Origin of the sequence: Paenibacillus sp. 1001270B_150601_E10, assembly GCF_015558675.1 — a bacterium.
Taxonomy (GTDB): Bacteria; Bacillota; Bacilli; order Paenibacillales; family Paenibacillaceae; genus Paenibacillus_B.
The window spans coordinates 496,373-554,043 of sequence record NZ_JADMOL010000001.1 but is presented as its reverse complement, the minus strand read 5'-3'; the positions used below and the strand labels follow the sequence as shown (position 1 = coordinate 554,043).

At 45.0% G+C, this 57,671-nt stretch carries 45 protein-coding genes and 2 pseudogenes (1 of these 47 cut by a window edge); 36 read left to right on the top strand and 11 right to left on the bottom strand.

Features of this window, described 5'->3' with window-relative positions; all coding sequences use genetic code 11:
• From I2H74_RS02670 to I2H74_RS02570, 20 genes are all read left to right on the top strand, one after another.
• A protein-coding gene (locus tag I2H74_RS02670; RefSeq protein ID WP_195571404.1) for a CpaF family protein crosses the window boundary here: on the top strand, positions 1-1,351 show its 3' portion. The gene continues 134 nt to the left of window position 1, outside the view; 1,351 of the gene's 1,485 nt are visible here — the last part of the coding sequence; its start codon lies off the left edge, out of view; the stop codon is at positions 1,349-1,351.
• Positions 1,329-2,312, top strand: coding sequence for a hypothetical protein (locus tag I2H74_RS02665; RefSeq protein ID WP_195571402.1), 984 nt, complete (start codon positions 1,329-1,331; stop codon positions 2,310-2,312). Before I2H74_RS02670 ends, I2H74_RS02665 begins: the two co-directional genes overlap by 23 nt.
• Positions 2,309-3,193 carry a hypothetical protein gene (locus I2H74_RS02660; protein ID WP_195571401.1) on the top strand — a complete coding sequence of 295 codons (885 nt, stop codon included), beginning with the start codon at positions 2,309-2,311 and terminating at the stop codon, positions 3,191-3,193. The genes I2H74_RS02665 and I2H74_RS02660 overlap by 4 nt, the downstream gene beginning before the upstream one ends.
• 17 nt (positions 3,194-3,210) lie before the next feature.
• Complete coding sequence (locus tag I2H74_RS02655; RefSeq protein ID WP_195571399.1) at positions 3,211-3,405, top strand: hypothetical protein; 195 nt, start codon at positions 3,211-3,213, stop codon at positions 3,403-3,405.
• A 10-nt stretch (positions 3,406-3,415) separates the two neighbouring features.
• A complete protein-coding gene (locus I2H74_RS02650; protein ID WP_195571397.1) occupies positions 3,416-3,901 on the top strand; it encodes a hypothetical protein in 486 nt (161 codons plus the stop codon).
• Positions 3,902-3,917: 16 nt separating this feature from the next.
• Positions 3,918-4,406 (top strand): hypothetical protein, encoded by a 489-nt coding sequence (locus tag I2H74_RS02645; RefSeq protein WP_195571395.1) that lies wholly within the window; start codon positions 3,918-3,920, stop codon positions 4,404-4,406.
• A gap of 17 nt (positions 4,407-4,423) precedes the next feature.
• A complete protein-coding gene (locus tag I2H74_RS02640; protein WP_195571393.1) occupies positions 4,424-4,654 on the top strand; it encodes an EsaB/YukD family protein in 231 nt (76 codons plus the stop codon).
• Positions 4,655-4,668: 14 nt separating this feature from the next.
• Entirely contained in the window at positions 4,669-5,487 is an 819-nt protein-coding gene (locus tag I2H74_RS02635; RefSeq protein WP_195571391.1) for a DUF5050 domain-containing protein, read from the top strand.
• Between the two features lie 13 nt (positions 5,488-5,500).
• Entirely contained in the window at positions 5,501-9,361 is a 3,861-nt protein-coding gene (essC, locus tag I2H74_RS02630) for a type VII secretion protein EssC (protein WP_195571390.1), read from the top strand.
• A 30-nt stretch (positions 9,362-9,391) separates the two neighbouring features.
• Complete coding sequence (locus I2H74_RS02625) at positions 9,392-9,724, top strand: WXG100 family type VII secretion target (protein ID WP_195571388.1); 333 nt, start codon at positions 9,392-9,394, stop codon at positions 9,722-9,724.
• 30 nt (positions 9,725-9,754) lie between these two features.
• Positions 9,755-10,051, top strand: coding sequence for a WXG100 family type VII secretion target (locus I2H74_RS02620; protein WP_195571386.1), 297 nt, complete (start codon positions 9,755-9,757; stop codon positions 10,049-10,051).
• Between the two features lie 92 nt (positions 10,052-10,143).
• Entirely contained in the window at positions 10,144-11,256 is a 1,113-nt protein-coding gene (locus I2H74_RS02615; protein ID WP_195571385.1) for a hypothetical protein, read from the top strand.
• Positions 11,257-11,431: 175 nt separating this feature from the next.
• Positions 11,432-12,235, top strand: coding sequence for a hypothetical protein (locus I2H74_RS02610; protein WP_195571383.1), 804 nt, complete (start codon positions 11,432-11,434; stop codon positions 12,233-12,235).
• Positions 12,235-14,106, top strand: coding sequence for an Mbeg1-like protein (locus tag I2H74_RS02605; protein WP_229106295.1), 1,872 nt, complete (start codon positions 12,235-12,237; stop codon positions 14,104-14,106). Before I2H74_RS02610 ends, I2H74_RS02605 begins: the two co-directional genes overlap by 1 nt.
• Positions 14,107-14,232: 126 nt before the next feature.
• Positions 14,233-14,961, top strand: coding sequence for a copper amine oxidase N-terminal domain-containing protein (locus tag I2H74_RS02600; protein ID WP_324253976.1), 729 nt, complete (start codon positions 14,233-14,235; stop codon positions 14,959-14,961).
• 14 nt (positions 14,962-14,975) lie between these two features.
• Positions 14,976-17,765 carry a hypothetical protein gene (locus I2H74_RS02595; protein ID WP_195571379.1) on the top strand — a complete coding sequence of 930 codons (2,790 nt, stop codon included), beginning with the start codon at positions 14,976-14,978 and terminating at the stop codon, positions 17,763-17,765.
• 136 nt (positions 17,766-17,901) lie between these two features.
• Positions 17,902-18,429 carry a hypothetical protein gene (locus tag I2H74_RS02590; RefSeq protein WP_195571377.1) on the top strand — a complete coding sequence of 176 codons (528 nt, stop codon included), beginning with the start codon at positions 17,902-17,904 and terminating at the stop codon, positions 18,427-18,429.
• Between the two features lie 2 nt (positions 18,430-18,431).
• Complete coding sequence (locus tag I2H74_RS02585) at positions 18,432-18,653, top strand: hypothetical protein (protein WP_195571376.1); 222 nt, start codon at positions 18,432-18,434, stop codon at positions 18,651-18,653.
• A gap of 905 nt (positions 18,654-19,558) precedes the next feature.
• Positions 19,559-21,148, top strand: coding sequence for a 23S rRNA (uracil(1939)-C(5))-methyltransferase RlmD (gene rlmD, locus I2H74_RS02575; RefSeq protein WP_195571372.1), 1,590 nt, complete (start codon positions 19,559-19,561; stop codon positions 21,146-21,148).
• Between the two features lie 23 nt (positions 21,149-21,171).
• Entirely contained in the window at positions 21,172-21,750 is a 579-nt protein-coding gene (locus I2H74_RS02570) for a DUF4256 domain-containing protein (RefSeq protein WP_195571370.1), read from the top strand.
• Between the two features lie 278 nt (positions 21,751-22,028).
• Here the strand turns inward: I2H74_RS02570 and scfB are convergent, their stop codons facing one another.
• Together scfB and scfA are read right to left on the bottom strand one after the other, a co-directional pair.
• Positions 22,029-23,408, bottom strand: coding sequence for a thioether cross-link-forming SCIFF peptide maturase (gene scfB, locus I2H74_RS02565; protein WP_195571368.1), 1,380 nt, complete (start codon positions 23,406-23,408; stop codon positions 22,029-22,031).
• Between the two features lie 170 nt (positions 23,409-23,578).
• Complete coding sequence (gene scfA / locus I2H74_RS02560) at positions 23,579-23,728, bottom strand: six-cysteine ranthipeptide SCIFF (RefSeq protein ID WP_195572109.1); 150 nt, start codon at positions 23,726-23,728, stop codon at positions 23,579-23,581.
• 240 nt (positions 23,729-23,968) lie between these two features.
• On the opposite strand from scfA, the gene I2H74_RS02555 reads away from it, so the two are divergent.
• The 7 genes and pseudogenes from I2H74_RS02555 (at position 23,969) to I2H74_RS02525 (ending at position 36,073) form a co-directional block, all read left to right on the top strand.
• Positions 23,969-24,433: an NUDIX domain-containing protein gene (locus I2H74_RS02555; RefSeq protein WP_229106294.1), complete on the top strand. Its 465-nt coding sequence runs from the start codon at positions 23,969-23,971 to the stop codon at positions 24,431-24,433.
• Between the two features lie 188 nt (positions 24,434-24,621).
• A pseudogene (locus tag I2H74_RS02550) lies at positions 24,622-24,792 on the top strand (DUF6157 family protein); the annotation flags it as partial.
• 369 nt (positions 24,793-25,161) lie between these two features.
• A complete protein-coding gene (locus I2H74_RS02545; protein WP_195571364.1) occupies positions 25,162-25,971 on the top strand; it encodes a class I SAM-dependent methyltransferase in 810 nt (269 codons plus the stop codon).
• A 217-nt stretch (positions 25,972-26,188) separates the two neighbouring features.
• The gene (locus I2H74_RS02540; RefSeq protein ID WP_195571362.1) at positions 26,189-26,827 is read left to right on the top strand and encodes a TetR family transcriptional regulator; all 639 of its coding nucleotides are present in this window, start codon (positions 26,189-26,191) and stop codon (positions 26,825-26,827) included.
• A 2-nt stretch (positions 26,828-26,829) separates the two neighbouring features.
• On the top strand, positions 26,830-27,402 hold the full coding sequence (locus tag I2H74_RS02535; protein WP_195571360.1) for a GNAT family N-acetyltransferase: 573 nt from the start codon (positions 26,830-26,832) through the stop codon (positions 27,400-27,402).
• Positions 27,403-27,435: 33 nt separating this feature from the next.
• On the top strand, positions 27,436-27,804 hold the full coding sequence (locus I2H74_RS02530; protein ID WP_195571358.1) for a DUF4180 domain-containing protein: 369 nt from the start codon (positions 27,436-27,438) through the stop codon (positions 27,802-27,804).
• Between the two features lie 445 nt (positions 27,805-28,249).
• Positions 28,250-36,073, top strand: a complete 7,824-nt coding sequence (locus I2H74_RS02525) for a cadherin-like beta sandwich domain-containing protein (protein WP_195571357.1) — start codon at positions 28,250-28,252, stop codon at positions 36,071-36,073.
• Between the two features lie 249 nt (positions 36,074-36,322).
• On the opposite strand, the gene I2H74_RS02520 is transcribed toward I2H74_RS02525, so the two are convergent.
• The 6 genes from I2H74_RS02520 to I2H74_RS02495 form a co-directional block, all read right to left on the bottom strand.
• Positions 36,323-37,360 carry a hypothetical protein gene (locus tag I2H74_RS02520; protein WP_195571355.1) on the bottom strand — a complete coding sequence of 346 codons (1,038 nt, stop codon included), beginning with the start codon at positions 37,358-37,360 and terminating at the stop codon, positions 36,323-36,325.
• Between the two features lie 303 nt (positions 37,361-37,663).
• On the bottom strand, positions 37,664-38,917 hold the full coding sequence (locus tag I2H74_RS02515) for an MFS transporter (protein ID WP_267490702.1): 1,254 nt from the start codon (positions 38,915-38,917) through the stop codon (positions 37,664-37,666).
• 163 nt (positions 38,918-39,080) lie between these two features.
• On the bottom strand, positions 39,081-39,683 hold the full coding sequence (locus I2H74_RS02510) for a TetR/AcrR family transcriptional regulator (RefSeq protein WP_195572107.1): 603 nt from the start codon (positions 39,681-39,683) through the stop codon (positions 39,081-39,083).
• 122 nt (positions 39,684-39,805) lie between these two features.
• Positions 39,806-41,311: a PAS domain-containing sensor histidine kinase gene (locus tag I2H74_RS02505; protein WP_195571351.1), complete on the bottom strand. Its 1,506-nt coding sequence runs from the start codon at positions 41,309-41,311 to the stop codon at positions 39,806-39,808.
• A gap of 219 nt (positions 41,312-41,530) precedes the next feature.
• Positions 41,531-42,598, bottom strand: coding sequence for a S66 family peptidase (locus I2H74_RS02500; RefSeq protein WP_195571349.1), 1,068 nt, complete (start codon positions 42,596-42,598; stop codon positions 41,531-41,533).
• 98 nt (positions 42,599-42,696) lie between these two features.
• Entirely contained in the window at positions 42,697-43,503 is an 807-nt protein-coding gene (locus I2H74_RS02495) for a class I SAM-dependent methyltransferase (RefSeq protein ID WP_267490701.1), read from the bottom strand.
• Positions 43,504-43,805: 302 nt separating this feature from the next.
• Between I2H74_RS02495 and I2H74_RS02490 the strand changes: the two genes are divergently transcribed.
• Positions 43,806-45,335: a cellulase family glycosylhydrolase gene (locus I2H74_RS02490; protein WP_195571346.1), complete on the top strand. Its 1,530-nt coding sequence runs from the start codon at positions 43,806-43,808 to the stop codon at positions 45,333-45,335.
• 76 nt (positions 45,336-45,411) lie between these two features.
• A complete protein-coding gene (locus tag I2H74_RS02485) occupies positions 45,412-46,782 on the top strand; it encodes an RsmF rRNA methyltransferase first C-terminal domain-containing protein (RefSeq protein ID WP_195571344.1) in 1,371 nt (456 codons plus the stop codon).
• A gap of 313 nt (positions 46,783-47,095) precedes the next feature.
• Here I2H74_RS02485 and I2H74_RS02480 read toward each other — a convergent pair whose 3' ends face one another.
• The 3 genes from I2H74_RS02480 to I2H74_RS02470 all read right to left on the bottom strand — a co-directional run bounded on the left by I2H74_RS02480 (position 47,096) and on the right by I2H74_RS02470 (position 48,415).
• Positions 47,096-47,410, bottom strand: a complete 315-nt coding sequence (locus I2H74_RS02480) for a DMT family transporter (RefSeq protein ID WP_195571342.1) — start codon at positions 47,408-47,410, stop codon at positions 47,096-47,098.
• The gene (locus tag I2H74_RS02475; protein WP_195571341.1) at positions 47,410-47,763 is read right to left on the bottom strand and encodes a DMT family transporter; all 354 of its coding nucleotides are present in this window, start codon (positions 47,761-47,763) and stop codon (positions 47,410-47,412) included. The genes I2H74_RS02480 and I2H74_RS02475 overlap by 1 nt, the downstream gene beginning before the upstream one ends.
• A 70-nt stretch (positions 47,764-47,833) precedes the next feature.
• Entirely contained in the window at positions 47,834-48,415 is a 582-nt protein-coding gene (locus I2H74_RS02470) for a TetR family transcriptional regulator (protein WP_195572106.1), read from the bottom strand.
• Positions 48,416-48,616: 201 nt separating this feature from the next.
• On the opposite strand from I2H74_RS02470, the gene I2H74_RS02465 reads away from it, so the two are divergent.
• From I2H74_RS02465 to I2H74_RS24425, 7 genes and pseudogenes are all read left to right on the top strand, one after another.
• Complete coding sequence (locus I2H74_RS02465; protein ID WP_195571339.1) at positions 48,617-49,189, top strand: GNAT family N-acetyltransferase; 573 nt, start codon at positions 48,617-48,619, stop codon at positions 49,187-49,189.
• Between the two features lie 219 nt (positions 49,190-49,408).
• Entirely contained in the window at positions 49,409-50,161 is a 753-nt protein-coding gene (locus tag I2H74_RS02460; protein ID WP_195571337.1) for an SDR family NAD(P)-dependent oxidoreductase, read from the top strand.
• A gap of 440 nt (positions 50,162-50,601) precedes the next feature.
• Positions 50,602-51,954: a glycosyltransferase family 2 protein gene (locus tag I2H74_RS02455; RefSeq protein ID WP_195571335.1), complete on the top strand. Its 1,353-nt coding sequence runs from the start codon at positions 50,602-50,604 to the stop codon at positions 51,952-51,954.
• Positions 51,955-51,974: 20 nt separating this feature from the next.
• The gene (locus I2H74_RS02450) at positions 51,975-53,075 is read left to right on the top strand and encodes an acyltransferase (protein WP_195571334.1); all 1,101 of its coding nucleotides are present in this window, start codon (positions 51,975-51,977) and stop codon (positions 53,073-53,075) included.
• A gap of 5 nt (positions 53,076-53,080) precedes the next feature.
• On the top strand, positions 53,081-54,226 hold the full coding sequence (locus I2H74_RS02445; protein WP_195571332.1) for a glycoside hydrolase family 18 protein: 1,146 nt from the start codon (positions 53,081-53,083) through the stop codon (positions 54,224-54,226).
• A 478-nt stretch (positions 54,227-54,704) separates the two neighbouring features.
• Positions 54,705-54,839 carry a hypothetical protein gene (locus tag I2H74_RS24945; RefSeq protein WP_267490700.1) on the top strand — a complete coding sequence of 45 codons (135 nt, stop codon included), beginning with the start codon at positions 54,705-54,707 and terminating at the stop codon, positions 54,837-54,839.
• Positions 54,820-57,671, top strand: a pseudogene (locus I2H74_RS24425) (polysaccharide lyase family 8 super-sandwich domain-containing protein); the annotation flags it as partial. The gene I2H74_RS24945 and the pseudogene I2H74_RS24425, both read left to right, overlap by 20 nt.

The window sequence follows — 57,671 nt, the reverse complement described above, 5'->3', positions numbered from 1 at the left end:
TTGCCAAAAGTACATAACAAAGGTTACTACCCACGCTTTTAGACGAGAGAATGATCCTGCTCGTAAGCGAGAGATGACCAAATCTTATATTAATGAGTTTGTTGATTCGCAGCAGCCGACGGTTGAAGGCTTCCATGACCTCTTATCGTTAAAGGGCGCTTTGACAGATGAAATCACGCATTATGGCCCGATAACAAGAGCAATGGAAGATCCCAGTATTGATGAGATCAGAGCTAATGGACCGGATCAGATCTTTGTGGAAACGGGAGGTAAATCACTCCGTTGGGATCATCATTTTAGTGATCGGGAACATATGGAGCGGATTATATCTAAGCTAATCGGGGTGTCTAAGGTTAGGCTAACGCCCAAAATTCCTATGGTCAATGCACGTACAATCGAAGGCTATCGTGTCAATGCCACGCATGCTGAGATATCGCCGTACGGCAATCCCGCATTTGTCATCCGTAAGTTCAGCAAGAAAAGCATCTCTCCAAGGATGCTAGTCGAAAATGAATCCTTTACTTCCAACATGTATCGTTTGTTGTCATTGATACCTAAGGCAGATCTATCTTGGATCACTGTTGGGGCGACAGGAAGCGGGAAGACTACCTTAAATGAGATTCTGGTCAAAGAGATTAATCCGTTATCGCGCATCATTACGATTGAGAATCCGTCCGAGATGCGATTAATTCAACGCGAGCAGGATAGCGAACATGGAAAGGTAATCAATGACGTGCTGCAATACGAGTCGGTATCTGACGATGACGATTCCAGTCCTGCCACGATGGAGAATTTGTTGATCAATGCGATGCGTCAATCGCCGCACTGGATTGGACCGGGCGAACTGCGCACACCAGGCGAATTCGCGACAGCGCTCAGGGCGGCGCAGACAGGACACTTTTTCTTCTCCACTTTACATGCTGAAGGTGATAAAGAAGCGATTTATCGATTTTTGACTGCCTATCTTATGGCATCCAATGAGCCCGCAGAACTTGCGCTTCGAAATATATGCAGTGCGGTTAAGTTTGTCATCTTCCAGGAAAAGCTTGCTGACGGTACTCGGAAAGTAACGTCAATTTCTGAGGTGTTGGGAACGAACGGACTAGAGCCCGTCATTAATCAAATCTATCGATTCGAATGTGACGATGTGCTGGAAGAGTTCGATGCTCAGGGCAGGAAAACGATTAAGATCGTTGGCCGCCACAAGAGAGTCGGGAAGCTGTCTGGAGCGGTCCAGCAATTGATGTTAAAGGCAGGTATCAAACGAAGTCGATTTGAATTTTTCACAAAAGACCCGACGGAAGATGAAACAGAGGTGTACGAGCTAAATGAATACAGCTTTAATCGTTAGTCTGCTGCTTGGCCTCGCTGCTTTTATTTGCTTCAATATTATGTTCAATGTTCGTTTCTTTAGCGGGACACTGCGATTTTTCCTGGATATCGCAGATACGTTAGCTGAACATTTAGGTCGATACAATACAAAGCGATATGTGGATCGAATCAAGCGTGAGCGAATCGTTGTTCCGAAAGAAAATATCTATGCGAAGTATAATCGTTTGATTGAAGGATTAATTCTAGATTTTAATATGCCGTTTACATTAGAGAGTTTTACCTCAATCCTATGTATTTTATTTGTGATCGTGACCATGATCATCGTATTGTTCATGAATAGTGTGACGTTATCGGTAGTCATAGCGATTTCTATCTTTATTTTTTTGCTTACGTTTTTTGTCATGCAATCTCGATCCATTAAGGCAGAGCGTCTCGAGCATATTATGGATGCTGAGGACTTGATCTGTCCTCTTGCTAGAGATGGGGTACTTGTTGCGATTAAGAAAGTAATGGAGAGCGATGAGTATATTCATCCCGATATTCGCCCATTCTTTCAGCAATTTATTGATAATTGCGAGAATAACGGCTATTCGTTCAAGCAAGCCATTTTGCTGTTAAATCGTCAGCTTGGTCCCAAGTTCGATAATTTTACAAAGAAGGCGATTGTCTTTGAATATAACGAGCGAAGAGGCATGGCGGATATCTTTCTTGATATCGTGGACGAAAATGCTGTGCTAAGAGAAATTAACATGAAGAAGGATCGTATTTTCCGCAGAATGAATCGAGACTTCATGTTGAAAACCGCGATTATCATCGCTTTCTTCTTATACGCGTTAACGGTAAAGGATTTTAGAGAGTTTATGATTTTCCAGGATTCTGGTAAATTCATCAATACCGTTTTAATAAGCGTTATCTGCTTAAGCTTTGCTAGAACGCAAGTGCTGCAAGGGAATTTAGGTATAGGGGGCGGTAAAAAATGATCGCTCTCTCCAAGCTAATTGCAATGCTCTCTATCTTATATTTGATCAAGGTATTCCTGCTTCCTCTGATGAAGCCAGTCAGCAGAAGCCAGAAGAAGCGTGCAAGACAGTTTATGAAGGAAAGAAAGAAGGAGCTTTCCAAGCAAAAGCAAAAGCAGTGGAAAGCGAAGGTGGCGCTCAAGTATGTGAAACCGCTGCTTAGTACAGGAGAAAGGGTGAGGCTCAAAAAAATGCTGGACCGGCTGGATATGACAGAAAAGCCGGAGGAAATTCGCCTGGATCAGATTCTATATACTGGGCTCGCTGTCATTGCAGCCCTAGTAATGTTGAAAGTGAATATCCTGCTAGGCTGCGGAACAGCAATCTTTATCATCTTAGGCTGGTTGTATCCCATTGAGGAGATGGAGAAGAAGATTGAGAAGAAAAACAAAAATATCTCGGTCGACTTCCCGGCATTCTACAGCATGGTCTATTATCAATATTCGAAATCTGTAAATATCCATCTTGCCGATGTCATTAAAGACTATCTGCCCAATGCGAATCCGGATATTGGGGAGGAGCTTGGCGTTATGCTCGACAACATCGATTATGGTGAGGAATACGCCTTAAAGCAGTTGAAAAAGCGAGTTCCTCTTCATTACATCATCAAGTTCTGTGACATTATGGAGACGAGGCTGAAAGGCTACGATAACGTGTCGCAAATGTCTTACCTCAAAAACGAATTGGACAGCTTTCGTGTACGAGCTCTGGAAGAAGAGCTGGAAAAGCGAAAACGTGCAGGTGCTCGGATTCAGCTTACCTTAATTGTTGTACTGGGTATTTATATTGCGATTTATTATCTGTTCACCATCATGAGTTCGATGAAATTATTTCAGATCTAATATAGGAGGAGTCTTTGATGAACAAATTAAAAGCTGTTGTTGGGAATGAACGTGGGGAATTTGGCATTAAACAAATCGCTATTACTGTTGCTGTCATTATTATTATCGGTGTAGTCGTTTCAATAATCACGGGAAGTTTAGACACGTGGGTTGAAGATATATGGGATAAATTCCTAAATTTAATTGATTCCTCTATTAAATCAAGCTCCTGAGGTGCTATAAATGCAAGGAATAGCCAAAGCAGTACTAGTCACGATCATAACCTCAATTATTATCGTGCTGCTTATGAATATGTCCTTTTTCTTTCCGTGGTATCTTACCCTTGTTACCGAGACTTACTATATCTCACAAGAGGTAGCAAGTGAGAATTATTTAAAGCGTTCAAGCTACAAGGATATCAAGGATGCATTGGAGGATCGACCGATCTTCAACAAACGAAAAAACGATATCAAGGTCTTGGTGGCGAAGGATGCAGGGTTCTACACTAGCGCGATACCAGATATAGATCGGGATGATTATAGTGATCTGTCAGATTACGAGAAGCCCTATCAACAAAGAGGCAAGCCTGTTTATGTGAAGGTAGAGGCGGTATATCCGTTAACCGTTACTTTATGGGGAAAAGAATACAGCAAAGACATTCCGATGTCATTCCAAATCGTAACGACTGGACTCAAGCACTATAAAGACTTGGAATATTACACGGAGTGATTAGGATGAAGCAGCTATGAGAATGATTGCATATGGTTTATTAACGGTCATATTGTCTTCATTCCTGATCGTTCCGATGGTGGAGCTTGCCATCGTGTATCGGGAGAAGATTGTACTTGATTCGGCGGTCCGCAATGCAAGCCGAGTGGCCAAAGATCGAGCGCTGGAATATGAGCATATGCGCAATTTGGATGCTGTAATGGACGAAGAGCGATTTAAAGATTACTTTGCCGAGACGTTTGAAGATGCGATGAATATGTCTCGTTCCTCTTCGGTAGGCAATACGCTTCGATTCACTTCTGATGATGGTAAGTTTCTTCCATTTACCATTACGCTTGACTTCTTTGAAGAGGATGATGGACGGCAGGTATCCAAAGTGACGATAAGGGCTGAAGCGGATTATAAGTTTAAAACGGCATTAATGCGCACGGCTGAGCGCTTGAATCCTAATGTCAATTATGAACTTTCAACGGAACGTACCTACATCTTATCGGTTAGAAACTAGTGAGGAGGAGACCTCTGATGGATTACATCTTGGTGTCCTTGCAGACTGGGCATGGAGCGCCGTATGACCTGAAAGTTCCCACCTTTGTTCTAGTTGATGAGCTCATTCCGATGCTCATAGAAGCGCTTGGCTTGAACATCCCTCCGCAGGCACAGCTGCAAGCTGAACCGATAGGGAAAATTCTCAGCAAACAGCGCACGTTGGAGCAGGAGGGAGTGCGTCACGGCGCCCTATTAACCCTCATCTGAAGAGGAGAGATGAAATGCAAGGAAATGTCTTGAATGGCGGCCTTGTTCTGAGCTCGGAATATGGTCTCATTCTTACGGATATGAAGGATTTTGAGGGGACGAGCTTATTTTCTATGGATTCAAGCCGAGCTCGAATACAGAAGCTTGATGGACAACTGTGGTTCATGAATTCGGATGGTCAATCTGTCTATTACAGTGATCAAAAAAAGCAGCACAGCTTGTGCCGAATGCCTATTGGTACGATGCGAGAGCAGCAGATTCTAGATAAGCCTTGTTGTTACCTCCAACTCCATGAAGAGTGGATTTATTACTTGGATGAGATTAGTCAACGCTTATGCCGCTGTCTAAAGGATGGCAGACATGATCAGGTCATTGTGGATGAGAAGGTTCTCTGCTTTCTGATATACAACGGACAAATACTTTACTCAACGCCACTTGGGTTAAAGCGATGTGATCTATCGGGCTTAGCGAAAGAACAATGGATCGATCGGGCAGGGACATTTATGCAGGTGATAAGTGACAGGCTTGTATTTGCTGATACATTCCACGACAACATCTTAACTCTTGTCGATCTTATATCAGGCAGCATTTCAGCTATGGAGGATATTCAGGTTACCAGCATGAATCATGACGGTCAATATTTATATTGTGTCAATGGTAGACATGAGAGATCGATTTATCGCGTTGATCCGATACAACAAAGAGCGATCCGCATCGTGGCAGATCGTGCAGACTATCTTCATATTATTCACGATAATCTGATGTATTTCAGCAACAAACATTGGTACCAGATGTCATTAAACGGTGGCGAATCTATCAAAATCAGTATATAAGGAGGCAGCACCTATGAATACGGATTTCAGCCGTCAACCGAGGTTTCTCCCTGACATTCCTAGAGGAGAGATTGAGGTGCCTAACCCTCCTCATTTGAATGAGAAACCGGAGATCGGATGGTTTGGATTATTGGCTCCGCCAGCGGTGATGCTTGTGATTACCTTGCTGATCACGATGACGATGCAATCCATTTTTATGCTGATCTCAATCGCTACAACGATCATGACGCTGATTGCTTCTTTGACTGGCGCAACGAGTCAAATTCGAAAGTACAAGAAAAAGAAGAAAGAACGGGAAGATAAGTACCTGCAGTTCATCACCGATACAAGAAGCGAGCTTGCCATAGCAAGGGAACAGCAGACAAAAGCGATGAATGAGATGTTTCCCGATCCTATGGAATGTGTTCAGCGAATACTGGATACGGATAACAAGCTATGGGAGAAGACTCCATCGCATCGTGATTTTTTATCTGTACGGTTAGGTCTTGGAAGTGCTCCGCTCGAGATGAGCATCCGCTATACGAAGCAGGCTTTCATATTGGAGTCAGATCCATTGATCATGGAGCCTCAGCGTTTAGCCTATGAGTTTGAAAAAATTCCTCAGGTTCCGATCACGGTCAATCTCTTGGAGACGGGAATCTGTGGCATTGCAGGTGACAAAACGAAAACGGCTGAGTTATTAGAGCTTGTGCTCCTACAGGTTGTTACGCACCAGGGCTATGATGATGTCCGGGTCGTTATTCTAACCTCGGAGGAGGACTTGGATAAATGGAGCTGGACCAAGTTTCTTCCGCATTTGTGGGATGATGGCAATCACTATCGCTTTCTACTGTGCGGCAAAGCAATAGCGCATGGTACATTATCTGAGCTGTACCAGCTGTTTAAAGAAAGAGAGCTGCGAGCGGCAGGAGGCACCGTTCTCCCGCATTATGTGTTCATCGTTGAAGATGTGACCTTGTTGGAGAATGAAAAGCTAAGCAAATATTTATACAATGATCATTCGAAGCTTGGCATTTCGACTCTATTTGTTGCACAGCATGCTGCCTATTTACCAATGAATTGCAAGACTGTTGTTACGCTGCAGGGGAAAGCTGGAGAGCTAGCCGATCGCGAATCTGGTGTCAAAACGCCATTTACACCTGACTCAAAATCAACCCAGCCAATGGATTTTGCTGCTAGAAAGCTGGCTCCATTGCGGATTAAAAATGCGAGTGCCAACTTCACGCTGACATCCTCGATTTCTCTTCTAGACATGCTGAACATTAAACGGACAGAAGAGATGGATCTACTAGCATTGTGGACTTCAAACAAAACATATATGGGGATGAACGTTCCTTTAGGGGCTAGAGCAGGAGACGATTTGTTTTACCTGGACATGCATGAGACTGGTTATGGTCCGCATGGACTTGTTGCCGGTACAACAGGCTCAGGGAAAAGTGAGCTGCTGCAAAGTTTGATTATCTCATTAGCTATTCATCATCACCCGCATGATGTGGTCTTCGTATTAATCGACTATAAAGGCGGTGGAATGGCTGATGTATTCAAGGGGATGCCTCATCTAGTAGGAACCATTACGAATCTAGGAGGCAATCAGACTACAAGAGCGCTGTTGTCTATTAAAAGTGAGCTGATGAGAAGACAACGATTGTTCTCACAATACGGGGTAAACAACATCGACAAATATCAGAAGCTGTTTTATACCCGGAGACCTGAAGGAATGCCCCCAATTCCGCATTTGGTCATGATTGCGGATGAGTTCGCAGAACTTAAGCAGGACCAGCCGGAATTTATGAAGGAACTCGTAAGTACTGCTCGGGTAGGAAGAAGCTTGGGTGTACATTTGATTCTTGCCACACAGAAGCCCGCTGGAGTAGTCGACGATCAGATTTGGAGTAACTCCAAGTTCAAGATCTGCTTAAAGGTTCAGGATGAAGCGGATAGCCAAGATGTGATCAAGCGGCCAGATGCGGCCATGATCAAGGAACCTGGAAGAGCTTATATTCAGGTTGGCAATGATGAGGTATTTGAGCTATTCCAATCTGCCTATTCTGGTGCAGATTATGATCCTGAAGGCGAAATGCAGAAGAGCAGCAACAAAGCGAAGCGTCTTTATAGGGTTGCCTTAAATGGACGAAGTGATCAGATCTATCCGCTTTCAGAGGAGAAGATAACAAGCAAAGAGGTTCCATCACAGCTTTCGGCAATGGTGGAATACATCACTCAAACAGCGGAGCGTGCTGGCATCACGCCTTTAGAAGGACCGTGGCTTCCGCCATTACAAGATACGGTACAGCTTGATGAGCTGCTGCAAGCAACATATGAGAATGGACAATGGCCTATTCAAAAAGAACGGTTAAAAGTTGTAGTAGGGGTCGCAGATGATCCAAGATCACAATGTCAGGAGCAGCTGGCGCTTGATTTTGTGAATGAAGGAAATCTATTTGTGTATGGTGCGCCAGGTACAGGCAAGACGGTGCTCTTAAAAACATTATGCTTGTCCCTTGCCCTGACTTATTCGCCAGAGGATGTGCATGTGTATGCTTTAGATTTCGGCGGTAATTCGTTGAAGGCGCTAGAGCGTTTTCCTCATGTCGGAGGTGTCGTCACCCTGGAACAGGAGGAACGGCTAGAACAGTTCATGCTGTTCTTATTCCGAGTGATCGAAGAGAGAAAAGAGCTCTTCGAGCGTGCTGGCATCGATGGATTTGCAGAATACAGCAAGCAAGGAACAGGAAAGCTTCCGGCAGTACTCGTCATGATCGATAACTACTTCGCGCTGTCTGAAACCTATGAGGAGCTTGACACTCAAATGGTAGTGTTAGCACGTGAAGGGACAAAGTACGGAATCTATGTTGTTGCAACTGCGACAAATGCTAATCTTATTCGCTATAAATTCGCTGTCAACTTCAAGCAGGCATTGAGTTATCAGATGACGGACAAGTCTGAGTACGATGGAATTGTAGGAAGAACAGAGGGACTTGAGCCAACGAATGTACCTGGCAGAGGCTTGGTTCGCGGGAAGCCTCCATTGGAGTTTCAGACGGCTCTTCCAGAGATTCGCGGGCTTCAACTGGATCAAGTTATGGAGCAGTTCAAGCTATCCGATCTGCCATCAGCACCACCTATACCGATGATGCCAACCTATATCGATCTAAGAAATATTCAAGCAGAGCATGTGACTATCGCTATAGGACTAGCCAATAATGATCTTCAGCCTGTGAGAGTGGATCTGCTTGCAACACCAGTGGTGATGGTTGCAGGTGAGTCGTTATCCGGCAAGAGTACTTTGATTATGTCTTGGATTGAAATGCTCCACAAGCAAAATGAATCGTTAAAGGTATATGCATTGGATTCTTCTGCTATGGGGATCTATTCGCTGATGAATAAGCCTTATGTAACAGATCTATCCACCGTAGAAGATCTGTTCGAATTCTCGGATGGAATCAAGGATCTGCTCGGCGAGAGACGGAATCAGCTGTTGACCTGCCGTACTTCCGGTGGTGATATTGTCGGGTTACAGGCACAATGGGAGCCAATTGTGTTTGTATTCGATAGACTAAGCGAGTTCACGAGCAACGAGATGTACATTCTGCATGAGCTGATAGAAAGAATCGTTAAGCATGAAAAAGGAATGAAGGTAGTCGTTCTTGCAGCGGATAGCACGGCTGATATGGCATCGAATTGGGACATGCTTGGCAAGACGATTCGAGAGGAGCAGACTGGCGTACTGCTTGGTGGCTTGAAGGATCAGAACTTGTTCAATGTGAACCTGCCGTATGGCTCACAAGAACGAATAGCTGAACGTGGAGACGGTTATTTGGTTGTGAAGAACAAATATACAGGACTCAGATGCGGGATTATTCACGATATCTAATCCAAGTCGCGTAGAAGGAGGCTTGCACAAGTGTCCATTCGACCCTATGAGATCCGACAGAGTGCCTCGCAAATCCAACGGCTGACGGATGAAGCGAAACGGTCGTCCAATGAGATAAATTCCAATATCAACCGCACTCAGCAATATTGGAAAGGAGCTGCAGCTTCAGCCTTCCAATCGTCGGGGCAGGAATTGTCCTCACGCACGTCTAGCTTGCTAGGCAAAGCACAGCAGCTTGAAAGTGAAATGAGAAGACTTGAGTCATCTGTTCAACGAGCTGAGGAAGAACGAGAGCGTAAGCGTCTGGAGGCTGAACGGCTTGCAGCTCAAGCTAGAGAAGCAGCTCGCAACAAAAATAAATAATGGAGTTTTTCTTGAAAGGAGGTGAAAACGATGGCGAACAAATTAGTTTTTAATCCGGAACAGGCCCGTAGTGTAGCTAAATCCATTAAAAACAAAGCGTCCAACGCGGATACGCTCATAAAGCAGCTTAAGACTGAGATTCATTCTGTCAGCGGCTGGTGGGAAGGTCAATCCCAAACCGCATTTGTTCAACAGTTCGACGATTTGCTGCCAAGCTTCAATAAGCTGGTGGAGTGCGTGAATACGATCAGCGCGAATTTGGATGAGATCGCACGTGTCAAGCAAGAGGCAGATCAGCAGCTTGCTAACAAATTGCGTTCTAGATAATGATGTACTTATCCGACAAGGGGGGCTTAGGCCCTGCCTTGTCCTTTTAACAATATAGACTTCGTACTGACCAAATATGGGGGATACATCGTATGATGCTCACAGAAAAGCAGTATTGGGAGCTTATCTCAACAATTCATGCTGGTGGAGAGAAAGAACCAGAAGGACCAAATGCTCTGATCACAGCCATTCATGTCGTTGAAGGGATTGAGATCAGGGTCTATGAATTTGAACATAAGGATATCGTCTTGATCTTTACATACAAGCATGATGAATGGATGCAAGGATTTGCGAAGCTGTTTGGAGATCTTGAGGATATAACAGGGCAGCTGCTTTCACTTGTAGAGCCATATATCGTGGAGAATAAGACAACGGTTAGCGGTTATGGCATCGGAGGAGCATATGCGGTATATGCATCAGCTAAAATGAATCTTTCAGGTGTTGTATTTGACGCTCCCGGCCATGCTAGAGCCTTAGCAGAGTCTGAATTCGAGAATGTGAACTGCCGCAACATTATCGCATACGGTAGCCTTGTTCCTGCTTTCGGACATCATCCTGAGCCATTGATTTTTGCAGAGCAGGCAAAGGACATGGAGGGGAAAGATGTTTATGCATTCGACAGCGAAGGAAGTGTGCTGGCCGCCCATATCCAATCCAATCCGTTCTTCCGTCTAATGAATGGGGTCAACAACCTTATTGATAATCCCAATGAAATCCTTAATGAAATGCTTCGTGATATGGCTATCCATGCCGGGATGGAGGAGCATTCGGATCAAGATATCGTCTCTTTATATTATGTGTTGAATCACATGGAGTTAGAGCAGGCAGGGCAGCTATTGCCTGTGCTTTTAAAGCGAATCGATTATCACTGTGATCATATTTATCAAGAGTATCGAGAAGCCTGCCAACAACTATTCGAAGCGGGCGTCAATGAACAGTTCGAGCAGCAGCTTGCAACGCTTTCGATTGAGGCTATTGAGAAGGGCGCGAGTTATGCGGAGACCCTATATTCCTCGATTGAAGGAATCCTATCGATTCTGTTTATACAGAAGCTATCGGAGCATAAGGATGGTGAAGAGATAGAGTCAACATTGCCTAGCTTGGCACTGCAATTGAGCGAACGAGTGGATCAATTATCGGATCGTATCAACGAAGTGGTGGAAAAAGGAATGGTTCAACTTCTTTCTAAGACTACAGCTACTTAATGTTTATTGATAGAATAAAACGTTACAGGTTATGGAAAAGGAAGATGAATAAGGATCTAGAAGAGAATAATGAGAAGCATCTTACAAGGCCACATTTAACAACATGCAGCTTCGTTAAAATCATAAATGGGGTGAAGATATGAAGCTAGCCCAAGCAAGGAGGTTATGGTTTCTAATGATTCTATTGCCATTGATCGCCCTTTTTGGATGTGAGTCGCAGCCAAATAAGTATGGGGATGCTGCCAAGAAAATCGAAGAAGCTTTGCAGCAAAAGTATGGGGAAGCATTTATCGTAGAAAAGATTGGCGGTGGGTTCGGAACGGTTAACAGCAATACGATCAAGAGCATGGCAAGTCCCAAGAGCGATCCAAGCATCAAATTCCAAGTGGAGATCACGAAGGATCTGGAAAAGGTTTACGACAAGTACTTGAATGAGATTGTGGCGCAATCCAATGTCAAGCCGATTGAGGAAATGGCACGGAAGTTTTGGAGTGATGCCAAGGTAACGATAACGAATGACACGGTGTGGACATATCCGACTCATGTGGATAGGGATATGACTTATGAGGAATTTTTGAAGTTGTATCCATCAAACACACAATTAATATCCGTTTTTGTAAATGGTGCAAACTATATCAATGAAATAAATGAAATGAATGAAGATGCTGAGTTATTAAAATATCAACAATTTGCAAAAGCACTTGTTGGAAGCGGCAACCTTAAGACTAGGTTTAATGTGAAATATTTATCTTTAGCCGCTTATAGCAGATATGATGAATTAAGAAGACAAAGTGCAGAGATGACTTATGAGTATAAAAAGGAAGAGGATGAGCGCTCTATAATGAATTTTGTAAATATAAACGGTTCATATATTTCGGAAAATGGCAAGTTAGAGGATTCAGAGGATGACTTTAAAGAGACATTTGAACATTGGAAAAGAAAGAGGCAAGAGTATTCTGAAAAGAAAGGAAATATGTGATGGGATCAGTAAATCAGGTTGATTTATTAAAGTTATCTCAATTGGTTTACTTAGATGTTAGTACAGTAAAAGAGACGTCACTTTCAGAATTATATGATAAAAGGGGCTCAGTTACCATTGAGAATCTTTTAGACTATTACTCAACGGATCCAGAAGGACAAGCATTTATTAAAGAGAGGTTCCCAAGTGATCTGAATGGAAGAAGCGAGGCGGATCAATGGTTTGAATTGTTGAATGAACTGAAGCAGCATGAGCAAATGAAGAACTGGAAGATTACGAATGTCCAACCAAACACCGATACAGGTTTTTCTGCATTTACAATTGAATCGAACGATTCATCTAATACGAAGATTGTGGCGTTTCGTGGCAGCGAGCCAATGGAGGACTTAAAGTATTGGAACGATTGGTCAAACAATCTTAGCACGATGTACAAATTGCAATCCCCTCAACAGGCAGAGGCGAAAAAGTATATGGACAAGCTGCTCTCACAACAGTCCGATTTTTCCTCCTTATACTTAACGGGCCACTCCTTAGGTGGCAATCTCGCCCTATATTCATCCTTTACACTCCCAGAACAGCAACGAGACAAGCTAGTTACCGTAACGACATTCAACGCACCAGGATTTAACCAAGATGTTATTGATAAGTATCAAGAAGCGATAAACACGCTTAACGCACAAGGCAAAATGACGGAATACCGTAACGATGGAGATATCGTACCTGCACTGTTTATTAATCCAACCGAAGGTGTTTATTTGAAATCAAGCTTTAAATGGAGTGATTATTTAAGTCACCACTCTTTATTTGCAACAGTCTTAAATGAAGACGGTACGAAGTTTGTTCTTAATGATGAGCAGAGATTTGCTCCAATACCAAGCAGAATTAATAATATCACGAAGCAGGTTCAGGATTTGCCATATAACTTAAGAGTGATGCTAGTTGACATGATTGACGCAATCCAAACAGGGGAGGGAACTTTATCCGAAAAGCTGAAAGATCATGAGACAGAATTAAAAATTTCTGTAAGAGAGATATTTCCTATTCTTCTCAACGAACTTGTCCCTGGGCTTAAATCTCTTGGTTTAGACATCATAGAGCATGAGATACTTCCTGCATTGCGAGAGGGGACCCTGACCGATGGTGTGGAACTTGCTTTAAAAGAAAAAGGAAATCAGTACATCGACTACGTAGTAGACAAATTGCTTCCTCCAGCTATAAAAGAGGTAAGTCGCAATACGCTTAAAGAGTTGTTTCAACAAGAACTCAAGGCTTTTTTTGAACAATTAGAACGGAATCTGCTCGCGTTTTTCTCTGTCGCAAAGTGGATGCTCAAAGCAGATTTATTCCTTCATGAGTTAAGAGAAGGTATTAAACAAAAGGTCAAGTCAGTCGCCGATGAGATAGGGAATGCCATCAAAGAGAAGGTCACACAATTTGTAGATTCAGCAAGAGAAATAAAAGATCGTATTGTAGGTAATGTACGGCGTAAGACGCTTAGCGTTGTCAAAAGCATATGCCTTGGCATCTCGGCAGTAAGGAGAGGCGTAAAGATGGTTACGCACTTATCCGATCTTCGGGATATTGAACGGAGCATGGGCCGTAAAAATGAGCAATTCCACGATATGCTGACTCGAGTCTTGCAAACGGCAAGAAATGTAACGTGGGAAGCAGGCAGGAACTATTCAGAGTCCTATGTGCAATCTCAAGTAAGAACCATCCAGCGATTATGCGATGAAATGCAATCAGAGCAAAAGAGAGTTCGCGAACATATGGAGCACTTATCGGGAGGATTGCGTGACAGTATTTCGAAGATCCAGGAGATTGAATCGGCCATTCTTAGAGCTACACGTCTTAACACAGTGTATATGTAGAATAAAAAGGAAACCATCATTCATGCATCTAAAGTTAAAGCGATTGTTTTTAGGATTAGTTACCGTTATTACATTCTCAACATTTTTGAGCCAATCCACCGTACATGCGGATTTCCTTTACGTGTTGTGGTAAACGGAACGAAGATTGGATTTCCAGATGCGAAGCCATACTTAGACAAAAATAGTCGGGTGATGGTACCTGTCCGATTTGTAAGCGAGGCGCTGGGAGCCAAGGTAGATTGGGATGAGAAATCGTCCAAGGTTACCGTGAAGCAGAAGGATAAAACCATTGTTTTATTCATAGGAAAGAAAGAGATTGACGTCAATGGAAAGAAGGATCAAATGGACACGGTGGCGGTAACGAGCAAGCAAAGAACGTTTGTGCCGCTTCGGTTTGTGAGCCAAGCACTTGGAGCAGCGGTAGTATGGGATAGTCCTGTTCGTACGGCCTACATCAATACTAACGGAGAAGCAGCATCTAAGACAGAAACGGAAATTGTAGGTGGGCTAGTCGTTCCAAAATGGAAAACACATTCTGATTTGATGGTATATGAATCTGATCCTTATCCTTATCCGGGGGTATGGTTTGAAGTGAACTTACTTCGGGCAGATGTTGATAAACAGATTGAAGATTTAGCTATTATTCTTTCGCAGAAATGTGATCCTAAAACAGTTGATGAGTTAGTCAAATATATAAAGCAAAAGGATGAGCGTTGGGAGTATCTAGCTGAGAAATATATATATGATGAACGGAGCAAGAGATACTTATGGGTTAACGCGACTGAGTATGAAGGAATTGATATCTTATTTGTATCAGTTGAAAAGTCTAAGGTGTGGAAAGAACAAGAGGGGTAATACTGGAGGGCACCATGAAACGAATTGTAGCTGTTATTCTAGTGCTGATGTTTATGAGTCAATTAGTACCTCCTAGTTTTGCATTAGACGAGCAACCGGATATAAGCACACCAGAAGAAGCAATCCAATTTGCCAATCAGTATATGAATGACTATATGAATTACAAGGGCATTTACTTCCATATGAATTCAAAAAAAGGGAAACCCTTAAATAAGGAACTTGCAATGAAAGGTAACCCAGCATTTGAAAACTTGCCGATATTTGTATATGGGGATGCAAGAGCAGGAGCTATAGAAGGGACAAAGTATGGCAATGATAAGCGCGTGGAAGACAGCAATAACGAGCTGAGAGCTTTAGGCTTCTCATATACAGATGAGCCATATCCGAATCCAAAGTTTCATATCGATAATGTAACGTATGTTCGAAGATGGATTAAGGATCCTTGGGATCTTCCTAGTCAAAAAGAAAAGCAGATAAAAAAAGAACTGCTTCCAGATAATCCGAGGGATAACCATACAACTCAGTGGTTGGAGTATACGCCTAACCAAGATTCATCTTCATACAGTGTAATAAATCAATGGGTAAAAGATAGAACATTTACACCAAAAAAAGTACAAGATATGACAGGAGACCCCAAGTTCTTTAACAAAAACATAGAAGGACTTCCTAAGGTGTTAATGGACAACCCTCAGGACTATGTCTACATGATTCAGCCTCCAACCTATTATTCTTGGGGCGTAGGCATTGCTTTCTATTATTTTGGTGGTACTGGCTCTGACAATATGGAGAAGCCGAACAACTATTTATACTATCAATATTTTAGATACAAGCCTTTTATTTTGTTAGCGGATGATCTCATGGCAAGATTTGAGAAGCTTCCTACTAATACTGTAGCAGGAGAACCTGTGTCGGTTACTGTAACAGTCAATTCCACCTTTAAAGAAAATCAAAAAACGGATTATAAATGGAACATAAAAGCAAAGGATGGAAGCCCTCTGGATGTGGTCTATTCCGGTCATAGCAGTAACGAGAGCGGCGAAATTACGGTTCCCGGGAAAGAAAAGGGAAAAGGAGAGGTTGTGCTTCAGGCATCCTTTACGATGCCGCAGAGCGATGTTACGGTAGCTTTTTCTGTCAATGACAAAAAGAAACCGAAGGAACTCTCCTTTGACAACAATAAATTGAACTCTGCCCCTGACGCGATTAAGCTGATGAAGCCAACTCCACCTAGCAAAAAACAGTATGATCTGGATTATAATGTATTGAGCAAAAAAGTGGAATTTGGTCTGAACAAAGGCCAGGGAAGCAGTGCAACTCTTACACTCCCGCGGGGAAGATGGTCAAGCAACGCTACAGGAAATTTGAATATTTCCAATCGCATGCCAGATCTATTCCGTAATTTCGAAGTATTGAACAATCCGCCTGTTAACGATAGTGCAAATCCAGTGGTTAGGAAACCGCTTATACGGACGACATTTACAAGACCTGACTTTGGCGATAACCCTGTTAACAATCAGTGGCTGGATTGGGCAAACCCGTATACGCCTAAATCGAGATCGGGTCAAATTTCCTTCAATGGAGAGGTGTCTAGAGAGTACGAATGGGTGGAAACGATATGCTCTACCTATACGGATGAAGAGGGAGAAGAGCATACGTCTTGTCATGACTATACTCACTCTGGAAGCACCTCCGGCAGCTTTATACCAGGTTCAGATGAATTAACCGTAAGGGCTTTTATTTATAACGGAATGGATAAGGTGCCAGAGCCGCAAATGGAAAACAAGGTTGTTCCGAATAGTTCCTCAGCAGCCAAGAAGCAATTGTGGTGGAAAAATGAACCTTACCCATATAAAACAGTCCGTTGGATGGCACACGAGGATGCGAGTGGACAGCTCAATGATTGGACGCAAGTGAATGGGAAGTATGAGCGTGAGTTTACCCATCAGGCAAAAGGGGAGATCGCTTGGACGGTAAATACTTCGATTAAGAAGGCTTATCAGCAAAGCCGTGATGCGGCAAGGAAAAAGCAAAGTGTCAAGAGCGAATATGACCATGCCGTGTTTGCGACAGACAAAGAGCTACAAAAACAAGCTTATCCTATCAAATCCGGATATTATTTTAATCCTGAAGGCAAATATACGCTGCGTGTTGAGACGACGACTTACAAACAATCGGAATCCCCAACCAAGGATCATGAGGATTTGGTGGATGAGTTGGTTCGATCCTTCAACTATGAGACGAATTTGGTGTACATTAACCAATCTGGACAAGCGGTGAATCTGAACGGAGAGATATTGAGCAAACGAGGATCAAGCATTCCTGTGCCGAAGGCGGGTCAATTGAACCATAGTAAGACGGCAGGTGTGAACGGTACAAAGCTGCTTCATATCGAAAAGAAATTTGACCTAAAGAGCAAAGAAATTCCCTACACGCATACAAGCACTGGATTTATGCATTCCTTCTGGAAGATGGTACTTGAAGGATACTCGGAATCTTCCACGCAAGGAAAAATGGACAACTTCAAGTACCGTGAATATGTAAAGTCGGATCAAAAGAAAATGTATGAGCTGACTGAAGTTACGGAAGTGACATTTGAGCTCAATCCTTCCCATCTAAAATTATATACGCACGCCAATATGCCGAATGGTGAATACTATGTAAAGACAACCATTGGAGACATTAGCTTGGCTGCTTCATCACATGCCTATAAAACGTTGGGTAAAATTCAAGGTGTAGACATTAATGCTGAAAATACCATTAAAGTAACGGTAGTTGGTTCCATGTATGATGATTTGAATAATTAACAACAATCATCCCTCATTAGGCAGTTGAGCTGTCTGATGAGGGATGATGACTGTATTCTTATATATTTGAGTTGAGAAAAAAGGATAGCGGGGTAAGGAAATGATGTTAGCCCAACTGAGGAGTTTATGGTTTCTAGTGAATCTGTTGCCATTGATCGCCCTTTTTGGATGTGAGTCGCAGTCAAATAAGTATGTGGCTGCTGCCAAGAGAATCGAAGAAGCTTTGCAGCAAAAGTATGGAGAAGGATTTGTCGTAGAAAAGATTGGCGGTGGGTTCGGAACGGTTAACAGCAATACGATCAAGAGCATGGCAAGTCCCAAGAGCGATCCAACCATCAAATTCCAAGTGGAGATCACGAAGGATCTGGAGAAGGTTTACGACAAGTACTTGAATGAGATTGTGGCGCAATCCAATATCAAGCCGATTGAGGAAATGGCTCGAAAGTTTTGGAGCGATGCGAAGATAACGATAACGAATGACACGGTGTGGACGTATCCGACTCATGTGGATAAGGATATAACTTATGAGGAATTTTTGAAGTTGTATCCATCAAATTCTCAGCTAATTTCTATTTTTGTGAACGGCGTAAATTACTTTAATGAAATAGATGAGATGGATGAAGACACTGAGATAAAAAAATATAATAAATTTCGGAATTATTGATTGTGAGCAAAAATATGCAAACGGGATTTAATGTTTATTACCTAACTTCTGATGCATACAAACGTTTCGAAGAATTAAGAAGTCATGATTCAGAGGTGACATATTTATATGATAAAGAAGAACAAGATAATTTAAGAATGAATATCTTGGCGATTAATGGAACTTTCATTTCTAATGAAGGATCGATAGAAGATACTGAAAGTGATATAAAAAAAAACTTTTGATGTTTGGAAAGACAGATAGTGGTTTGAAATGAGAAATATCTCAGAAATAGAATTTCAAAAGTAATCCCCATTCGTCTACTTGGATAAAAAAATCTCGGAAAAATACAAAAAAATAGAAAAAGTCTACAATAAGACTAATTCAATAACCATAAACGACCTTTCTGAAAACTACTCCAATGACCCAGAAGGACAAGCATTTTTTATGAGCGGTTCCCGGAGGATCTGGAAAAAGAAGCGAAATGGATCAATGGGTTGGAGTGCATAATGAACGGAAGCATCATGTGCAAATGAAGTTCTGGAAGATTACGAATGTTCAACCAAACATAATCCCTCTTACTAAGCGGCAATGCTGTCTTATTAGGAGGGTTTTCAATTTATATTTGATTTTTCTCTTGTTCAAGCTCGTTTGGAGGAAATACACTGATCTCATGGCGATGTAAATAATTACTATTCACATCAAATGGAGTTTAGCAGATGAACAGAGAAGAATGGGAATAACAGAACGGACATCAAGGCGGTGTACTGTGATTTACGAGCTCGTTTGGTTCTGGCAAGATCACCATTGCCAGTGCGGCTGAAGAAGGCATTGTTCTGCTTACCATTATATACGAGGACTTCATAAGAAATTATGAGGATAAGGTTCGAAAAGTATTCTAATCCTTGAGGTCCTTGCTGAACAAGTCGGTGTCACTTCATCACGATATGATCGATTAGCGGATGAGTTGTCTGAGGAAAGGATGCAGTGCTTTCGCGAGGAATGTCTGCAAAATAATGAGAGCTTGGTTTGATAGCGTAAAAGGGAAGGCTTAAAGCCTGAAATAGCATTTTCAACCTGATGAATTGGGGAAATACGTTCTCTATGTTATATTGAAAGGTAGTCAATAAGAAACGGAGAGAACAAAGATATGGCACAGCAAGAGCAGCGGCCGAAGCAGCGGCCAACAAGCCCAACGGCGAGCAGCAGGCATCAACCTGAACGTAAAGCAGCAAACACAAAGCCTGCTAAGAAAAATAAGGCTTCTTCGTTTGAACGCGAAGATAAAGGCAGCCATCAAACACATACAAGTGTGAAAAAGGCCAATCCAACGGGGAAGCCTTCCTATAAAGCAAGAGGCGACAAGGCTAGAGGATCAGCGGAAGAAGTTCGAATAGGTGACCGCATCGTGGTCACGATTAAACGCATCGGGATTAATGGTGAAGGCGTGGGCTACTATAAGCGTAAAGCGGTCTTTATTCAAGGTGCGCTTAAGGATGAGGTCGTCAAGGCCAAGATTACAAAGGTGGAATCGACTTATCTTCACGCTGAGCTAACCGAGATTGAGAAGCGGTCGCCAGATCGTGCGGCACCGCCTTGTCCGATTTACGAAGCATGCGGCGGCTGTCAGCTTCAGCATATGACCTATGAGGCGCAGCTTAGAGCAAAGGAAGAGATTGTGAAGGAGTCGTTTCAGCGTTATGCAGGGATTGAGAATTTGCCAATGCGCCATATTATTGGCATGGATGATCCTTGGCATTACCGCAATAAAGCGCAGCTTCAGGCAGGCATGGAGGGCCAGAAGATCATTACGGGACTATATGCTGCAGGCTCTCATCGCTTGATTGACATCAGCGGATGCACGGTTCAGGATCCTGTTGTTAACCAGGTGATCGAACAAGTGAAGCAAATTCTGACGGAGCTTCACATTCCGATCTATGACGAGCGAAGAAGAGAAGGCGTCGTCAGAACAATTGTCGCCCGAATTGGTCGTGCATCTGGTCAAGTGCAGCTAACCTTCATTACGGCGACAGACCGAATCCCTGATGTAAAGCGCTTAGTGGATCGTATCCGCATGAAGCTGCCGCGAGTAAGCACGATTGCACAAAATATCCATAAAGAGAAATCGTCTCTCATTTTTGGCGATAAAACGATCATTCTATGGGGAGAAGAACGCTTAGAGGAGGAACTTGGTGAGCTTAAGTTTGCCTTATCACCTAGGGCCTTCTTTCAGCTCAATCCCGAGCAGACGGTAAAACTTTATGATAAAGTGCGTGAGGCGGCTTCCTTAACGGGGAATGAACTTGTCGTTGATGCCTACTGCGGTACAGGCACGATCGGCCTATGGTTAGCACCGCAAGCGAAAGAAGTCCGTGGCATTGAGCTTATTAAGGAAGCGGTTCTTGATGCGAGAGACAACGCCCGCGCCAGCGGAGTGGGGAACGCCCGTTTCTTCGAGGGGCATGCCGAGAAGCTTCTGCCGGAGTGGGTGAAGCAAGGCCTTGAGCCAGATGTTGTTGTCGTCGACCCGCCGCGTACAGGGTGTGAGCGCTCGCTTCTGCAAGCGATTGTAAAGGCGCGTCCGAAGCGGCTTGTCTACGTATCCTGCAATCCATCCACATTGGCAAAGGATTGCAAGGTGCTGCTCGATCAAGGCTTCACATTGGAGTGGGTTCAGCCAGTGGACATGTTCCCGCAGACGTCACATGTGGAATGCTGTGTACTGCTCACTAGGAAATAAGAGAGTTGAAAGGAGAAACGATCATGACAAATAAAAATGAAATCGGCAATAAGGAGCTTTCGCCAGAACAGCGTGAAGGACTTCTTAAAGCTTTGAAAGAGCGTTTCGAGAAAAATATGGCCCGCCACGAAGGCCTTGAATGGGCAAACGTACTTGCAAAGCTTGAAGCAAATACTGAAAAACTGTGGTCGCTCCATGAAATGGAGAACACGGGCGGTGAGCCGGATGTTGTTGGTCATGACACGGAGACGGACGAATACATCTTTTATGATTGTTCAGCGGAAAGCCCTAAGGGCCGCAGAAGTGTTTGTTATGATCGTGAGGCACTAGAGTCAAGGAAAGAACATAAACCAAAAAATAGTGCTGTAGAAATGGCAGCTGACATGGGCGTCGAATTGTTAACGGAAGAACAATACCGTGAACTTCAGAAGCTTGGCAATTTTGATTTGAAATCATCGAGCTGGGTAGTCACGCCTTCTCATATTCGAAAACGAGGTGGGGCCATTTTTTGTGATCGCCGCTACGACACTGTCTTTGTGTACCACAATGGAGCAGAATCCTACTATGGTGCAAGAGGTTTCCGTGGCTCGCTAAGGGTCTAGCCAGAACGCCAGCACTCCGCACCTGTGGCATGAATATCGCTGATGGCGCGAGTTCATATACCTCACCTCATAGTGAAGATTCGGTGTGCATCTTTACTCCCCAAGAAAGAGTGTTATTTGTTGGTGATGCTGTCGGAGTAGATTATTAAAGTAATTCAGATTCAGATCATATACAGTGGTATAAAGCGCTCCGCTAATCAAGCAATAATAGCGGTTAAGCGGCAGGGCAGTAAATAGGAAAGAGGGGTCTTATGCCCCTCTTTTGCATTTTCTAGCCTCTATGCTTCATTCGCTTCCATCTCTCGAATCGTTTCAGCAACTTTTGCCATCATGGAGCACTCAACCCGCTTACGGAACACATCACAACTGAATTCGTAAATTCCGTTGATCGAACCTGTCGCATGCAGAGCATTGGCAGGACAGCCGCCGCTGCAATAGAGTTTAGCCCAGCAATCCTTGCATTCTGGCTTCGAGTAGCAGTTGCTCTCCTTAAATTGACATTGCAGCTCAGTTCGTGTAATGCCATCCCAGATGTTCCCCATGCTGTACGCTTCATCCCCTACGAACTGATGGCAAGGGAACAGCTCACCCCAAGGTGTGACTGCGAGATATTCTGTGCCTGAACCACAACCAGTGATTCTCTTCTGAATGCAAGGGCCTTCCGACAGATCAAGCATGTAATGATAGAAAGTAAATTCGCTTCCTTGCTCACTGCGCTTGATCATTTCCTTGGCGAGAATTTCGTACTGATTGTAAATCTCCGGAAGATCCTTCTCGGTTAGGGCGTATGGCTCCCGTGGGTCGCAGATGACCGGCTCCATCGAGATTTTGTCGAAGCCTAGATCCGCGATATGGAAGATGTCATTGGTGAAATCAACATTGTTACGCGTATAGGTTCCTCGAACGTAATATTCCTGATCGCCACGCTTTTTGATGAACTCCTGGAACTTCGGTACGATGTGATCATAGCTGCCTTTGCCCGTAACGGTTGTTCGCAGCTGGTCATGAACCTCTTTTCTTCCATCGAGGCTCAATACAACATTGTACATTTCCTGATTTAAAAATTCGGTGATCTCATCGTCAAGCAGCATTCCATTTGTCGTGAAGGTGAAGCGAAAGGTTTTATTGTATTCTTTTTCCTTGCTTCTAGCATATGCAACAATCTGTTTGACCACTTTCCAGGCCATAAGCGGCTCCCCGCCAAAGAAGTCGATATCCAGGTTGCGATGATGGCCAGAATTCTCCAACAAGAAATCAATCGCACTTTGCCCGACCTCAACGCTCATGATGGCGCGGTCACCATTGTACTTCCCTTGGCTCGCGAAGCAATAATCACATGATAGATTACAGGTATGCGCAACATTAAGACAGAGCGCCTTAACGAATGTTTTTCGTTTCTTTAGCTGATCAGATAGCTTCTCGTACGGATCTTCTGTGAACAGCTGCCCATTTGTTTTGAGTTCCTCGACTGCTGAGAGGGTCTCTCGAATGCTGTCCTCCGAATAGTGCTTTTCCTGCATTAATCGCAGGATTTCTTCGAGAGTTGTATGTTCATAGAGGGCAATGATCTCATATGCTAGGTCATCAACAACATGCACCGAACCACTATAGGTATCCATTACGATGTTGTATCCGTTCAGCTGGTATTGATGAATCATAGGGCGAATCAAGCTCCTTTTGCTTATAATTGCAATAATGTTCCCATATAAACAACTTCGCCGTCCTCGTAAGGACGGCATTGTTTAACGGAAAATTAGAAAAGTTCCGTAGAACGTATACAACGATAAATCACCGCTCGCGGCCTATGCGCAAGCGGTAACGTTCATGTTTATCGGTTCATTGCGTTTTCACAACGCTGGTTGGCAACACCGCAGGAAGTCTTGCAAGCAGATTGGCAAGATGTTTGGCATGCGCCGCATCCGCCATGTTTTGCTGTATCCATCAGTTTGCGTGTGCTTAGTGTTACAATTCTTTTCATCATAAATAACTCCTCTGCCATTTCATTGTTATAATTAAATAACGGTACTACGTTGAACTATCGTAGCAGCAACTTTGGATGTGCAACAATCAAAAAGGTCACACATCGTCATATTGTCATATTTTCACATAAGCGGTGCTCCTCGACTTAGGGGGAAGTTACGACAAAAGATTATCAAGCGTTGATAATACTACATGTTGAGTAGAAACGATCGTTAACATTGGTATGGAGGTTATGGTCATGAATGACATGGAGCTTAGGACATGGACAAAAGAAAGGGTGGTATTTCCTCGTGTAGGGGTAGGAGCTGTTATTATAAATGATCAAGATGAGATCCTGCTGGTGCTTCGCAATCGCAATCCGGAGAAAGGGATGTGGAGCATTCCCGGGGGTAAGGTAGACCCTTATGAATCTCTTGAACACTGCGTCATGCGGGAAGTCCAAGAAGAGGTAAACCTTGAGGTTGAAGTAAAGGGTTTGCTTTGCATGGCGGAGACGATTCGACCCGAACATGAGGAGCATTGGGTGTCGGCCATATATGAAGTAGCCGTAAAAGGTGGGGAAGCCCAGAATATGGAGTCGGAGGGGGCCATTGCTGACCTGAAATGGTATAGCCTCGATCAGCTTCCCGTTAATCTTGCTTGCTTTTCAATACCTGCGATCGAACAATTGCTGAACCGAAGCAAAGGACTTTCGAAGTGTTAAATGCAAAGCGGTGTAGCCGTTAGTAGGCAAGAATAACCGTTGTTTCATGAGAGCTTCTTTTCATGGATTAAAAAGAGACATGTTGATTAGAGCAATCTTGTTTTTGCTAAAATGATAGTGTGAGATGAACAGGAGGGCTGTAAATGGGGGACTACAATACCTTTATTACGGCATAGTTCTTTTCCAAGCCAAAGGCCTGCCTGAGAGCCTCGCCTTTAGTGAAAAAATACGGCTGGGGACTGCACTATGATGCAGAAGGAAAAATTGCGATGTTTGGCGCAGAGACATCTCAATATCAAGAACTGAGCAAATCAACCAATGATAAGGTGCTGATGGGAATGCGAAGCAAGCGAGCATAGCTGCTGCATAACTATTCGCTTCTCGTAATTGACAAAATGGATTCGTAAATATATAATGTGTTAAATTTATCGGTGAAACGCGTGGAATGGGAGTATTAAGGATAATTTGCTGTGTAAGAGAGCTGTCGGATACGGTGCGAGACAGTCAGCAGTTTCCCCAACTCACCCAGGAGTGGAAAGGCGGAAAGCAGTACGTCTTTACGGCTAGCCCCCGTTATCAGGAGACATGAGGAATCGGATGAAGGTTTATGTCAATCGATTCGAATAAGAGTGGTATAGCGAAGGTAGAACCTATCGCCTCTTTGCAGGCGGTAGGTTTTTTGTTTTCTTTGGTGAATAACAGACTATTGATGAAAGGTGTGGCGACAGATGAAGCCGTTAATCGATTATTACTCCAGCTTCGATGAATGGGGCAGACTGGAGCGGGAGCCATTGGAGTTTTTCATTAACTGGCACTATATGATGAAATACTTGCCTTCTCAGTGTCATGTGTTGGACAATGGCGCAGGTCCTGGAAAATATTCGATGGCGCTCGCGAAAGAGGGTTATCGAGTGACGCTATCTGATGTGACACCTAGATTGGTTGAAACGGCGCAGGAGAAAGCAGCGGAGCTTGGCATTGAAGGACAATTCGATGGATTCCATATATTAAATGCTGTAAAGCTTGCTGGCTTAATGGATAACCTTTACGATGCATCACTTATGTTAGGACCTCTTTACCATCTGCAGAAGGAAGAAGAACGGATTCTTGCTGTATCTGAGCTTCATCGAGTTACAAAGCCAGGAGGCATCGTATTCGTTGCCTTCCAGAGCCGAATGCGAATGACGTTGACATCGTTACAATTGCCTAGGCATTGGAGACCTCATGATTCAATGGATGCGATACAAGCTTTTCGCAGCTCGGGGGTATTCAATCATGCTGATTCAGGACGCTTTACCAGCGCCTATTATTTCGATCTGGAAGAGATCACCCCTTTTATGGAGAGCCATGGATTCCAAACGATACAGCTTATCGGCTCCTCAAGCATTGGAGGCTTATTAAGTCAGGAGCAGATTATTTACTGGGAAGAACGAGGCGACTACCCCAAGCTGCTTGATCTTCTTATTGAACTCGCACAGGATCCGTCTATATTAGGCGTTTCCTCACATCTTCTTTATATAGGTCTAAAGAATGCTTAATATCAAAGCTGCTTTTATACCTCTATCACCTGGTCGAGTATGGACTGATACAAGTTTGCTTGATGAACCTAACAATAGTAGAACCAGATATGGATCGAGAATTAAGCCTCAAGCAAGGAAGTTTGCCATTCCTTGCGACTTGAAAACGACAAGCGTGTCGGTTATAATCATGTGTAAATAAAAACGACATGTATGTCGTTTATGGTAGAGGTGAGCGATGGCACCCGTTGTAAGCGAGGATTATAAGGAGAAGAAGAAGTTGGCCCTGCTTCAGGCAGCGAGAAGGGTGTTTGTCAGAAAGGGCTTTATTCAGACCACCATGCAGGACATCATCGACGAAGCGAAAGTGTCGAGGGGCGCCCTGTATGCATACTTCAGCAATCTGGAACATGTGTATTTGGAACTTCTAAGAGTGGAAGATCAGCAGGATTTGCTGTATTTTGAACCAAGCGATTCAGGTTCGTCATGGGAGCAGCTTCTGCATTGGATAAACGACCAGCAAGTTGGCTTGCAAAATGGTAGAGAAACGCTAGTCAGAGCGAATTCAGAATTCTTCCTTTCCATTCAAGATTCCAAAGAAAAGGAAAGCCTTACCTACATCGCTCGAAGATATGAGCGCATAATAGAAGCCTTGACTGTCTTTATCCAGCGTGGCGCCGCGAAAGGGGAGTTCAATCCCCGCTTACCAGCCGACTCGATCGCGCGCTGCTTCGTATCTTTTATGGATGGCATTCTATTGAATTCGTCTCATCTTGGAGCAGTCTATATTAAAATACAAGAACAGTTGGATGCACTGGTTGTCACGCTGGAAACCTTACTATGTCCTGCAAAGCCAGAGGAAAGGACGGAGAAGTAAGCATGCTATTTGAATCCTCAAGACTATATCTTCGCAAGATGACTGAAACGGATGTAGAGCAATATCACCAGTGGCGAGACGACATGGAGGTCATGAGAACAACAAATCCTTTTCTGGACCGGGTTTCCTTTGACGATACGATACAATTTGTCACGCAGGTGGTTATGGGATCTACCTCATCGAAGAACTATATCATTGTAGATAAAGGAACGGATGAGCCAATTGGCATTACCGCGCTGATTCAACTCGATTATAAAAACCGCAATGGCGAGTGCATTCTTGAAATCGGCAATAAAGCATATTGGGGCAAAGGCTATGGGACCGAGGCGCTTCAACTGCTGCTTCGTTATGCATTTCTGGAGTGCAATCTACATCGGTTATCGCTGCGAGTATTTTCATTTAATGAAAAGGCCATTCGATTATATACAAAGATAGGCTTCAAGCAAGAAGGAGTGACGCGTCAGTCGATCTATCGAGATGGGGATTGGCATGATATCATTCATATGGGAATGCTTCAGGAGGAATATCTACAATTTCAATCCACTCGCCTTGGCATTTCGAATGGACTGATGTAACATAAGCGATATGCCTGAAGGGAGAAGATGAACATGCATATCCATGTGCTGGAGAAAGATCACTATCGGACGGCTGTCATCGAAAGCGATGCAATCGTGATTCATAATACGCAGGATGCCCTCGATCTGCTTGGAAATGCCAGCTATCAGGGCTGCGACAGCGTTGTTCTTACGAAAGAACAGTTAAGCGATGATTTCTTCGAGTTGAGAACGAAGTTGGCAGGAGATATTTTGCAGAAGTTTACGAATTATCAGATGAAGCTTGCGATTGTGGGGGATTTCAGCCGTATAGAGAGCAAAAGCCTGAGAGATTTCATCTATGAATGCAACGAGGGCCGCCAGTTTGCCTTTAAGCCAACCGTGGAAGAGGCGTTAGCTTCCCTTTATGATCGAAACGAATGAAGTTCATGCTTATCACAGAGCAGCGAGAATATCGCTGTTCTTTTTTTGTTTTTGGTCATAACAAGTGCAGCAACGCGGAGGATCGAGGCAATCCTGCATCCGCATATGCTTAACAGATGTGAAGCTTCTATAAAGAGCTCAAGCGCATACATATAGATTTAGTAAAATGGGGCACTTTTACATATTCGCCATCTAGATTTTACCTGTGTCTAACATTTTATTGATAGGATTCACCTTGAACATAAACGTGGATGGCTTCTGTTCCATTGGAGAAAGCAAGGAGGGATAATCGGCAAAGAATGGTCTAATCAGCAAGCAGATCAGCAAAGGTCACAGAAGGGCAACTAGTAATGTAACACGTAATTGTGATTGACAATGTATTGTAAATGTGGACCAAATATGATTTTGCACGGTACAATCCGTGCCCACAAAAGGAGGCGCTTTCTTGTTTAAGGGTAAAGCATTCACATCTTTCTTGGCAGTATGCATGATGGCCTATACGATGATTCCGGTTTACTTCCCGATGGGAGGGAGCTTTGCTTATGCGGAGGAAGCGCTTCAAGGACCCGTAGCAGTCCCCGTTCCTTCAAAGCCAACTGGGAGGTATGAAGAAGCAGTACAGATCAGTTTAGAGAGCTCGACTGACGGAGTTGCTATTTACTATACCCTTGATGGCACATTGCCGGATCAAGAGAGCCTTCAATACGTCGGGACACCGATTACGCTGACCAAGACGACCAACTTATCCGTCATCGCGTATAAAGAGGGTGCCGCTAGCAGGGCGGCTACATACGCTTATCTAATCAAGTCGAAGGAGAAACCTCTGCTTCAATTTGTCGCGATGTCCGACATGCATGTCGGCTATGGCAAAGATGAGGAAGCCTATAAAGCACGATACGCAAGCTTCTTTGACACCATCTCCTCGATCTTTACCTCCCCGGATGCGATTCTGCTAGCGGGCGATATGATCAATGATAACGGTGGAGATAAGCAGAATGAACATCCGCTGATGCGTGATCTTGTGCAGGAGCAGCTCGAACGCAAGCAATGGAATCAAACCGCCGTCCAAATTGCTATCGGTAACCATGACTGGACCGTCGCCAAGCTAAAGGAGCATTATCCTCAGGAATGGTTTACGGATCAATCGAACGGTTACTATGAAAAGTCCATTGGCGGCTACTCCTTCTTCTTTTTAAATGGAAACAACTACAACGCAGATGCTGGGCAGCGCACCTGGCTGAAAAGCAGGTTGACGGACTTGACTGCTGATCCAGCCAATAAGAACAAGCCGATCTTCGTATCGGTGCATCAGCCTGTTTCTAACACGGTATTGGATGGACAGCAGGCCTCAAATCCAAATTTGTACACCGACCTTCAAGATTTCCCTCAAGTGATCGTCTTGTCTGGACACTCCCATTTAAACATCAATGATGACCGCTCGATTCATCAAAAAGACTTTACGTCCATCAATCTTGGTTCCATGTCGTATATTGAAACAGATCGCGGCTATTCTGCAGTAACGAATAAAGGACTTGCCGATTCACGCTTCGAATTTCCTGTTTTGCAAGCTCAATTCATCGAGGTATATGAGGATCGCGTAGAAGTGGATCGCATTGCATTCAATGCCGACCAAGGCGATATTCTTCCTAACGGCGTATGGACGGCCGCGCCTGTGCCGCCTTTTTACAGTGCAGGATCAGTGGCAGGAGAAAGCTGGACGATTGCATTAAAGGGTGAGACTAACGATGAGATTAAGCAGCATTTCACCTACACGTCCAATCATCGTAATAAAGTTGCTCCGCAATTCCCTGTGCAGACTGAGCTCAAGGTTACACCGGACGAACAGGGAGTGCCTGTCCTTTCCTTCCGTCAAGCGAAGGACGACCAATCGACATATGGATATGAGATCGTCATCAAAAACAAGCGTACAGCTCAAGTTGCGAAGACGTACAAGGTTCTGTCTGACTTTTATTTTTCGCCGATTCCTAATCGAATGAATATTCCGATGACTGGCCTTGAGGCAGGGGCAGCATACAGTGCCGCCATTACCGCCATTGACGCATACGGCAATCGAAGCAATTCCCTAACGACCACCTTCCAAACAGGTGGAGAACCGCCAGAAATAACGCCGATCGACCCTGAAACGATGTGGAAGCAGCTCGTATCGGACATGAGGTTTGAAAGCAATCTGAGCGACGAGGCCAAGGGTGCCGAGAGCATGGCTGCTAAGACCGGCAATGTCGCATTTGTGGAAGGACGCTCAGGGAAAGCAATCAGCATAGCAGCAGGCAACGGGAACTATATCGATTTAGGGAATAGAACGGATCTTCGCTTTGGCAGCGGAAGCTTTACCATTTCCTTTTGGCATCAGGGCAATCTCGCCGCTGACCAGACGGTTCAATCCAATAAGGATTGGAACTCTGGTAAAAATCCAGGCTGGTACATTGGACCAGCAGCGGCTAACAGCATGACATTGAATATGGGCGATGGCACGAATCGAATCGACGCAAGAGCGGGCAGTGTGGGCAGTGAATGGCATCATTTTACCATTTCCGTCGACCGCGAAAAGAAAGTATCGAACATTTACATTGATGGGGTCGTTAAGCAAACGACAGACCTTACAAACCTGGGTACATCCAGCATGGATACGGCTAACTCCATCGTGATTGGTGCAGATGGCAGGAAAAATTACGGAAATGCTGCAGTGACCCTGGATGATCTGAGAATATGGAAGCGAGCACTGACTGCTCAAGAGGCGAAGGCGCTGTCTGATTCCTATAAGACGAACACGCTCTATACGTTTGGGCAACTTCAGCAGCTAATCGGAGATGCCGAAAGATTCTATCAAGAAGCAGCAGAGGGCTCTACGGTGTCTGTTCCAGAAATGCTGCTGGCTGAGCTGCAAGCTCAAATCATCTCTGCCAAGTCCTTAACCGCAGAGGAAAACGAACAAGTCATCGATCAAGCCTATGTTGATCTGATGTGGGCATTGCAATCTGCAAGGGAGGGGGCCGCGTACTCCTTTATTCCAAAAGCCAATATGACGGTTGAAGCATATAGCTCCTATGCCGATAATGAGAACGCCTATCCTGAACATCTACTGGATGGCTCCTTGTCCACGATCTGGCATAGCCGCTGGCTGTCGCCTGTACCGAACTTCCCTCATTGGGTCATCTTGGATCTGAAGAATACTCACAAGATCACGGGCGTTCAGCGTACGAGCCGACTCAGCCAGACGGCAATGGAGTTTCCTAAGGATTTCGAGCTGTATGCCTCAGACAATTTTGCTAATCTTAGCGACGAGCAGTATTTGGGCAGTGGGGAAAATAAGGCTGCAGGAAGCTTCGGCAAGACCTGGAGCGGAAATGCATACAAGGATTACGTTAAGCTTGATCGAGCCGTTCAAGGACGATACGTCAAGTTTCTCGTAACAAGCACCTACAATACGCCAGACAAGACATTCACAAGTTTAAGCGAGCTTGACTTTACTGGCGAAGCTGCAGCGGCCGAACATGCGAAGCTCGTAGATTTGAAAGTAAACGGGGCGACGCTTCCGGGCTTTAAGCCAGACCAATATGAATATGCCTTACAGGTGCCTGCTGACGCATCGAAGCTGGACATTACCTATGCTACAGCCGAGCAAGATGCAACGGTTGAGGTAGCCGGTCATGACAAGCTGAAGATTGGTGAAAATATCGTCACTATCACCGTTACGGCACATGGCGAGAAGCGTGTGTATACGATAAAGGCGGCAAAGCAGGCTTCTCAAGATCATGCTCTATACTTGGCCTTTGAGAATAGCTTGAAAGACTACTCTTCGTTTGATCTAAAGTCAACAATCGTAGGTGATCCGGAGTATGTGGCGGGTCGATTGGGCAAGGCCATTCAGTTGAAGACACTAGGCAGTTCGAATAAACAGCTGCTCAACCTTGGCAAGCCTGCGGCCTTGCAATTCTCGACGGATACAAACTTTACACTAGGCTTCTGGATCAAGTCCAATCCGACTTCAGGCGATCCTGCCATTCTATCGAATAAGGATTGGAACAGCGGTTCAAATGTCGGCTATGTCCTTGCTTTGGTTGGCAGCACGCTGAAATGGAACTACAATACGCAAGGCGGAAAGCGAGCAGATGCAGAGATTCCAAACGTTGCGGATGGAAGCTGGCATCATATTATGGTATCTCATGATCGCAAGACCGGACGTGTAGACTTTTACAAGGATGGCGCACCTGTTGACATCAAGGCTGTTAACGGCAGCAAGTATCAAGGAATCGCCCATTCGATGTCGATTGAAGGACGTACTGGCACCGTCGATTCTGGATTATCCACCGTGATCGGCAATGATGGAACCAGCAATTATGATCAGACGAACCAGATTCAGATGGATGAGGTGCAAATTCTTCGCAGAGCCGTTACTGCAGAAGAGGTTCAACGAGAATATGATCAGGCGCCTCCAATCGTTGTAAATGAGAAGTTTGCGGGAACGATCAACGTTCTTGGTGCGAAGCATGCCGTTCAGGATGCGCAGGTAAGATACTTTATTGATTTGCGAACCCCTACGATGACATCTCGCATCGATAAGGTGAAGCTTGACGTATCTTATGATCCTGCTGCTTTGGAATTTGTGAGCGCCTCTCGCGCACTCGGAGTTGATTCATCTACGCCTGGCTTGCTGAAGCTGGAGCTGCAAGGCGGATATGTTTACAGCGAGACAGACCCGCTTGAATATGCCGTGTCTCGGCTGTCCGAGCTTCGCTTTCAAACACGGGCAGCACAAGGAGAAGTTGAGATCGGCGTTACACAAGCCGAGTTCTATCAAGGAAATACACAGTTCGAAACAGAGCGATTGGATGCGAACTCCATGGTAACCACGATTCACGGCAAGCAAGCAGAAGATTTGAACAAAGATGGCTATATTACAGTAGGGGATGTCGCGTTGTCAACAGGACTATCCGAGGAAGAGCAATCAACTATTGCGTCAAAAACCACCTATCAGCCATACAAGCGGGTTGTGGTGATCGGAATCGATGGAGGCGGAGCAGCCGTAACGAAGGATGCCCCTTATTGGGAGACGCCAAGCACAATCAAAGAAAAGGTCGGCGATCGATTAAAGATCCCGACGATCCGCAGGCTCATTGAGAGCGGTGCTGTAAGCTACACGGCACAAACAACATTGCCGTCGAGCTCATCTCCGAACTGGGGAGCTTTAATGAACGGAGTCGGCTATGAGAAGCATGGGCTTTATAACGATGATACAGCTAAATTCTTATATAGTGAGACATGGGAGTATGCTACTATTTTCAAAAAATTAAAAGAGTACTTGCCAGCCAATAAGTTGGCTGCCTTCGCGACATGGGGCAATATTGTCGAAGGTCATTATGAGCTGTCTGCAGGTGTGGAAGGCTACAAGGGGCTAGGCGATAAAGGAACAATAGAAGCCTTCAAGCAATATGTTGCAGCAGGAAAAGCGAAGGATACAGCGCTTATGTTCTTCCAGCTGGATGAGCTTGATGGTGTCGGGCATGGAGATGGCTTCTACACGAAGAAATATTATGAGAAGCTAACGGCTATTGATAAACATGTGGAGGCGATCTATAACACGCTTCAGGATCATGATCTTCTCGAAGATACGTTAATCATTATAGTTCCCGACCATGGCGGGGGAACAGAGAATGCCAATGGAACGCTTGGCAGCGCTACAAGCCACGGTCAGGATTCGCCGCTTGCGAAGACCATCTTCTTTGCTGCCAATGGACGTACCGTTGGGGATGACAGCGGCAACGAGAAGCTGCTTCAGGGCGGGGCAACACGTGATCTGCCGGCTACGATCCTAACGGCACTGGGGCTTCCTCCTACATTAGGAGATTCGCATGTCATAGAAGGCATGTTTACGCCTCAACCTGAGCTTAACAAGGCACTGGCCCCGACTCTGCAATGGATGAACATTCAAAGTGAAGAAACAGGGAAGACAGAAGGCTACGAAGTGTGGATGAAAGAAGCAAGCGCAGACATCCATGCGATTGAGCTGAAGGCATATGTAGGAAGCAACGCTGCTGTTCAGGCGTTCCCCGCACAAAGCGGAGTGAGAATCCTTCATCAGGAACAAAAAGACGGCATGCTTCGCATCGTTCTCTTCTCAGAAGCGGCTATTAAGGCGGATCAGCCCATTATGAAGCTTGCTTTGCCATCAGGGCATACCGTTGAGGCGAGCGCGCATCTTGTGGAAGGGATGCTAGCAGATGCTAATGGCCGAGAACTGCTCCCGAACCTCGCGGTTGATCAGAGAATCGGAACCGATACAAAGACAAAGCTGAAGGAGCTTAAGATAAACGATACGCCGATTCAAGGCTTCGATCCGAATAAGCTCGATTATGCTGTGAGCGTTCCACATGCGGTTACGGATGCAACGGTAACGTATGTGACGTATCATCCAGACGCACAGGTTGAGGTGCAGGGAGGTAAGGATCTTCAAGTCGGATTGAATGATGTCAAAGTAAAGGTCACGACTGCTGATACTGGGCCGACCATCTACAGCATTCAGATTGTGCGAGAAGGTTCAGGCGTTCCAACTCCATCCAGTCTGCTCGATTTACGCCTTAATGGAACGACCATTGTGGGCTTTTCACCGGATATATATACGTATCGAGTAACGGTGCCATACAGTACGACGGTCAGCGAGGTGACCTATGCTGCGATGAATCCAGCCGCAATTGTAACCGTACAAGGAAGCAAGGATCTGGTGGTAGGTGATAATCTTATCACCGTTTCGGTTGTGAGCCCAACGGGTGGATCATCGCTGTATTCGATCGTGGTGACACGTGAGGAAGAGCAGGCTTCGTCTAATGCGAATCTGCTTGCTCTTCAAGTGAACGGAGTCCCTATTCGCGACTTCCAGCCTGATAAACTTCAATATACTGTGGACGTTTCCTACACGACAACTGTGGCTCTAGTCACTTATGCCGCTCAGGATCCGCAGGCAGCCGTGGTGGTAACAGGAGGGGACTATCTTGCAGTAGGAAACAATACAATCACGGTTAAAGTGACAGCAAAAAGTGGCGCTGAGAACGTTTTTATCATTCAAGTCAGGCGGAAAGGGGATTCCGCTCCATCTACGCCAAGTCCATTCGTTCCTGTGAATCCTGGCCAGATGTCCGAACTCCCTAAGGATGCCGTAACGGTACCCGCCGACGCATTAGCTGGACAATCGAAGCAAATAAGCGTTCAGCTCAAGAATGAGAAGGAACGTGTTCTCCTGACCATGGATCAGCTTGCAGCATGGAAAGAGCAGGATCTATACATTCGAGGTGAAGATTATACGCTTGTTATTTCCGCCAAACAACTGAAGGCGCTGCATGACAGCTTGGCTTCTCGAAACAAGGAGGAGAGCCTTAGCATTCGAATGGTGCCTGTGGCTGATGAGAAGCGAGACCAATGGCTGAAGCGTGCGAATCAAGATCGTCATGCACAGTACCACATTGGAGGCGACTTGCTGGATGTAAGCATCTATTTCACGGATAAGACGAACCGTCAATTTGAGGTGAAGAAGCTCGAGGATGCGATGAAACTGCTTCTTGCGATTCCTAGCAAGATGGACGTTCAGCTTGCTGGAATGTATCAGTTTGCATCTGATGGAACATTCCATTACCGGAGTAGAGAGCTAAGCTTAGATAACAATCAGCTGGAGCTGGCTATTCACGAAACCAGCATTTACGGCGTGATGACGCTGAATAAAGACTATACAGATGTGAAGGAATCACATTGGGCGTATCGTACCATCCAGCAATTATCCGCTCATCATATCGTAAAAGGAGCTTCTAGTTCATCCTTCAATCCTTCCGGACAGGTCTCTCGTGCGGAATTCGCCGCATGGCTGGTTCGCGCGATGGGCTTATCTACAGAAAAAACTGCTTCTTTCCACGATGTGGAGCAGGGAGCGTGGTATGCAAAAGAGGTGGCAGCAGCTTATGAAGCGGGGCTAGTCACTGGCCGCTCGGTGGATGCGTTTGAGCCAAACAGCAGCATAACAAGAGAAGAAATGGCGATGATGCTCGTTCGTGCCAAGGAGCAGCTAACCGGGACGAAGCTGAATGCAGGTGTTGCTGCGGTCAAGGATGCTTCACAGATAAGCGCATGGGCAAGAGCAAATGTGCTTGCAGCTCTTCAAGCGGAGCTCATGCGCGGTCGTCCGGGCGAAGTATTTGCTCCAGCAGCCTTAACAACGCGTGCAGAAGCCGCACAGGCCGTATACAATCTGCTGCATGCGAAGTAAGTTGAACATGCTTTAGCTCCGATGCTCAATGTGATATGACGATTATAAAAAACCTTCCTAACCACTTTATTGTGGAGCGGAAGGTTTTTTAGATGAGCGATCTATTGGTTCAATGCTAAGGCTAAGCTTTAACGCTCCTCGTTCCGATGAGGTTGAGGCAGCTTGCATGTACTTAGGCAAGATCTAATTAGGATTTGGTGATTGTCCTTCACGCTTTCTGGTCGTTTTTCATCCAAACGTGGGGGACCACTATGACATTTGGCATTCATTCGCTTGAATGATTTTTTCCGTAACTGCCCAGAGCTCTGGAAGCAATTGCAAACCTTCGTCCGCTCGCTTCTTCAGGGCCTCATGTGACGATACACCAAGATGCCGAAGCATTTCCTCGAAGTCTGAGAACAAGCGCTGATGAATATCTGGTGCATCCGCTGCCAGGATCGTATGGCAGCGAGCATAGGTTGCGATGATCCAGAACATCGCTTCATGATGATTGCCCTGATGAATCATTGATCGGCTGCCTTCAATAGCAATCACCCGCGCCTCAGGCGTGATATCGGACCTGAACAAGAAAGGGGTTACAGACGCATTAGCCGCTGCATCAAATAGTTGTTCTAGTCGATCAACATATCTTTCGATCTGTGATGGAGATAAATGAGTACAGCCTAGCAGTGCCAACAGCTTCGGATAGAAGTCTTGAAGCCCGTGGGCAGATAATACCTCTCTTGCTGCAAGATAACGCTTTCGTACGGTAGGATTCTGTTTGTTCGCAACTAGGATCAAATGACACATGATTCCAGTAGGAAATACCCAAGCTGTCACCTGCTCATGTAAGGGCCGTTCAGGATCAATATGCTGAAGTCCTGCTTCAATGCGATCTCTTACCTTATGGCATCGAAGCTCCACCCATTCCCGTTTAGGAAATAGCTTCTCTACTTGGTCCTGCAGTCTTACAAGTCTCCCGGATGGATCGTCAATGATCGTATTTACCCGCAAGCTGCTGGCAAGATGGTAGGAGGCTAACACGCCCTCCACAGATTCCAGCTCGGGCCAGGTGAGGATGGTAACCTCCATTAAGAGGTCTTTATATCGGAACTTCCCTAGCTTCTCGCGTGGTTCACTGTCATCAATGACGAGCATTACGTCCATATCGGAGTGGGGAGGAAGCGGGTCTTCATCGGATAAATGGAGAGTCGAGCCGCTGTAGTACGCGCCAATGTAGGTTTGATTCTTTTTCCCATAGTCGTGTATCCACTCCTTCACGATCATTCTCGCTTGGCCTGTGTGCATATCATATCTCTCCTGTCTTCATGAAAGATCACTAGCTCCGAAACGATTTTTGGCTTTTTGTACAGAAATGCAGTCTTTTGATATTCTACGTACGTATAAAAAGGATGTTTTAAACAATCAAGAGGTATGTAGTGCATTATTCTTTTTCATGATCTGATCCGATCTGTATAAATCAAGAGTTGTCTTCATTAGTCTATCGTTTGTTCACAAAGAAAAGACCCTTGCGATCATGTGGTTATGCCGCGAAGGGTCAACTTTTTGATTCCAGTCCATGTATACAAAATAACCTATATGTCTGTTCGATTAGGATGTGCGTGTGATCTTTTCTCCAGCCGTATGCTGCAGTACCTTTTTAGATCTAAGCGATAACAAGAAGCAGAGGACGAGAACAATAGCAGCCATTACGTATGGATAATTGATATCGATATCAAACAACGCTCCTGCAACGATTGGGCCTGCAATATTTCCTAAGCTGGTGTAAGCAGAGTTCAAACCTGCCACATAGCCTTGCTGATCCTGAGCCATCTTGGATAGCTGTGTGCCAATTGCAGGCCGCAGAATATCGATGGACAGAAAAACAATGAAGGTTACGACTACGATTAAGAAGTACGTATGAACGAATAGGGTCAACAGTACAAAGATCCCTGCTACTAGCAAACAGCAGGAAATAACGCGTCTTTCGCCAAACTTATTCAAGATCCAGCCAAAGATGGTCACTTGGACAACAGCACCCGAGATGGAACCGAAGGTAATAATAAACGCAATATCTTTTGGCGTAAATCCGAACTTGTGATCCACGAACAGGCCAAATACTGTTTCATAATTTGCGAGCCCGAAGGACGTTACCATTACAATAATCAAGCTGATAAAGTAAGGTTCTTTATAAGACGACATCAGCTGCTTGAATAAGTTGTCCTGCTTGGTTGCGGCGGCTTTGATCTGCTGGCGCTTCTCTTCAGTAAGGGATTCAGGAAGAATGAATGCTGTAATAACTGCAGAGACCCCTGCTGCAATAGCTGCGGCATAGAAAGGTACGCGAATCCCAAACTCTGCAAGATAGCCTCCGATTCCTGGCCCAATGATGAAGCCTGTCGTAATGGCGGCATTAATAAAGCCCATTCCCTTTGCTCTTTCTTCATTAGTGGTCACGTCAGCTGCATAGGCCATAACAGAAGGCATCATCAGCGCTGCGCTTAATCCTCCAATCATGCGTGCGGCAAAGAGAAAGACCGGTGCATTGACGGAACCGAACAACCACTCGGATAGTGCAAATAGAATCATACCTGCAACGATCGTTTTCTTTCGTCCGAGAGAGTCGGATAATCTTCCTGCAAATGGTGAAAACAGTAGCTGTGTGAGAGAGAAGGCGGCGACCAGCAAGCCCACCATGCTTCCGCTGATGTGAAGCTCGGTCATATACGTAGGCATGATTGGAATAACCAGACCAATGCCCGTAAAGACAAGAAAGATGTTTAACATGAGCAGCAAGATCGCAGCTCGGTTTCGTAGTAGCAATGACATAAGATGCTCCTTACTCGTGTTCTTTTTAGAATGCAAAGCACAATCCCATTTAATACTTCAAAAATAATCCTATCTTGCAATTAATACTGAACGTTCGTTTTGTATTATGACCTGTTCATCTTACCTTAAGATAAGAATGAACGAGAATGTTACATGAAGATAGACCATCCAGAGAGATCTTCGAAACAATGCAATGCTATTATTCAGGCTGATGGACAGCAATTCCGTATAAGAAGACTCTAATCGCGTCATGATACAAGGACAGAGCGCCTTGCAAAGAGGATTTGCGAGACATATGGCTCAAACCAAACATCAATCCCTCCAGAATCACTGCGAGGCTCTTTACGTCATGATGGCCGAACTGTCCGTTGTCGATGCCCTCTTGAATCAGCTGCTGATTGAAGATCAGATGCCGCTCCACCATCTCGGTGACGCGTTCCTCGATTTCGCTTGTTTTTTCTTCGTTCTTGAAAAATTCGTCAGCGGATTTGGTCAGGGGATGATTCAGATCCTCAAGCACCATCTGCTCGGCAAAGCCAAAAAACTTATCAATAGTGGTCGTATAAAGGGGCTCCTTCTCTCTCCATTTCTGCTCCCATTCATAATCCCACTCTTCTATCAAGTACAAAAACAGGCCTTCCTTGCTTTTGAAATGATAATAAATGTTTCCTTTGCTGCTTCCGGTAGCTTCAACGATATCTTCAATGGAAGTGGCCTTGTACCCCTTTTGGACAAACAGGGTCCTTGCTGCATGTGCAACCTTTTTTTTGGTTTGCTCACTTTGCAGCTGCTTCTTGTTCACCATTGTCCACTCCTTCAATGTGGTTAATCAATCATAATGCCATACTGAACGTTCGTTCAGTATCTTATCAAATGACTATGTTTTGTGCAAGAAGAAGATACAAGGCCTTGATCGCAAACTAATTAATTCACGTGTTTAGGGAATGAAGCCGTAATGCATGTTCCTTTCCCAAGCTCGCTTGATACCGATATTTCACCTTCCATCGAACGAATCATGCTAAAGGCAACCATGGTGCCAAGACCTGTACCTTTTTCTTTTGTTGTAAAATAAGGCGTACCGAGCTTCTTCAACTGCTCAGGACTCATGCCTGTGCCATTGTCCTGTATTGTAATGACCACTCTATCGTTTTCTTCTTCCAAGGATAGGGTAAGCTTTCCATTGTTCTTCATAGACTCAACGCCGTTTTTCATCAAATTCAACAATGCTTGCTGCAGCTTCTTACGATCACCGACGATATGCAGATGCGGCGAGAGGATAAGCTGGACAGCTGCATTTTGCATGGAGGCAAATGGCTTGATTACCTCACCGATATAATGAAGCTCTTCCTCCAGATCAATATGCTCAATATGCTCCAATGAAGGCTTGGCAAAGGTCAAATAGTCTGTAATAATGCTTTCAGCTCTGGAGAGCTCATCCAGACTAATTTGGATGTAGAGCTGCTTCTTATCTTCAGAAATGGCAGGCTCTCTCAATAATTGAATAAAGCCTCTTGTAGCAGTCAACGGATTGCGAACCTCATGCGAGATGCTGGCAGCTAAGTGGCTGACCGTCTTCAGGTGTTCTAAGTTGCTGAGCTCATCCGACACCTCATGCTCAAGTACAAACATATTAAGCTGATCTTCAAGCAGGTGCTTATCCGTAATGTTACGGAGATGTACAGCCCAGTAGCACAGACTGCCTGAGGCCTGGTAAATAGGCGAGATCGATAAAAGCATACGGTATTCATTCCCGTCACTGGCTACTTGAATCGTCTCAATGTGTTCAAGATTCGTGTAGGAGTAAATATCGGAATGTCGCTCGGCAGCGACAACTTGCTGATAATAGCGTTTCATTTGCTTGACCAGATATGAGGGGATGGCGGGGCAATCGAGAATATGAGAGCCTACAAGTTTCTCTTTACTCCAGCCCAGAAGTTTGGAGAAGGCGGGATTAGCTAATACAATCGTAGCACGCTGATCCAATAGCAAGATCGGATCTCGATGATATTCAATGAAGGATTGGCAGATGAGCAGGTCCGCTTGCACTGTATGCCCGTGATCTCGCTCTTCTTCCGTAGGATTTTGAACGTATAAGGTAACGCCTTTAAGCGTTTCATCTAAAATATTCGGGACCATGCGCAGCTTCAGATCTTGCATGTTGTCCTCTCCATTACGATTGACCAATCGGAATTCAAACGGTTTGCCTTTTAAGGCTTGCTTGAAGAAATGATGGAAGGTTCCTATTTCGAAGGTATGTATACAACGGGTTAGGGGTTGGCCGACTTGAAGCCGTGTGCCAAACAATTGGGCACAAGCGGGATTAAAGTAACAGAGTTCACCCTGTCGATTCAAAATAAAAACGGCATCAGGGTGGTGATGGAATAGGAGCGAATACAAGTTGCGGTGAGCTTTTGGATCTACATTGTTCATTCGTTACGTACACCTCGCTGACAAGTGATCAAAAAAGATCTAGATTAGGAAGGAATTTACTTATACCATCCCTATTGTAATGATTTTCACCTGACATCGCTAGGAAAATACTGGTTCAGTTCGATTGGTTAATCCAACCAATAAGCAAGCCATCATAGCTATTAGCTAGATGGCCTACTTGGATAATAATGAATATGTCCTTAACGGGAATTGCTCACTTTACTGTTGAATAGTAGCTACATCACAGAAAGGGCTTTCCAGCAATACGATGGAAGCTTGAACGGGATCAAGCTCCACTCGACATCCAAACGGAAGCACCATTTTAGGATCCGTATGTCCAAAATCAACTTGAACAACGATAGGAAGTTTGGGCTCCTTGAATTCGTCTCGTACGATTTGCTGCAGAATACGGTGAAGCTCCATGGTTTCTTCCACGGTATAATCCTTAGGCCTCCCGAACATGATACCTTTTATTTTTGATAAAATACCCTGCATGCCGTAATTCCGCAGCATATAGCCGACCTGCATCGGAGAAGGCTTCTCCTCAGAGGTTTCGAAAAATAGAATCTTCTCTTGCCAGAAGTCAGGCGATGGCCAATAGGAGGTTCCCTTCATAAACTCCAATACTTCGATACATCCTCCCCATAGCTCTCCCGATGCGACGGAGTTGCCCTGCAAGAAGCACCAGCCTTCCTCATTGGATTGGAACGACAGGCATTCACCCAGTGTTTCAAGAATGCTCCAATCCTTATAACCCTGTGTCCAGTGCTCATATGGCTTATAAACGTACGGATAAGAGGTCCCGAATAACATGGCCTTCAAATGGTCTAGATAGGCTGAGGGAAGGTGGCTGATCTGTGCTAATCCTGCCATCACAGATGGGCCATAGAACGTCACAAGTCCCAGCTGATTAAAGTAGCTTAGGAAAGTCGTCGCATCCGAGAATCCCATGATCAGCTTTGGATGATTTATGATGATCTCAGAATCGAGATGCGGCAGGATTCGAATGGACTCATAACCTCCTATCGAGCATAGGATGCCGTCTATAGCTGGGTCGAGGAAACATTGATGAATGTCCGCAGCACGCAGCTCTGGATGCTTGTAGAGCTCATCGGGATGCATTCTCGCGGTCGGCATCTCAACAACATTCAGCTTGAATGTCTCTCGAAGATGGCGAAGTCCAAGATCGTAGATGTCAGGCAGGAGATGAGGAAGCCCCGTGGACGGTGAAATAATTGCAATTGTGGATCCTGGCTGTAATACGGTTGGCTTCTTCTTTTTAACCATGATTCTTCCTCCTATACAAAAAGAAGCGGTGGGCCGCTCCTTTATAATCATTGCGATATGAAACTTATTTAGGTATTAAGTCTATGGATGAATGCGTCTTATCGTGTCGCCACAATAAGGAAACGAGAGGCATTCGTACGGATGCCCTTCTCCGAAGTATGTTCCTTGACAAATGAATCGAAGCGCTCCATGTCACCATCAACCTGACCAAATAAAGGGATGGTAGGCGTATGGGCAAGCAAGAAGAACAAGTCTTGGGCAGTCTTGTAATATTCAACGGCATCGTATTCATAGACCTGAATATCTTGAAAACCTGCCTCACGCAATCGGACAGATGACTCTTCCAATAGGGTAATGCCGTTATCCTGCAGGTAGGATTGCCCGCGTCCAAACCATTTTTTTAGGTTCTCTTTATCCTGTTCGGCTACCTGCTGTGTAACAAAGCAGCCGTTCGCTTTCAAGACACGAGCCACCTCCTCTGCTTGGAAGGGAGCATGCCGGCAAGTCACAAGATCAAACATCCCGCTAGGAAATTGAAGCTCGTCCGCATCCATGGTAAAGAAACGTGCGTTTGTCTGTGTGAAGTGTGCAAGCCGTTGTCTTGCAGTCTCAATCATATCTGGTGACCGGTCAATGCCGATCAAAAGCTGGACATGCTGTGCCATGGCCAGCGCGCTCTCGCCACCGCCAGTGCCGATATCTAGCAGAAGATCGTTATCACTTGCAAGGGAGGCTGCTTTCTGGTGGTAATCCCACAGAGCGCCTTCGGTTGTCATCTGAATCCGGCTGAAATCCCAGCCAATAAGCTTGCCGATTCGGTCGTAAAATGTATCATATGAAAAAGTGTTCATGAATTTATTCCGCCTCTCAGTAGATAAATAGGGGTTCTGTATATCGATGTTCAAGATCCTTGTCGTATCGACTCAAAAGGGCAAACTGCCCCCTTGGCAGCTGGTACGCGTTTTGATCCAGCCCGACAATTATCTATCTCGAACGATCGGGTATAGCATCCCATTCACCTCTTGTGTAAGCGTTATGCTCATTATAGGCCGAAACACCATAAGGAACAAGAGAAAAGAAGGCTAAAGTGGTTGACAAGAAGAGGTGTAACTGATTATGATCAAACTGACTAGTCAGTACAAAAAACAAGTGTCGCCTCAACGAAAGGAACGCAGCAAGCAAATAGCGCTGCCAAGGAGGAGCTTCTATGAATCGTATTCAGGTGAAGGATAATCGTTTTGTTGACCAATCTGGGTGTGAGATACTGCTGCATGGCATTAATCTGGTATGCAAGGACCGATCGAAAGGCTACATCGGTTCCTGGGATCAGAAAGCATTTAAGAAATTAAAGCAATGGGGCTTTAATGTTGTTCGGCTCGGAGTGATATGGGATGGATTGGAGCCGTTGCCAGGAAAGTTCGATTTAGCCTATATCGAGCGTTTGAGAACGGTCATCCATCTCGCACATCAGGCGGGCATCTATGTCTTTCTCGACATGCACCAAGATCTGTTCAGTGCACAGTTTGGCGATGGCGCGCCTGCTTGGGCAACGATTACAGATGGCTTTACTTACGAGCCATATCCGTTATGGAGTGATGCTTATTTGCATAATGAAGCCGTTCAGCGCGCGTTTGATCATTTTTGGAATAACGATTTGGCTCCAGATGGTGTCGGCATACAGGAGCACTATGCGCTAGCCTGGCGCAAGCTAGCGGAAGAGCTGGGCAGAGAGCCCAATGTAATCGGCTATGATCTGATGAACGAACCATTTATGGGCTCCTCAGTTCAACAGATGCTCGCACCGCTTATGGAACAGCTGGCAGCAGACTCTCTGGAACATGGAAGTGTGCAGCTTGACGCCTCAGATGCGAATGAGTCGAAAGCAGCCTTATCTGCTTCTTTGTTGGACCCTGAGCACAAGCTGGACCTGCTTCAATGGCTGGAGCATCCTGATCGATTCCAATCCTTCCTTCATGCTCTGGCTCCTGCTCAACAGGCTTTTGAGAGAGGACCATTAATGTCAATGTACAATCGAGTCGCAAAGGCAATTCGTGAGGTGGATCAGAGGGGCATCCTGTTTATGGAGACCCATTTGTTCTCCAATCTGGGGGTTCCTAGCGGAATAGAGCCTATTACGAATGAACTGGGCTGTCGTGATCCTCAGCAGGCATATGCACCGCATGGCTATGATTTGGTTACGGATACCACTTATATGAATGCGAGCAGCAATACTCGGGTCAGCATCTTGTTTGATCAGCATGAGCAAACGCGTAAACGCCTTCAAATGCCGATGCTCATCGGCGAATGGGGGGCTTACTACGGATCACAAGAGGCGGAAGCGTCTGCTTTGCACGTAAAGGGGACTTTGGAGAAGCTGCTGTGCGGAGATACCTATTGGTCCTATGATGATGCCGCGGTGGATGAATATTCTTCCTTCAATGGCATTCGCAGAGGAATCCCGCATGCTGTAGCAGGGACTCTATTGGCATATGGATACGATTTCCATCGTCGGGATTATGTAATGAAATGGGAGGAGGGAGTGGAATCATCTACGATCGTATATCTCCCTTATGCAGCCCGTCTATCGAAAGAGCAAGTTTCTTTATCGCCTAATGGGACTGGCTTTATGATCGATAGGCTTCCTGATAGTGAAGCGGGATATCTTGTCATTCCCTCAGCAGGAGAAGGGGATAGAGAGCTCGTTATTCGAGATCTTGCGACCAAGGAATCATTGTAAGGAGCACATGACTTGCTTAATGCGTCCTCGCTCGTTAAAATGTTAAAAGCAATCTACACGAACGAGGTTAGAAACGATGAACTTACCGAATGATTTTGTTGTGAAAATGAAGGCGCTTCTGAAGGAGGAAGCAGATGACTTTCTTCGAAGCTATGATGAAGATAAATCACAAGGATTAAGGGTAAATCGCTTGAAAATAACGAGGGATGCCTTCTTGGATTTGAATCCGTTCGAGCTTTCTCCTATCCCATGGGTGGAGGACGGCTTCTATTATGCAAGCAAAGACCGTCCGGGAAAGCATCCCTATCATGAGGCAGGGCTCTATTATATTCAGGAGCCAAGCGCGATGGGGGTTGGCGAGCTTGTCGATCCGAAGCCTGGAGAGAAGGTGCTTGATCTATGCGCCGCCCCTGGCGGGAAGACGACGCATCTCGCACAGAAGATGAACCAGGAAGGCCTTCTCGTCGCGAATGAGATCCATCCGACTCGCGCCAAGATCTTGTCTCAGAATCTAGAACGAATGGGAGTTACCAATGCTGTCGTCACGAATGAGACACCAGACCGGCTCGCTAAGAAGTTTCCTTCCTTCTTTGATGCGATCTTGGTCGACGCTCCTTGCTCTGGTGAAGGCATGTTCCGCAAGGACCCGGATGCTCGTTCAGAGTGGAGCCTCGATCACGTAGCCTTTTGCGCAGCTAGGCAAATGGATATCATTCAAGAAGCTGGCAAGATGCTAAAAGCAGGCGGTCGATTGGTGTACTCGACCTGCACGTTCTCCCCAGAGGAGAATGAAGGGGTGATAAGCCGATTCATTCTAGAGCATCCAGAGTTTCAAGTGGAACAGGTGGCAGCCTATGAGGGCTTCTCCCGCGGCAGAGCAGATTGGGCCGATGAGGCATGCACGAACCTTGAGGAGACCTATCGACTTTGGCCGCATCGCTTGCAAGGAGAGGGCCATTATATTGCAGTGCTTCGCAAAGTGGATGGATGTGATCATGGCAAGCTTGATATGGACAAGGATCGTTTGGACAAGAAGCTAATGAAGGATTATTTAAGCTTTGCCAATGATTTGCTGAACGTTGTGCCGGAGGGCCGCTACACCCTATTCGGAGATCAACTGTATGTGCTTCCAACCGAAATGCTTTCACTCAAGCCATTAAAGGTTGTTCGTCCTGGGTGGCACTTGGGCACATTGAAGAAAAATCGATTTGAGCCTTCGCATGCCTTGGCACTTTCTCTAACAAAGGAGGATGTCCAATTCCATTGGAATATTGACTCCAGCAGTGCGGATATCCAGTCCTACCTAAAGGGGGAGACGCTTCAAGTAGACGGGCCGAAGGGATGGACGCTGGTAACCGTTGATGGCTACTCTCTAGGCTGGGGAAAAGCGACCAACCAGCAGCTTAAAAATCATTACCCAAAAGGCTTGAGATGGATGGGAGTATAACAAGCGGACACAGCCATTTTCACGCTATGCTGAGACTATGAACGCTCGCCTTTGTTTAAACATTTTAACCTGAGGTCAGAATGGTATTTTGAAATGTTCAAACAACAGCGATCGATCTGCATCATCTTCAATAGACGGAATCTAGTGCTCATCCTCTGCAGTTACAGATAACAGTTGCAGAGGAAAAAGGCGTTCTCTCTCATCGAATCCGATGAAAGAGAACGCCTTTCTTTATTTGCTATTACAAACCGTTTGTCAGTAAGAATAAATGCCTCTACGTCAATGCATTCGCGTTTAATCACCATTAGCCGCATCATGACAGTGCTTTGAGTCCAGTTACGCCAATGATGATGGCAATAAGGCTCACAATTCGTGCCGGGCTCTTCCCCTCACCGAAGAAGATCATATTGATCAGCACGGCTCCGGCGGTACCAATACCGACCCATACAGCATATGCAATGCTGACTTGAAGGTAATTGAATGACGTATATAACATCGCAAAGGAAGCCCCGAAACCGCCCAAAAACATTGCACCTGTTTTTAGCGTTTTGTGCTGAGAATATTTTTTAAGACCAATGACCCCAATTATTTCAAATATCGCGGCTAAGCATACAAATAACCAACCCATTATAGTGCAGCTCCTTGTTCTTTTTGTTTGGTTTCAGCGGCTTGATCCGCCAATTTAAGACCGATGACTCCAGCAATCAAGATTATCATGAACATGATTTTTCCAACGCTCAAGCTGCCTTCGAACAGAAGGACGTCCATCAATGCCGTACCAACTGTACCCGCCCCTGCGAAGATCGCATAGACCGTACCTGTAGGGAGATTCTCACAGGCCTTTGCCAAGAAATGAAAATCGACAAGAATAATGACGACAATGATGGCCCAATGCCACCAAGATGTGGCTACATTAAATCCGTATACCCACAGCAATTCAAATAAACAGGTTAGGATTACGTACATCCAAGAACGATTCATTTCGTTTAACACTCCTTATCATAATGAATGACATTCAGTCATTTTTTGACCAAAAAAACAGGTCCTCAACCTACAGGACCTTGATCCCTAATGCATGAGCGACAAAAGCATATACAACCTCTGCTTGTTCCTCAATCTCTGCTTCGTCTGCCTGGCCGAATAAGAAGACTTGCTCTGCTGCTGATTCAATTGCTCCAATGACGAGCCTTGCTGTCCGCGCCGTATTTAACTTTTCTCGAATCCAGCCATTCGACTGGGCGGCATCAAGCAAAGCAGTAACCCAGCTGTAATAAGGTGCATAGATTGATTCCCACTCCTTCAAGTATTCACTTGAAGCTAAGCCTGCATAGAGAAGAGCGAGCTGGTCACGATCCTCATGATGGAGCTGAAATACCGTCTCGATAAAAGACTTCAGCTGCACCTCGATCGGAGCGTCCAGATGCACCGTATTCTGAAGGGCATCCAGAATCTTATTGACCATAATCTCGGCAATAGATGGCATGACAGCCAGCTTGGAAGGGAAGTATAGATAAAAGGTGCCTTGGGCGATGCCCGCTCCTTTGACAATATCAGAGACCTTCGTCTTCTCAATGCCTTTACTGCACAATACGTCTATTGCTGCACGTACAATGCGTTCCTTCTTGTCTTCGATGAGATTCACCTCCTATTTGGATCACAACTTAGATGACTGACTGTCATTCATTTTACAGAAACGATGGCTTTTTGTCAACAAAGGTGTGACATTTGTTTAGAAAGGAAAAAGTTATGGTACCATTAAAGGGTAGGCAATGTTCGGGAACGATATGTCCTATATAGAGAAAATAGTTAACGGTAACGCAAGGAGGAAGCAAATATGATTCGCAAGGCACGTCCAGAGGATAGCAGCGAAGTTATCCCGCTTATGCTGGAGGCGATCGGCAATATCGCCCATGATTTATCTGGAACAGATGATGTAGAGTATACGAAAAAGGTGCTCACCGATTATTTTCATACGACAGGGAATCGATTAAGCTACTCCCATTGCATCGTGTGGGAAGAAGATGGACGAACCGTAGGCTTCGCCTTGTTCTATGATGGAGCACAAGTACAGAAGCTTGATGCGCCGCTGGAGGAGCGCCTATCGAAGGTGCAGGGGCATCCTGTCCATTTGATTAAGGAGTCGCAGCGAGGTGAATTCTATTTGGATTCCGTTGCGGTGAATTCGAATTATCGTGGACGTGGAATTGCCAAGCATCTCATGGCGGCATTTGAGCAGGAAGCAGCTGCGAGAGGCTTGAAGTATGCAGCTCTTCTGGTTGACGTTGCGAATACCAAGGCTAGGAAGCTGTATGAAGCTCAGGGATACCATGCAGATGGGTTAGTCCTACATATTGCAAATGATGACTATGATCATATGGTGAAGCCGCTTCATAACGAACAAAAGTGATGATCGGATATGAAAAGCAAGAAAGACTGTTGTCTTAAGGACAGCAGTCTTTTTTTATTTGAATGTTGAAAAATCAATATTAAAAATTTTTCTATTTTATTGAGAAAAAATTCACAATTATTGACAAATAAATTTTATAGTTATACAATTTAATTATTAATAGGTATTAATTATTAAATAAAAAGAATGATAAATACAACAAGAAGAGAGTGAATAACGATGGCACGATTAGAAGGTAAAGTTGCGATTATCACGGGTGCTGCAAGCGGCATGGGGAAAGTAGATGCGCTTTTGTTTGCTAAGGAAGGTGCAAAAGTAGTACTTACCGATATTCAAATAGAAAAAGTAAACGAGGTTGTTGCAGAGATCAAGAACAACGGTGGAGAAGCGATTGGCTTCCGTCACGATGTATCCTCTCAAGAAGATTGGACAAGCATGGTGGACGAAACGATGAAGCAATACGGCAAGATCGATATTCTCGTGAATAATGCAGGAATCTCCAGCGAGGTGCCGTTCATGGAATCTTCACTTGAACTATGGGAAAAGATAATGTCGATCAACATCACAAGTGTATTCCTGGGACAACAAGCCGTTATTCCTCATATGATCAATAATGGCGGTGGATCGATCATTAATATTTCGTCTATTGCGGGCTTGACCGGCGGCAGCGGAGCAGGCGCTTATACAGCCAGCAAAGGGGCTGTGCGTATGCTGACGAAGGCAACAGCTGTAGACTTTGCGAAGCACAACATTCGTGCAAACTCCGTTCATCCAGGATTTATCAAGACGCCGATGAGCGAGAAGCTCATGGAGAATCCAGATATGAAGCAATGGTTCCTTTCGCAGACTCCGCTTCCTCGCCTTGGACTTGCAGAGGACATTGCGAGCGGTGTGCTGTTCCTCGCTTCCGATGAATCTTCGTATATTACAGGTGTTGAGCTGCCAATCGATGGCGGATATTTTGCGAAATAATCAGATTACATCATTACAAATAAACGATTCCAAATGGGCAGCCTCTTCGTTGATTCGAAGGGGTTGTTTTTGTTGTGCCTGTCATTTGTGCGCCTTCATAGCATCTTTATAATTATGTCATACAATGTAAGATTATGTGATTTGAAAGAAAAATAATGGAAATGAGAGATATTATAAGAGAATGGAAGATGTAATCGATTACTTGAAAACAATGGAGATTTTACGAATATATACAATCTGAGCTACTTTAAACATAGATACACTCATTGATAAACTCATATCCGAAAGAAGGTGTTTAGTCTTTTCGCTCTCGTATAAACACAGAGCGTTCTCCCGTTATTCCCCATAGGTATGTTCTGCACCATGACTATTCGTAACTTCACGCCTATACTTGCCGTTCGGCACTGTTTTCACAGATAGAGAGAGAAAGGAGAGAAAACATGTATATTTTCCTGTATGTCACGACGGCTGTGTATTTTATTTTTCAAATTCTGTACATCATCATTCCGATCGTCGTCAGCAAAGTCAAGCCCTTGCAAGAAGGCCTATCTGAGCATGCCACTGCCGTACTCGTTCCCGCCTATAACGAAGAAAAAACAATCGAGAATTGCGTAGAAGCCATGCTTGAGGTGGACTACTCAAACCATGAGATCATCTTTATCAATGATGGCTCGAAAGACAACACGCTGCAGCGGCTCTCTGAGCTATTGGATCTCGTCCCGATTGAAAGAACACCTGCGGGGGAGCTTCAATACAAATCAGTCAAGCAGCTATACCAATCCAAGAAGCATCCTCATTTCTTTGTCATCGATAAGGTGAATGGAGGCAAGGCGGATTCGCTGAATGCAGGAATCGATTATGCCACAGGCGATATCGTGGTTACATTGGACGCAGACAGCATGTTAGAGCGTTATTCCTTGAAGTACGTAAGCCAATATTTCCATAATGATGAGGTCATTGCGCTTGGCGGAACGGTTAAAATCGTTCAAGGTGCAGAACGGGATCAAGATGGAAGAGTGATGGAGAAGTTCAAAGGTCCAGGTCTCATTAAAAGTCAAATTCTCAATTACATGCACGGCTTCTACGTTCGAAAATTAACCCAATCCTTCTTCAATTCCATTGTCGTTATTTCGGGGGCTTTTGGTGCTTTCAAGCGGGACATCATGTATAAGACTGGGGGCTTTAGATCTACGGTTGGCGAGGATATCGACATCACGCTAAAGATTCATCAATACATTCGAGCCAATCATCTAAAGAAAAAATTGATCTATGCGCCGGAAGCAGTATGCTACACCGAATGTCCAGAGAATTTGAAGAATTTTTATAAACAGCGTATTCGTTGGCAAAAGGCATTTGTGGATTGCATTTTACTTTATTGGTCAAAGCTATCACATCAGTTCAGCCCAGGAATTAGCCTCTTTTTTGCAATAGACGGTTTCCTTCTCGGAACGCTTACTGCCTTTACGATGATCTTCTACGTTGTCAATGCTCTGATAAGCGGTGAGCACCTCTTGCGTGTCATGATCCTGCTGTTCATTACACTCCTCATTAATGCCCTTCAAATTATCATTTCCATATACCTTTCTGAGAAATACGGAAGTCGATACTCGATATGGGACAAGGTTAAGTTATTTGTGTTCAGTCAGCTGGAGATGCTGACCTATCGCAATGTGCTGCTTTACATCAACATCGTAGGCACCTTCAAGTATTTTGATACGGATGAGAGCTGGGGATTCATTGAACGCAAAGGAACAGCTTCGATTAGTCAGCAAACGGCTGCAAGCTCACAATAAAGGCAGACAGGAGGGCCCTCATGAACAGCATTTTCAAAAACAACCGTATTATCTACATTGATCTATTGCGCGTACTCTCAATCGTCGCTGTTGTCATCCTCCATATCACAGCGGATCTGCTGACCCGCACGAATGATTTTAACAGCGCATCCTGGTGGGTGAACAACCTGCTAAACTCGATTGCACGCTTTGCAGTACCGGTATTCTTCATGATAAGCGGTGCGATGATACTTCGAACGAACATTACGTCCTATCGCGAATTCTATTTGAAGCGTGTGCTTCCTCTCGTAATTCCGTTAATCAGTTGGTCATTGATATATGCGCTTTACAATCAATATTTTGTTTTAAAAAGCAATATTGGCGTGCTCGAGTTTCTGAAAGGTTTTGGCTATAATCTGCTCATTGATCGCAACTATGTGCATTTGTGGTTCTTATACGCGATTATTGCCATCTACATGACCGTACCCTTGATTGCCAAGCTCGTCCGCTCTTGCGAAGAGAAGGACATTCGATATTATCTTATTCTTTGGTTTACGGTGAGCATTGGGTATCGACTTGTGACGGATATCGTCTTTCAGCTATCAGGCAACTATTTTTATATGCCGATTCTGAATATTCCCTTCTATACAGGATATCTCGGGTACTTTGTATTGGGTTACTACTTGTACAATTATGAAATATCATTGAAAGCACGCAATCTCTGTTTCAACCTAGGAATCATATCGTTGTTCATAACCCCTATCGCTACATACTTTGTGTCTCTTCAGGACGGGGTTCTTGATGAAATGTTCTATGGCAACTATTCGATTACGACCTTCTTTATGGCAATCGGCATGTTTTTATATTTTAAGGACAAGGAGCCGACCTTCCAGACGGTAATCAATTACAAGGTGAAAAAGATGATAGGCTCGGTCTCAAAAGCGAGCTTCAGCATTTATCTCATTCACCTGCTGGTCGAGATTATTGTTGCAAAGCGCCTTGATACGGAGGCTGCCTTCCTAGAAACGACATTGCGCCTCTTGATCAACATTGGCACAGTGCTTGTTGTGAGTTATGTGACGGTTAAGATCCTTCAGTTAAGTAAAGTCATGACACGCATTTTATTTGGTGGAAGAGGGTAGACATTATGAAAATCACTTGGTATACGAAGATTATTGTATTATTCATGGTGGTCGGAATGGGATTCTACTATTACCAAATTGCAAATGCGGAGGAACGTCCTGTAACCGCCGTGTACGTTGAGGCTTGGCGCAATCCTGAGGAAGTGAAGCTCTCTGAGAAAAAGGTGGATATTGCATTAATCGCTTTTGCCAAGCTGGACGGAACGGATATCGTGTTTGATAAGGACAAGAATGTAGATGCCGAAATAAGAGCTAACATCAAGCGAATGAAGGAATTAAACAAGGATACGAAGTTTGTTCTCGCTGTTGGTGGCTATGGTGTGGACGGCTTCTCCGATGCTGCTTTAGACGGCAATCGATATGTTTTTACAGAGAATATTATGAGTACAGTCAAAGAGCTGGATCTGGACGGAGTCGATATTGACTGGGAGTATCCTGCGCATGACGCTTGGGGAACACAGAAGTCTCGGCCGGAAGATACCAAGAACTTTACAAGTCTGATGAAAGAGCTCCGGGAAAAGCTGAACATGCTGCCTCATCAAGAGAGGGGCTACCTTCTTACATTTGCCGCGGGCGCACAGGAATGGTACTTTGATCTGGTTGAGTTGGACAAGCTTATGAAGTACGTCGATTATATTAATGTCATGGCCTATGATCTAACGGGAAAATGGTCGCCAGTGACGGGTTACAATGCCAATCTGTATATCGACAAGTACAATCATGCTGAGCACAGCGTGGATCAAGTGATGCAGGGCTTCATCTCACGGAATGTGGATAGTAAGAAGATCTTACTAGGCATTCCTTCTTATTCCTATGGCTGGAAGCAGGTAAAGATTAAAGAAGGCAAGCCATTCGTGTCAGGCAAACCGATTGATATTGATAAGGTGGATCTCAGCTACAAGGCCATTCAAGAAAAGTACTTGAATAAGAATGGATACAAGCGTTTCTTTGATGAAAAAGCGAAGGCTGCTTATCTGTATAACGGAGATACCTTTATCAGCTACGAGGATGAAGAAGCACTGGAAGCGAAAGTGCAATATATTCGCAATCATCAGCTTGGCGGTGTGATGGTATGGGAGTATCATCGGGATGCTGATGATGGCATCATCAACTATTTGGCTGAGCAGCTTAACAAGGAACAGGATGAATAAAGCTCAGCTCATATACATTCAAACATGATGATTGATCGTTACGTATGCAGCTCTTATTTTTGAAACAAAAGCAAACCGCACTAACTTTTGTGTGGTTTGCTTTTTTATCCAGCGGATTGAAAGGTGATCCACCTTGTAAGCGAAAATCTATACTGACGATGGATATAAAAAACGAGTCGTATCATCGCCCAATTTTTTAATGACGATGACTAGATAATTTTTTTATTATGAGGATGATAGAGGAGAAATGTAGTGAGAATCTGGATTATTGTAGTGATCAGAAGGAATTGCAGCTAGGATGTCAAATTTTATCATTATCCTCGATTTTACGCCATTATTTAGTCTTCATTATCCCATCTCAAAGGATCTATACTTTCAAAATGATTAATCTTTCGACAGCACCGTTTTACCGTGCAGGCTGCCGTCTTATGACTTTCATGCAGTACCCTTATCTCTTTTTTTATGAAAGGAGTGATGCATGTTCACACGATTAAAATTGGAGTGCTATCACCACATTAGCATCGTTGCAGAGGGAGGAAGCTGTAAAAAATCACAATATGTAAGCGCATACATTACGATTGGAGGAGATGCAGATGAAGTCCAATTCAAGTAGAAGACGGATTATTCACACTTTATTGACTGCTTTGCTTATCTATCCGTTGTTTTTGGTTACGGCTGCGCCGAACGTGCAAGCTGCAGATGAATATACCCCACTGAAGGATAAGTGGGTGACCTATTTGACGGGCGGTAGTGATATCGATATCACCGATTCTGCTATTGCAGCAAGTATTCAGCAGTTGGACGCGAATGTGAATCAGCATTGGAGCACGATGAATAAAAGTGCCGCTCGGACCTATCTATGGAGCGATATCTCTTCATGGAATGATCCTGCCACAATTTCGGCCAACTATGTGCGGTTGAGAGAAATGGCGATTGCATATGCCACAACAGGCTCCTCGCTGAAAGGAAACACACAGCTTGTGAGTGATATTCGAAGCGGGCTCGATTGGATGTATGCGAATAAATACAACGAGACGAAAAGCGAGACAGGCAACTGGTGGCATTGGGAGATTGGCGCTCCGATGAATCTGTCGGATACGATGATTCTCGTGCATGATCAGCTCAATAGTACGCAGATTGCCAACTATGTAAAGGTGTTGAAACGATTCGTGCCAGATCCGACTTATCGAACGAATGCTCCAACCCTCAAGGAGACAGGAGCCAATCGGCTTGATAAAGCCTTAATTGTATCCCTTCATGGAATCATTGCCAAGGATGCGGACAGGCTTGTGCAAGGTCGGGATGCGATTAGCCAAGTGCTTTTGTATGTAAAGGACGGTGATGGGTTCTATGAGGACGGCTCCTTCATACAGCATGATTACGTAGCCTATACAGGCAGCTATGGAGCGGTGCTAATCTCCGATATGGCTAAGCTCATCTATCTGCTCGGCAATTCGAATTGGAGCATTACTGACCCGAATATGAACAATGTGATTCGATGGGTGGAGGAAGCGTATCAGCCGTTCTTCTATAAGGGAGCGATGATGGATAATGTCCGTGGAAGAGCGGTATCTCGTGAGAATTCACAGGACCATCAGGCGGGAAGGAGCATCCTAACCTCACTTGCCATGTTGGCTAATGGACTTCAAGAGCCCGATGCCTCCCGAGTGAGAGCGATAACAAAGGGGCAAATGCTCTCGGATTCGACTTTTGATTCGTACACGGAGGGTTTATCGATTTTTCATGCAATGAATGTGCGGCATCTCTTGGAGAATACATCCATCACTCCTGCAGATCCGCTCATCGACACGCATGTCTTTGGCGGAATGGAGCGCGCACTGCATTTGCGTCCTGACTTTGGCATTGCTGTAGCTTTGTTCTCTACGCGCATCTCCGCGATGGAATATGGCAATGGCGAGAATAAGCGGCCATGGTGGCAAGGAGCGGGTGCAGTCTATCTTTACAATAGCGACCAGACCCAATATTCAGGCGCCTATTGGCCGACGATCAATGCCATGCGCTTGCCAGGAACGACTACAGATGGTTCCGTGGGCACGCTTAGCTCCTTTAAGTTCAACACCTCGAATTGGGCGGGCGGGTCCTACACCGACGGCTCAATTGGAACGGTTGGCATGCAGTTTGGCATGTCAAGCAATACGGGTTCTTCGTTGACAGGCAAGAAATCGTGGTTCTTATTCGGTGATAAATATATTGCGCTTGGCTCAGATATTACAAGCACAGGAGGCAGAAGCGTTGAGACTATTGTTGAGAACCGCAAGCTTAATGAGAACGGTTCAAATGCGCTTATCGTGAATGGAAATGCGATGCCATCTACAGCTGGCTGGTCAGATACCATGAATGGAGCGAATTGGGCTCATCTTGCAGGTGAAGCACAAGACGATAGTATTGGCTATGTTTTTCCAGGCGGACAAACGGTGGCAGGGCTAAGAGAGACAAGAACCTGCTCTTGGAATGAGATCAATGTGGATGGCTCCACAACCTCCCTGTCAGCCTCTTACCTAAGTCTCGCACTTCCTGCTGGAGTTGATCCAACTCAGGCGAAGTACGAGTATGTGGTGCTTCCTGGGGTGACACCAGAAGAGACAGCAGGCTATGCAGCGAATCCAGATCATGTGGTGCTTGAGAATTCAAGCATGCTGCATGCGGTACAGGACAAGGTGCTGCATGCAGTAGGCGCGAACTTCTGGAGTGACAACGTAAAGACGGTGCAGATGGATGGGCAGCCTTATCTAACAAGCAACAAGAAATCGTCCGTTACGGTGGTGGAGAGCGATGATACCGTTGAGCTCGCCATAGCCGATCCGACACATGCGAACGGAGGAACGATACAAGTAGAGTTCCATCAAGCGACACAAGGCGCGATATACTTGGACCCAGGTGTAACCGTCAAGCAGTTTGCGCCGACGACAATCCTTGAGGTTCAAACGGCTGGGGCAATTGGGAAGACATTTAAGGTAAAGCTCAGCAAAGGACAGTCTGGAGAAGTGCCGACGGCTCCACTGCTCACAAACGCTGTGTATGGCGACAGCAGTGTTACCCTGACTTGGAACGCAGCACCGCTTGCCACGGGATATCGTATCGAGTACGGTACTGCTTCTGGCCAGTATACGAATGTTGTTCCGGTAGCCAATGTCAATGGAGGCGAGAATCGCTTCACGGTTACAGGATTGAATAATCGCGAGACGTACTACTTCACCGTAATCGCAACGAATGCTGCAGGCGACAGCCCTCGTTCCAATGAGATATCTATAACACTTGCCAATCTAGCATCCTTCTCGCCGATTGCCGATACGTATGTGCGCGATGGCTCCTATTCGAATACGAATTATGGAAGCAGCACGGGTCTGGTCGTTAAGAATGATGGTTCTGGCTACCACCGCAGAACGTTTATGACCTTTGATCTATCTAGTTTTACAGGAACAAT

Coding starts and splice junctions, on each gene's coding strand:
- I2H74_RS02450 (WP_195571334.1), top strand. CDS start 51,975: ATGAACAGCATTTTCAAAAACAACCGTATTATCTACATTGATCTATTG.
- I2H74_RS02605 (WP_229106295.1), top strand. CDS start 12,235: ATGGGATCAGTAAATCAGGTTGATTTATTAAAGTTATCTCAATTGGTT.
- I2H74_RS02500 (WP_195571349.1), bottom strand. CDS start 42,598: ATGGTTAAAAAGAAGAAGCCAACCGTATTACAGCCAGGATCCACAATT.
- I2H74_RS02460 (WP_195571337.1), top strand. CDS start 49,409: ATGGCACGATTAGAAGGTAAAGTTGCGATTATCACGGGTGCTGCAAGC.
- I2H74_RS02620 (WP_195571386.1), top strand. CDS start 9,755: ATGGCGAACAAATTAGTTTTTAATCCGGAACAGGCCCGTAGTGTAGCT.
- scfA (WP_195572109.1), bottom strand. CDS start 23,728: ATGAAAAGAATTGTAACACTAAGCACACGCAAACTGATGGATACAGCA.
- I2H74_RS24945 (WP_267490700.1), top strand. CDS start 54,705: ATGTTCACACGATTAAAATTGGAGTGCTATCACCACATTAGCATCGTT.
- I2H74_RS02480 (WP_195571342.1), bottom strand. CDS start 47,410: ATGGGTTGGTTATTTGTATGCTTAGCCGCGATATTTGAAATAATTGGG.
- I2H74_RS02615 (WP_195571385.1), top strand. CDS start 10,144: ATGATGCTCACAGAAAAGCAGTATTGGGAGCTTATCTCAACAATTCAT.
- I2H74_RS02540 (WP_195571362.1), top strand. CDS start 26,189: ATGGCACCCGTTGTAAGCGAGGATTATAAGGAGAAGAAGAAGTTGGCC.
- I2H74_RS02545 (WP_195571364.1), top strand. CDS start 25,162: ATGAAGCCGTTAATCGATTATTACTCCAGCTTCGATGAATGGGGCAGA.
- I2H74_RS02655 (WP_195571399.1), top strand. CDS start 3,211: ATGAACAAATTAAAAGCTGTTGTTGGGAATGAACGTGGGGAATTTGGC.
- I2H74_RS02665 (WP_195571402.1), top strand. CDS start 1,329: ATGAATACAGCTTTAATCGTTAGTCTGCTGCTTGGCCTCGCTGCTTTT.
- I2H74_RS02465 (WP_195571339.1), top strand. CDS start 48,617: ATGATTCGCAAGGCACGTCCAGAGGATAGCAGCGAAGTTATCCCGCTT.
- I2H74_RS02485 (WP_195571344.1), top strand. CDS start 45,412: ATGAACTTACCGAATGATTTTGTTGTGAAAATGAAGGCGCTTCTGAAG.
- I2H74_RS02610 (WP_195571383.1), top strand. CDS start 11,432: ATGATTCTATTGCCATTGATCGCCCTTTTTGGATGTGAGTCGCAGCCA.
- I2H74_RS02535 (WP_195571360.1), top strand. CDS start 26,830: ATGCTATTTGAATCCTCAAGACTATATCTTCGCAAGATGACTGAAACG.
- I2H74_RS02445 (WP_195571332.1), top strand. CDS start 53,081: ATGAAAATCACTTGGTATACGAAGATTATTGTATTATTCATGGTGGTC.
- rlmD (WP_195571372.1), top strand. CDS start 19,559: ATGGCACAGCAAGAGCAGCGGCCGAAGCAGCGGCCAACAAGCCCAACG.
- I2H74_RS02555 (WP_229106294.1), top strand. CDS start 23,969: ATGAATGACATGGAGCTTAGGACATGGACAAAAGAAAGGGTGGTATTT.
- I2H74_RS02490 (WP_195571346.1), top strand. CDS start 43,806: ATGAATCGTATTCAGGTGAAGGATAATCGTTTTGTTGACCAATCTGGG.
- I2H74_RS02645 (WP_195571395.1), top strand. CDS start 3,918: ATGAGAATGATTGCATATGGTTTATTAACGGTCATATTGTCTTCATTC.
- scfB (WP_195571368.1), bottom strand. CDS start 23,408: ATGATTCATCAATACCAGCTGAACGGATACAACATCGTAATGGATACC.
- I2H74_RS02650 (WP_195571397.1), top strand. CDS start 3,416: ATGCAAGGAATAGCCAAAGCAGTACTAGTCACGATCATAACCTCAATT.
- I2H74_RS02505 (WP_195571351.1), bottom strand. CDS start 41,311: ATGAACAATGTAGATCCAAAAGCTCACCGCAACTTGTATTCGCTCCTA.
- I2H74_RS02530 (WP_195571358.1), top strand. CDS start 27,436: ATGCATATCCATGTGCTGGAGAAAGATCACTATCGGACGGCTGTCATC.
- I2H74_RS02455 (WP_195571335.1), top strand. CDS start 50,602: ATGTATATTTTCCTGTATGTCACGACGGCTGTGTATTTTATTTTTCAA.
- I2H74_RS02595 (WP_195571379.1), top strand. CDS start 14,976: ATGAAACGAATTGTAGCTGTTATTCTAGTGCTGATGTTTATGAGTCAA.
- I2H74_RS02520 (WP_195571355.1), bottom strand. CDS start 37,360: ATGCACACAGGCCAAGCGAGAATGATCGTGAAGGAGTGGATACACGAC.
- I2H74_RS02570 (WP_195571370.1), top strand. CDS start 21,172: ATGACAAATAAAAATGAAATCGGCAATAAGGAGCTTTCGCCAGAACAG.
- I2H74_RS02475 (WP_195571341.1), bottom strand. CDS start 47,763: ATGAATCGTTCTTGGATGTACGTAATCCTAACCTGTTTATTTGAATTG.
- I2H74_RS02660 (WP_195571401.1), top strand. CDS start 2,309: ATGATCGCTCTCTCCAAGCTAATTGCAATGCTCTCTATCTTATATTTG.
- I2H74_RS02635 (WP_195571391.1), top strand. CDS start 4,669: ATGCAAGGAAATGTCTTGAATGGCGGCCTTGTTCTGAGCTCGGAATAT.
- I2H74_RS02640 (WP_195571393.1), top strand. CDS start 4,424: ATGGATTACATCTTGGTGTCCTTGCAGACTGGGCATGGAGCGCCGTAT.
- essC (WP_195571390.1), top strand. CDS start 5,501: ATGAATACGGATTTCAGCCGTCAACCGAGGTTTCTCCCTGACATTCCT.